The sequence below is a fragment of the Campylobacter sp. RM12637 genome, from assembly GCF_020137645.1.
GTDB lineage: Bacteria > Campylobacterota > Campylobacteria > Campylobacterales > Campylobacteraceae > Campylobacter_E.
This window is the reverse complement of the sequence record NZ_JACGAV010000007.1, coordinates 57,672-104,251: the sequence shown is the minus strand read 5'-3', so window position 1 is coordinate 104,251 and position 46,580 is coordinate 57,672. Positions and strand designations below refer to the sequence as shown.

The window sequence follows — 46,580 nt, the reverse complement described above, 5'->3', positions numbered from 1 at the left end:
TAGTATTTATACATAGTATTAATAGAATAATTAGAAATTACGATTTAGTATAAAAGCTAGTTTTAAAACAATCATTGATATGATTAACAAAATATACCTAAGGAATGTTTTGATGAAAAGCTATTTTCAAGATTTAAGACTAGAATTTACCGAATATAACAAGATGAAATTATTACAAGATTTAATGGCTGGTGCTACGGTTGCTGCTGTTGCTCTGCCTTTAGCGCTTGCATTTGGTGTTAGTAGTGGGGCAAGTGCAGCTTCAGGACTCATTACTGCTATTTTAGCTGGGTTTGTAATATCGTTATTTGGTGGAGCTTATTATCAAATATCAGGTCCAACCGGTGCAATGGCTGCTATTTTAATTGCCATAACTACTCAATATGGACTAACAGGTGTTTTTGTGGCTACTTTGATGGCTGGATTATTATTAATTTTTGCAGGATTATTTCATTTTGGTAGAGTGATTGCATTTATTCCTATGCCTGTAATTACAGGTTTTACTTCAGGAATTGCTGTTATTATTGCTTTAGGTCAAATTGATAATTTATTAGGTGTTAAAGCTAGTGGAATTACAACTTTAGAAAAAACAATAAATTATTTTAAAATGGATTTAGATATTAATTATATTTCAGTTTTTATATGTATTTTCGTAATAGTTTTTATGTTAGCTTATCCTAAAAAATATCAAAAATACGCTCCTGCTTCATTAATTGCATTGATAGTCGCTACATTAATAAGTGTAATTTTTTCATTAGATATTCAAAGAATAGGGGTAATTCCTACTAACATAATCTTAGATGATAGGTTTGCTTTTAGTGATTTTGATATTTTACACTTAAAAGAATTGATAACTCCTGCAATAAGTATTGCTTTATTGGGTATGATAGAGAGCTTATTATGTGGTGCAAGTGGTGGTAGAATGGTTGGTGTTAGACTTAAATGCGATAGAGAATTAATAGCTCAAGGCTTAGGCAATATTTTAGTTCCTTTTTGCGGTGGAGTTCCTGCGACTGCTGCTATTGCTAGAACTAGCGTGGCTATTAAGTCTGGTGCTGTTACTAGGCTTACTGGTATATTTCATTCTATAATTTTATTGGTATCTATGCTTGTTTTAGCACCGATTATGAGTTTAATTCCACTTAGTGCGTTAGCTGGAATTTTATTTGTAACTGCATTTAGAATGAATGAGTGGCATACTATTAAATATTTTTTTAAAAATAGATTTAAAGGTGCTTTAGTTCAGTTTTTTGCAACTATGTTAGCAACTATTATTTTTGATTTAACAATTGCAATTTTAATAGGCGTGATTTTATCTTTAATGCTTTTAATGGTTCAGATTTCAAACTTAAAAATTAAATTTGATTATTTTGATAGTGAGAAATTTACTGATTTAAATTCTCCTTTACCACAACATATAAAACAAGCTGAAGTAATTTATATAATGGGAGCTATTATATTTTCTAATACGGATAAAATTTTAGAATTAACTAGCAGAATAAATTATAAAACAGCGATTATATTTTCTATGCGAGGGACAACTTATATGGATATTTCAGGAGCAAGTGCCTTTCTTGAAGTAATAGAAGCCATTAAAAAGCGAAAAATTCCCGTATTTATTGCAGGTGTTTCTCCTGATATCAAAGAAATTATGAAAAGAAGTGGTATTGTTGAAGCTATTGGAGTAGATAATTTTTATTGGAGCGTTGAAATGACTATTAAATAGCTATTAAAACTATTTAAAAGTATTTTTCAAAATTATATTTGGCGATATTGTTTTTTTGATTTTATAAAGATTTTTGGTGCTTATATTTTGTATTGTGTTTAAAAAGAATTTAAATTATCTTCTACTCATTCTAGCAATTACGCCTAAGACTTCAGCCGTTGCTTTATATAATTCTACAGGGATTTCATCTCCTACTTCACAAATCTTATAAAGTGATCTTGCTAATTCTCTTTGCTCATATATTGGAATATCGTGTTTTTGTGCTATTTCACGGATTTTAAAGGCGATATTATCAACTCCTTTTGCTAATACCACAGGGGCTTTATGCTTTGTCCTATCATAAGCAATTGCGATTGAGTAATGAGTTGGGTTGGTAATTACCACATCAGCATTAGGGACATCTTGCATCATACGATTTCTTGCTGCTTGCATTTGGATTTGCCTAATTTTTGCCTTTACTTGCGGGTCTCCTTCCATTTGCTTGTATTCATCTTTAATCTCTTGCTTACTCATTCTAAGACCTTTAAAATACTGAAAACGAACTATAAAAATATCAAGTATTCCAAATACTAAAAATGAGCAAATAACGGCTGCAAAAAGGATTATGATTTTATCTCTTAACCACTCCATTTGTTTAATGAGTGGCAAAATTGCTAAATGGCTAAGTCCTGGCAAAAAGCTATATATAAAATACCCAACAATGCCGAAAATAACGCTAACTTTTAGAATGATTTTTACTAATTCTATTAGCTTTTTCATTGAAATTATATTTTTAATGCCCTTGATTGGATTGATTTTGCCAAAATTAGGCATTATGGGTTTGAGTGTAAAATTAAAGCCTATTTGCATAACATTTGCAATAATTCCAGCAATAGCAATTGCAATAGCAAGTGGTAATACCATTAATGTAAGCTCTAAAAGGGTTTTAATACCTATTTTATAAAGCAATTTATTATCAATTTCGCTACCTATTAAACTCTGATAATAAATGTATAAAGCCGTAATTCTTTCGTGCAGAAAATAAACCCAAAATAAAGCAAAGCCAAAACCAACGCAAAGAGTTATAAGTGCTGCCACATCTTGACTTTTAGCGACATTTCCTTCTTTTCTGGCGTCTTCTATCTTTTTATCTGTGGGTTCTTCTGTCTTTTCTGCATCATCAGCCATAATTATTCACCAAGTCTTATAGAAAAATCAACCCAAGTAGCCTTATAAATATTTGAGCCTGAACTTACTACATCAACTCCGCTTTTAGCATATTCAACTATGGTGTTTTCGTTAATATCCCCACTAGCTTCTAAGATAACTTTAATGCCTAAACTATCTCTTAATTTTACTATATTAGCACACTCACTAGGGCTCATATTATCAAGTAAAATCGCATTTACATTAGCTTCTAAAGCAGCCTTTACTTGTTCGATTGTATCGCACTCAATTTCAATTGGAGTGTAATATGGGATTTTGCTTTTTAGCTCTTTTATAAAAGATTTTAAATCCTTTACTCCAAGCAAATGAGTATCTTTTAGCATTATACAATCATCTAAACCTAAACGATGATTTTGCCCACCACCACAACGAATTGCGTATTTTTCAAACACTCTTAATCCAGGTCTTGTCTTTCTAGTATCAAGCAAAGCTACATTATAATCTTTTATTAAAGCTTTCATTGAAGCAACTTTTGTAGCAATCCCTGATGCGTGTTGAATAAAATTAAGTATGGTTCGCTCACTCATTAATAAAGTAGTTTTTAAGGTTTTAAATTTTGCTAAAATATCGCCTTTTTTAAAGCTCTGTCCATCTTTTATAAATAATTCATATTCAATATTTTGCATTTTACAAATCTCTTTAAAATAAGGCTCGCCAGCAAAAACCCCATCACTTTTAGCCTTAAGATTTGCTTTTATTATTTCATTATTTTCAAGTTGTGAGAATAAATCTCCCCTACCTAAATCATCATTTAATTCTTTTTTAATAAGTTCAATTTCACTATTAATTAACATTATTTGCCTCCATTAAGTTTAAAAACTCTAAAAATGTATTACTTAAAGCTACAACTTCACTAAAAGGCACGCTTTCATTTGCTGCATGGATTTTATCATTTACTACGCCTAATTCACAGACTAAAACGCCATATTTTGCAAATAATCTAGCATCACTAGTGCCGCCTTTTGCGTTTAAGCTAGTATTGAAAATACCTTGATTTTCTAAGGCTTTTTTAAGAGTTTTTACAAGTATTGAATTAGCGTCTGTATAAAATGGCTCTGAACTTTGTTTGATTTCTAATTCATAATCTAAATTCTTTAAATTTTCTCTTAAAAAATCTTCTAAATCTTGCTTGCTTGTAAGTGGAGAATTTCTAACATTCAGCATAATTTTAAACTCACTAGGAGTTACATTTGATGCACCAATTCCTGCACTTAAATTAGTAATTACTATTTTACTTGGTTCAAAAAACTCATTGCCATTATCTAAATCAAATCCTGAAATTTTAGCTAAAAACGAAGCCCCTAAATGAACGGGATTTTTACATTTTGATGGATAGGCTGCATGACCTTGGGTTCCTAATATTTTTATATTTGCGTGAATACTACCCCTACGACCAACTTTTATACTATCACCAAATTCTTTTTCGCAAGTTGGCTCGGCAACTATGCACATATTAGGCAAATCATTTCTTTTATCTAATTCTTCTAAAACCTTGATAATTCCATCTTTACCATCGCCTTCTTCATCGCTTGTTAAAACAATGCTGATTTTTCTTATATTTTTAATATCGTTTTTGCTAAATTCTTTAATTGCATACAAAAATGCTGCAACGCCACTTTTCATATCTTGAGTGCCACGCGCTATTATTAAATCATCTTTTATAGTTGGTAAAAACGGCTCACTTTCCCAGCCATTTCCACTAGGAACTACATCAATATGTCCGCAAAAACAAATATGCAAACCAACTTTGTTAAATTCTTTGCTTAAGATTTGATTTGTAGTATTATTTATAGCTATGATTTCATTATCAAAATTAGATAAAAACTCACTTGTAATTTTATAACAATTCTTAGCATCAGGAGTAACACTAGCTTCTTTTAAAAGGTCTATAAATAATTTTTTAAGCATTTTTTTCCTTTAAATGATAAAAGTCTAAATCAATTTCTTCTTGAGTAAAAGTTGGACTTGGTTTTCCTAAATAAAATCCTTGAAATTCATCAACACCAATTTCAATACATTTTTTAAATATCTCTTCTGTGCTTACAAATTCTGCAACGGTTTTAATGCCTAGAGATTTTGAGAATAAAACTATAGTTTTGACTATTTTTTCGCTTTTTTCATCTTTTGTAATTTTTTCTATAATACTTCCATCTATTTTAATATAATCAGGCATTAATTCTAATAAATACGAAAAATTACTAAATCCACTACCAAAATCATCTAATGCGATTTTGCAGCCTAATTCTTTCACTCTTTTTAAGAAGTCTTTTATTTTTTCATTTTGTGAAATATTCTCATCTTCTAATACTTCAATAATTAAGCGATTAGCAACCCCTGTTCTTCTTAAAAGATTTATGAATTTATTATTTTTAGCACTATCAATCATATCTCTTCCGCCAAGATTTACACATAAAACAATGTCTTGATTTTCAACTAGAGTTTGAACAACTTTTTCTATCACAAAATTTTCAATAATTTCGTATTGTTTCATTTTAATTGAAACTGCTAAAAAAGCACCTGGAGTTATTACATCAGTTCCTTCAGGAGTTTTTTTGACAATTCTTACTAAAGATTCAAATTTAGTAATATTTTTATCTTTATCAAAAATAGGTTGGAAAAAAGGTAAGATTTCGTCTTTTGCTATTGCGCTTTGAATTGATTTTGCTGTGCTTAGTTGATGGAAATATTCTTTTTCTTCATCTATAAATTTAGAATAACAAACGAAATTCTTATTATCTCTTTTTGCTCTTTTTAGTGCAATAAATGCTTTTTTAAGGGTGTTTTCATTTTCTAAACAAAGTCCCATTGTAAGCGTTAAAACTATGCTAGCTATTTGGTGATTATACTCTATTGTTAAATCTTTATTTTTAAGCTCTTGCATAAGCTCTGTTACTAATTCTTCATATCGTTGTTCATCTTCAATACTATCTTCTAAAAGTGCAAACAAATCCCCATCAAGCTTATAGACTTCTAAGTGGTTTTCATCAGCAAAATCGCTCATAATTAAGGCAATATGTTTTAATAAATCATCAGCCGTATTAGCGTCAAAATAATCATTAATTTTTTTAAACTCATCAATATCAACTAATAATAATTTTGGATTTTTCATAAGAACGATTGATTTTTCTAAACTTCTTTTATTTTTTAGTTGAGTTAGCGGGTCTATACTTGCTTCAATTTCAAGTTTTTCTATTCTTTTAGTGTATGTGCTAATACTTCTTTGATATTGTGCTGAGATATGATTTTTTTGTTTATATAGAATATAGATTAAAATGAAAAAACAAATATTTAAAAGCACAGGTATGTAAAATTGGTAAAATCTAGAATTTGTAAGATAAAATTGGTTATTAAACCCATAATAAATTCCATTAATTAATTCGTAATATCTTATATTAAATTGATTTTTATCTACTTTGATAGCTTCGTAAAAATTATCATTTTTTGCTAGTTCTTTAATCTCTAATTCACTTAATTTTGGGCTATTATCATTTTTTAAGATAATTTTATTGTCTTGAATGATAAATTCGCTTAACATTTGAGAAGATTTTAATTCTTCTTTATTTATTAATGAATGAAAATAGCTTTCTGTAAATAATCTAACATAATTTCTAGAATCCATAAAAAGATAAAAATTAAGTAGAACAAAAACACCAATTAATAAATATAAAATATTTTTTATTTTTTTAAAATCCTTGTTTTCCATTTTTCAACCTACAATCTTATAATTTTAGCCCCAAATCCACCAGCATTTGCAGGTGCATCACAAAAGCTTTTTATACTCCTATTAGTTTTTAAATATTCTTTTACAGCATAAGCTAAGCGACCTGTTCCAATGCCGTGATATACGATAATCTCATCAAATCCAATTATTAGTGCGTCTGAAATAAATTTATCTAATAATTCAATAGCTTCTTCGCTTCTTAATCCATGCAAATCTAATTTAGTGCTAGCATTGCTTACACTTTTTTCATAAGTTACTTTGCTAGAATTTGATTTAGGAATTTCGCCACTTCTTTTTAACATTGAAATATCAAGTTTTAATTGTAGCATATCAGTTTGCACGGTTGCTATATTTTTATTTAAAGCTATGATTTTGCCTTTAATTTTTTCGTATTTTACAAAATCTCCTATTTTAAATTCTTCTCTTTTAACGCTTTCTGGTTTTATTTGCTGCTTTAATACATTTGCTGCATTAATTTGTCTTTGTTTGTCTTTTAAATCAGAAAAATCAAGAGTTTTTTTAGCCGCATTTATTGCTTTAAAATATTCATTTTCTAATTCATTTTTGCGTTTTTTGTATTCTTCAATTAATTTATTTTCTTTATCTTTTAGGCTTTCTAAGAGATTGTTTAATTTATTTTCTTTTTTTTCGTTGTTTGCAATTAGCATTTTAAGTTTTGCATCAAGTTCTAGGTTTTTATTTAGCATTTCATTTATATTTTGCTCAGCTTCGCTAGAGCTTTTTCTAGCAAGTTCAACCAAACTAGCACTTATTCCATATCTTAAAGCCGTCTCGTATGCGTATGATTTGCCTACAATTCCCGCTAAAAACTCATATTTAGGACGCTCATTTTTAATATCATATAAAGCTGCTAATAATTCTACTTTATCTTCTTTAGCAAGTAGCATTGCTAAGCGTTTGTGATGGGTTGTGATTATTAGTTTTCCGTGTTTTTTCAGCTCACAAATTAGGGTAAAAAATAATGAACTCGCTTCTTCAAAATCAGTTCCTAGCTCAATCTCATCAACCCCTAATAAGAAATTTTTCTTACCATTCATTTTAGCAAATGCTAACATTCTTCCTGCAAAAGTAGAAATATCATTTTTAGCCATTTGTGGGTCTTCAATAATGCTTATATATTCTTTGAAAGTGCTTATGTGAGATTTGTTTGCATTAATTCTCATAGGAACTAGATATTTTGTCATAAAACTAGCAGCTAAAATGCTTTTAAGTAGCATTGATTTTCCACCCGCATTTACACCTGTTATTAATAAAACTTGCTCTTTAAACTCTACGCTAACAGGTTTTGGATTATTTAAAGCGGGGTGGCAAAACTCACTTAAGATAATTTTATCATCATTACTTGGAGTTATGAAGTTTAAATCCTTCTTTTTAGCAAAATTAACCCTTGCAATATAGCTATCTATTAAATCAAATTCTTTATTTATGAACTTTAAAAACAATAAATGCTTAGATAAAATTTCACTAAATTGTTTTGCGTATTCAAATCTTTTAGCATCGGCTTCATTTTCTAATCTTTTTATGACTTGTTTGTAGTTTAAAATACTGCTAGGTTCTACATAAAATCCACCACCACTACTTCTTGCAACAATACTAGCATCAAGCACTTTAGCAAATCCGCCCCTAACCAATAAGCATTCAGTATTTGATATAAAATGTATTTGAGTATCTATTAAATAGCTTTCAAGTGATTTTGAGTTTAACAGGCTTCTTAGATTTTGATTTATGCTTTGGTTTAATTCTTTGATTTTGATTTTTATACTTTGTAAAAGCTCATCTTTTTCTTCATCAAATACATCATCTTTAAAATATTTTAATATATTTTCAATTTCATTAGGAATTATGATTTTTTCAAGGTATTTTTTAAAAGAATTTGAAAACGGAATTTGAAATAAGTATTTAAAATAATTTAAAATCTTTACAAATTCTTCTATCTCATCAAGGTGTAAAATGCCTTTTTTGCTAAGATGATTTAATGCTTTGCTTAAATCTTTTACGCTTTTTAATTCTTTTAATTCATATTCGCATAATTCATTAATTCTTGCTAGGTGTAAATTAGTATCCCCTTCAATAAATAAAGGTTTATTTCTAGCAAATAAAGCAAATAATTCATCTAAATATTCAACTAAATCAAGGTTTTTAATAATTTGTAGCATCAAAAAACTCTTTTATCGTATTTAGCATAATTTTAGGCTCATTAATTTTATTTACTTCATTTCTAAATTCACTCGCATTTGCTAAGCCTTTTGAATATTCGTGCAAGTGTTTTCTAAACAACGAACAAGCATAATCTTTGTATAAATCACACATAAATTCAAAATGCGTAAGTATGATTTCGCTTTTATTAATTTCATTAAATTTACCCTTAATTTGAGAGAAAATCCAAGGATTTCCAACAGCATTCCTTCCTATCATAAGCCCATCAGCATTGGTTTGTTCTAATACCATTTGATGGTTTTCATAAGATATATCGCCGTTTGCAATTATTTTGGTTTTTGCTAAAGATTTTGCTAGTTTTATAGCGTTATAATCTACCTTAGCACTATACATTCCCGCTCTAGTTCTTCCGTGAATACTTATAAAATCTAGTTCTAATTCGTTTAAAGCATTTATTATTTTTTCTATTTCGCACTCATTAAAACCAAGTCTTATTTTAACACTTGTTGTGCCTACTTTATTATTGGTTTTTATAATATCTAGGAGTGATTTTAGATTATCTAAGTCTTTAAGTAGTGCTGAACCTGCATTTTGCTTAATAACTTTATTTACAGGACAGCCACAATTAAAATCAATCCCGTGAATGTTTTCTTCTTTATTTATAATCTCAACTGCTTTTTTTATAATTTCTTTATTTGAACCTGCAATTTGAGCTATAAAAGGTCTTTCGCTTTTATCTTTTTCTAACATAGTTAAAGATTTTTCACTCTCATAAACAAGAGCGTTTGAACTAATCATTTCGCTAATTGTTACATCACAATCAAATCTTTTAACAAGTCTTCTAAAGGCAAGATCGCTAAGACCTGCCATTGGTGCTAGAAATAAGGGCTTAGAATTAGCAAATAAGTTTATCAACATCGTAAGTTTTACCTTGTTCTTTTAAAAATACAATTAATTTAAAATCTTCTAAATCAGCTTCGCTACCATAAATTTCTTCTATTAATTCATCAAATAATGCAAGTTTTGCAAGTATATATAAATACGCTCTAAATGCGTTATCTTTTTCATTTTTTAGTTTTAAAAAGATTGCTTTTAGGCTATTTGGCTCAATTTTTGCAAATAATTCTTTTGCAAAATCTAAATATTCGCCTTCTTCAAAATTATCATTAAAAATTAAAACTTCTAATTCAGCATTGCTAAGACTTAAATCATCATTAGCAAATCTATTTAAAAGGATTTTAATATCTTCTTTGCTTTTTTGAATTTTTAGTGTTTTAATATTTGCATAAATGCCGTTTAAAATTAGATTATTGTAGGCACTTAGGCTGATTTCATCTTGAATTTCTTCTTGATTTTTTAGTAAGTTATAAGCGTAATTTAAATCATTTTTAGCTTTATTTGCTTCGTTTTTTAAATAAATTGTATTGTCTTTAGATAGTTTAAATGGTTTTAAATCACAGATTTCTCCATTTTCAACCATTGCTTTTATAGCTATTGCATTATTTAATTTATCAGCACTTGTTCCTGCTTGATTGTAATAAAGTGATTTTACTAATTCACTAGCGTCTTGAAATTCTTTTGTTTTAAACTTGTAAATATTTTTTTTATCTAAAACTAAATCTTCTAAAAACATTTCAAATTTTTTACCATCTTTAATAAGTCTTTTTGTTGAAAAATGAAAAGAAATAAATGAAAAATAAAAATAAAGTAATGCAAATATAACATATATAACAAGTGGCATACAAACCCAAGTAAAGCTATCAAATTCAAATGTTTTTTGAAAATTGAAAATTCCTAAATTAATTACTCTTGTAGAGTTAAATAAATCATTAAAAAATATAACAATAATAAGTCCAATTAACATTAAATATAAAATAGAATAAATTAAAAAATTTCTAATTTTCATAACAATCCTTTACTTATGATAAGGGTGATTTGAATTTATACAAAAACCCCTATAAATTTGTTCTAACAATACAATCCTTGCAATTTCATGTGAAAATGTAAGTTTTGAAAAACTCAATACATAATCACATTCATTTAAAAACTCATCATTAAATCCAAAAGCTCCACCTACAAAAAAATTAATCTCATTTTTATCTTGCAATAACTTAGCAAATTCAATACTATCAATGCTCTTGCCCCTTTCACTTAAAGCTATACTAAAAGTTTTTTTATAAGGCATATAAGCTTTTGCATATTCTATTCTAGCTTCATTTGAGCCCAAATCTTGTGCTTTTGCGATTTGTTTTGAAAATACATTATTTAGATTAAGTTTTGAAAATTGATTTATTAATTTTATAAATCTATTTTCAAATTCGCTTAATTTTTCTAATTTTTTTTGAATAAAATAAATATTTATATTCATTTAAAATATCGTAAAAAATCACTTAAAAATTCACGCTGATTAGCTCTTGGAACAATAGAATCAATAAGTCCATGCTCTAATAAAAACTCAGCACTTTGAAATCCTTCAGGTAAATCAGCTCCTATAGTTTGCTTAATAACTCTAGCACCAGCAAAGCCAATTTGTGCCATAGGTTCAGCAATTACAATATCTCCAAGCCAAGCAAAAGACGCTGATACTCCACCAAAAGTAGGGTTAGTTAAAATTGATATATAAGGAAGTCTTTCTCTAGCAAGTAATTTTAATGCAGCTGATGTTTTTGCCATTTGCATAAGTGAATATGTGCTCTCTTGCATTCTAGCACCACCACTTGCACTAATTATTATAAGCCCTTCTTTTTTTTGCATAGCGCGTTGAACTGCACGAACGATTTTTTCGCCTTCAACACTTCCTAGCGAACCACCCATAAAAGAAAAGTCAAACACACATAATTGAACGCCAATTCCACCGATTTTGCATTCTCCTGAAATTACCGCACTCGTTCTGCCTGTTTTTTCTTCGCTTTCGTTTAAGCGTTTTTTATAGCTTTTTGAATCTACGAATTTTAATGGGTCATTAGCTCTTAAAGTTTTATCATATTCAATAAAACTTCCTTCATCAACTAGCATTTCTATTCTTTCATTAGGGCTTATTTTCATATGTAAGCCACACTTAGGGCATACATTAAAGCAACTTGCAACTTCTTTATAATACATTAAAGCATGACAATTATCACATTTTACCCAGTGATTTGGTGCTTCATTTGGCTTTGATTGTGTTCTTCTAATTTTAAAAATATCTGCAAAACTCATTCTTATCTCCTAAAATTGACTTCCTATGCTAAATTCAAATGTATTTGTTTTATCCCCTGATTTTTTATCAATAGGTTTTGAGAATACAAACACTAATGGTCCCATTGGTGTGCTCCAATCAAGACTAATTCCTGCACTTTGTCTTTTAATCTCATTTAATTTTTTTTCGCCTATCATACCATAATCATAAAAAATTGAACCACGAAGTTTTAATTTATTAATTAATGGGAAATTGATTTCTACACTAGAATTAAGTGAAATCGCTCCACCTTTATCGTAAGGATAAGCAATTACTCCGTTTCCTAATTTATCTACTTTAGTGTGAGTATTTGTATCATAATATCCAATACCCCTTGGAGTTATGCTATCACTTTCATATCCTCTAACACTTCTTAAACCACCAAGATATAATCTTGAGTTAATTGGTGTATCTTTATAATTAAATAATTTATTAAATGATGTTCTAAATCTAAAAATTAAATCAGTGTCAAAATCTTCTTTTAAACCTTTATAATATTTAAAATCAAAGGCAAATTTTTTATATTTTTGGTCTCCCCCAAGCCCTGCATAAGTAAATGCTGCTCTACTATAAATACCACTTCTTGGTAAGTAAAAATCATCAGTATTATCAAAATATAAATATGGAGTTATAGCTGATTTTCTTGATTTGCCTAATTTTTCACCACTTGCAATCATTTCAATAGTTGCTTTTCTTAAATCACTTTGCTCGTAATTATAAATAGCTCCAATTCCCCAAAATCTAGCTAATTCTCTACCAATGCTAAGTTCTAAACCATTATTGTATTCTTCATAAGTATCCCAATCTCTTTTGTAGCTATATATATCAAAGCCTGTTGAGTATTTAGAATCAAATATCCTAGGATTGTTTAAAAAGATTTTACCAGTTACATCTTTATCTGATTTTTCTAAATTAATCCCACCATACATTCCGCTACCTAAGATATTCCTATCGCTAACAGATGCGTTAATTAAGAATCCATCAGATGTGCTATAACCAATACCACCAGTAATTGAGCCTGTTGATTTTTCTTTTACATCTACTAATAAATCAATATCTCCCGTAAAGCTTGGTTTTGGAGTGATATTTACTTCTTCAAAATAACCGGTTTTTCTAAGTGCTATAATGCTATCATTTAAATCTGTTTTGTTAAATTGCATTCCTTCGGTTAAGAATAATTCTCTTCTTACTACTTTATCTAAAGATTTATCATTGCCTTTAATTATTACTTTACCAATATTGTATTTATTTCCTAGATTAACTCTAAAATAAATTTTTACAACTCCATCAGCATCATTTTTAGCAATATCAGGATAAACCTCTGCTAAAGCATATCCTTTATCTTGGAATTTGGTTTTAATTAATTCTATATCAGAACGAATTTTTTCTGAATTAATATATTTTCCTTTTTTGCTTCTTAAATCACTTAAGTTAAATTTCACTTCATTTTCTAGTGGGTTTTCTATTGTGATTTCTTCTATTTTATAGCGTTTGCCTTCGCTTATATAATAGGTTAATTCTGCTTTGTAAGTTTGCATATTAGCTTCTAAATAAGGATTTGATACATTAGCATCAAGATAGCCTTTTTTCATATATTCATCTTTAATTCTAGCAGGGTCGTTTGGTAGTTCGGTTGAGTATAATTTACCATCATTAAATCCCCAAAACCAACCCAATAGTTCTTTTTCTTTATTTGCTATTACAGGGTCAAAATCACTATAGTCTAATTTTTTAGCACCTATTAAATTAACTTTTTTAATTGTTATGATTTCGCCTCTATTTATGTTGAAATTTAATACAACAGCATTATTTTCAAGCTCTTGAGTATCAACTTCAACTACGCTATCATAAAATCCACGAGATTGGTAGTATAGAATTATTTTTTCTTTTGCTTCTTCTATTTTTCTATCATTATAAGCTTCGCCTTTTTTAATACTTAAAAACGATTCTATTTGCTTTTTATCATTACTTGAAGTTCCTTTGATATTTACTTTTGCAATGAATTGTTTTTCTACAACATTAAATATTAGCTTTCCATTATTTTCATCAACATAAATATCATCAAAATATCCATAAGAAAAAAGGTTTTTAACCGCATCATTTATCTTATATATATTAACTTCATCATTAATTTTTAAATCCACAGCCTTTAAGGCTTGTTCTTTTGACAAGTGATATAAGCCTTTAAATTCAATATCACTTATTGTATTTGCATAAATCAAAGAACTAATAGCACTTACATATATAATTTTTTTCATATTTAACCTGATTTTTTGATTTTGAAGAAAGAATAATAATAAAAGAAAGTTAATATTAAGTTTGTAAAAAAAGCCCTAAAAATAGGGCTTTTCGGCTTAAATATAGCCTTGGTCTATCATAGCATCTGCAACTTTTTTAAAGCCTGCAATATTTGCTCCTGCTAATAAATTGTGTTCAAATCCAAATTCTTTAGCAGTATTTGCAGTTCTAGCGTAAATATCTTTCATAATCTTATGTAATTTTTCATCAACTTCGTTAAATGTCCAAGAAGTCATATTTGCATTTTGTTGCATTTCAAGCGCACTTGTAGCTACACCACCAGCATTTGCTGCTTTTGCCGGTGCATAATATATTTTGTTTTCTAAAATAAATTTTTGTGCATCAAGTGTGCAAGGCATATTAGCACCTTCAGCGATTAATTTACAGCCATTTTTATATAAGTTTTTCGCATCTATTAAGCTAAGTTCGTTTTGTGTTGCACAAGGGAAAGCATAATCACAAGGAATACTCCAAATTCCATTTGTTCCTTTTTCATAATTTACTTTAGATACAAAAACTGCACCTTTTTTGCGGTTAGCATAATCACTTACACGAAGTCTTAAGTTTTCTTTAATTTCTTTTAAAAGGTCTAAGTCAATTCCATCTTTATCATAAACATAGCCATCGCTATCGCTTACTGCAACAACTTTTGCTCCGTATTCATAAAGTTTTTCAATAGTATAAATAGCCACATTTCCACTACCTGAAACTACGCAAGTTTTTCCTTCAAAGCCTTCGCCTTTTTCTTTTAGCAATTCTTTTGAGAAATAAACCGTTCCATATCCTGTAGCTTCTTTTCTAACTAATGAACCGCCCCAGCTAATTTTTTTACCTGTTAAAGTTCCATCAAATTTAGAAGTAATTTTTTTATAAGCTCCAAACATATATCCAAGCTCTCTAGCACCAACGCCAATATCTCCAGCAGGTACATCGGTTGAATAGCCTATGTGTTTGCTAAGTTCGCTCATAAATGCTTGGCAAAATCTCATTATTTCAGCATCGCTTTTGCCTTTAGGGTCAAAATTAGCCCCACCTTTACCGCCGCCTATATAAAGTCCTGTTAAAGAGTTTTTAAAGATTTGCTCAAATGCTAAGAATTTTAAAATGTCAAGATTTACCGTAGGGTGAAATCTTAAACCACCTTTATAAGGTCCAAGAGCACTAGAAAATTGAACTCTGTAGCCAAAATGTGTTTGAGCTTTACCACTATCATCAATATATACAACTCTAAAAATAATTGTTCTTTCTGGCATTACTAGTCTTTGTAATACTGCGTGTTGTTCGTATTGCTTGTTGCTTTCTAGTAATGGTGTAACTGATTTTAAAACTTCAGTTGCACATTGTAAGAATATAGGTTGTCTAGATGAATAAGTTTTGATTAATTCAAGTGTTTCATTTACATAAGATTTTGCACTCATTTTTTCTCCTTTAAAAAATAAAAAAATATTATACAAAAAAAATTAAATTTATGATAAAAATTTTTGAAGAAAAATGTATGAAAAAAATTAATAAAAATTTGTGATTAATTTTTAGGAATTTAAAATGATTAAATTCCTAGAAGTTTTAAACTATTGGTATGAATAATTGATAATTATCGTCTAGTATTTCGTAAAGTTTTGAAAAATCATTAGATAAATATTTTAAAGTATTCGTTTTGATTATATGCTTTTCAAATCCTAAACAATGTATTATGTATGGATTAAATTTTAGCTCTAATAATGGGTTTTTGCTTTTGTATTCTACTAATTCTAAATTCTTATTAAAAAATTGTGATTGCATATTTATATGCTCTATTAAATCATCACTTACAGGATTTGCATTATCAAAATACATCATTTTTGCATTTAAATTAAGTATTAAAGAAATATCTAATAAAGTAGATGTTAAATTCTCCACTCTAAGAGAGCCTGAACCTATGCAAGCTATAGTATTTAGCTTTGCAAAATCTATTGTTCCTATTTTTAAAACAGGCATAGAACTATCATAAAAAGTTGCTATATTTTTTTTAAAAATTTCTTTACTTGTAATAAATAGTCCAGAATACATATTACAAAACTCTAAAACTACATTATTTACCGATATATCTTCATATTTAATATGGACTATTATTGTCTTTCTTTTAAGTTTCTTTAATTTTTCTAGGTCTTTATTTATTGTAGGATTTACTACATAAAAAATTAGTCTTGAACTATTAGATTTTGCGTGTAATAAAAGTGCTGTATTTATTAAATTGTCTATATTTTCATCAATTTTCATATCAATTACAACGCAAATACTATCTCCATAAGGGCTAGGAAATTGTCCTACCTGACCTTTAATCCTTGAAAACATTAGATTTAAAATATTTGGATCACCTACTAAAACTAGCTCATCATTTGCTAGAATTTGAGTATCGGGTTTTGGTAAAATTATTTCATTATCTCTATAAATTAATGCGATTTTATAAAATTCTTGCGCAATTGCATTTATATGTTTGTTTGCATAAATTGAGCCAACAGGAACAAATACTTGCATAATCTCGCCAATTCCAAGCCCAATATCTCTTGCTATCATTGGCATATTTGGCAAAATATCTATTAAATGATTTGTAGTCATTTCTTCTTGATTAATAAGAGTGCAAAAGCTATCATTTTCGTATTCTTTATTGTTTGATAACACTACAATTCTTACTCTTTTATCAATAAATCTTATAGCATCATAAGCAAGCCTTGTATCTAAATCATTATCAAATAATAAATATACAAGTTCAAGATTATTATTTACATAATTTTTAAGTCTTGCAGCATTTGTAGGGTCAATTTTAATATGAGTAAAACTATGCTTAAAATTAATATCATCTTGGCAAACGATTATATATTCTTTTGTGCTATCCTTAAACTTTGCAAGTTCTTTTAAGAAGTGATTTGCAACACAAACCTTAGCTAAAACTAATATTTTTTTCATAACAACTCCATTTTATAAAGGAAAATTATAATGAAATTTGATTTATATTCAACAGATAATAACGCTAGGCTTGGTAAAGTAAGCACAGCTCACGGGGAATTTAATACCCCTTGTTTTATGCCAGTAGGAACTCAAGGCTGCGTAAAAGCCCTAGATGCAACTGATATGCAAAGTCTAGGAGCAAAAATAATCCTAGCAAATACTTATCATACTTATTTAAGACCAGGTGCTGATTTGATAGCTAGACACGGCGGGCTACATAATTTTACTAAATTTAATGGAAGCTTTCTAACTGATAGTGGTGGATTTCAAGCCTTTTCACTAAGTAAAAATACAAAACATAGTGATGATGGAATTACCTTTAAAAGCCACATTGATGGGAGCTTGCATCATTTTACACCTGCAAGTGTTTTAAAAACAGAGTATTTATTAAATAGTGATATTTGTATGGTTTTAGATGATTTATGTGCTTTACCTGCTAGTGAAGAAAGGATTAAAGCAAGTCTTAAACGCACTATTTATTGGGCTAAACTCTCGCTTGAGATGAAAAAAGAATTTCAAAATACAGATGAAATTACCTTGCTTCAAAAATATTCAAAAGAGCTTTATAAAAGCGAGTTTAAAAAGCTTTATACAAATGAATTAAAAAGAGAGCAAAATATCTTTGCTATCGTTCAAGGTGGGACTAATCATACGCTAAGAAGTGAGTGTTTAAAAGGTATTTTAGATGCTGAAAACGAATACTATTTTGATGGACTTGCAATTGGTGGGCTAAGCGTTGGAGAGCCAAATGAATTAATGTATGAAACGGTAGAAAAACTAGCCCCACAAATGCCACAAAATCGCCCAAGATATTTAATGGGAGTTGGAACTCCGCTTGATTTGGTAGAAAATGTCGCTCGTGGGGTTGATATGTTTGATTGCGTTATGCCTACTAGAAATGCTAGAAATGGCACATTATTTACAAGTTTTGGCAAAATAAATATAAAGGCTAGTTTTATGAAAGATGATAATGAGCCAATTGATAAAAACTGCTCTTGTTATACTTGTAGAAACTATAGTCGTGCTTATGTTCATCATTTGTTTAAAGCTGGAGAGATTACATTTTTTCGCTTAGCAAGTCTTCATAATTTGCATTATTATTTAAATTTAATGAGTGAGATTAGAGAAAATATAGCTAATAAAACTTTTGCTAATTTTTATAAGAATTTTAAAGAGATTTATAAATAATATTAGTTTAAATACTAATATTATTTAAGCTAAACTTAGAAAGTCTTTATTGAGCTTTCTAATTTTTCCTTGAAAATTTACGCTAATTAAATTGCCTTCAATGGCAAGTATTTTTCCACTACCAAATAATTTATGATTTACTGCATTTCCTACTTTAAATTCATTAGTAGAATTATTTATAGTAGTATTGCTAGTATTTTTATACATAATTTCATTTACAAAAATACTTGGATTTGTATAATCATATTGTAAATAGAATTTATGTTTTGCCCTTGTCATCGCTACATAAGCTAATCTTCGCTCTTCTTCAATATCAAAAATACCCATAAAAGTGCAAGGCATTTTGCCACCATCACAATCAATTAAAAATACATATTCAAATTCTAATCCTTTACTAGCGTGAATAGTCATAAGATTAATTGCGTTATTATTTTCTTTTATTATTTGTTCTTGTAAGATGATTTTATTTAAAAAATTAGTAAGCTTAGCAATATCGGCATTAAAGCCGCATTCTCTTTTGATAATATCAAAAAATACCGAGCAGTTTTCAGCTCTCGATTTTGGATTATCAAATAAATTATGAACTTCAAGAGAAGCTAATTTATTTAAAAATAAAGCGAATTTATCTTGAGTTGTAGTATAAAGCTCTATAAATTCTTTAATTTCAATATTTTTAAAACTATCTAAATTATCTTTTAAACTTTCAAATAAAGATGGTTTTTTAGATAAATTCTCTAATTTTTCTAAGGCTTTTTCACCAAATTTTCTTTTAGGCATATTGATGATTTTTTTAAAGGCCAAGTTATCGTTAAAATCCACATAAAGTCTTAGATAATTTATGAGTAATTTAATTTCCGCTCTTTCGAAAAACGGAACAGAACCAATAACTTTATAAGGTATATTCTCACTAATTAATCTAGGCTCAATGAAATTTCCACTCATATTCATTCTATATAAAACACAGATTTCATTGTGCTTTACGCCTTTTTCTATAAGACTTTTAATCTCGTAAATTACTTCATAATAATTTTCTAATTTAGTAATATCTATATCAAATTCATTATTTGTAAATAGCTCTTTTCCATATCTTGTTTTATTGTTTGCTATTAAGCTATTTGCGTGATTTAATATGGTTTTTGTGCTTCTATAATTTTCTTCTAATTTAATGATTTTTGCGTCTTGAAAATCATCAGAAAATCCTAATATATTTTGTATTCTTGCGTGGCGAAATGAGTAAATACTTTGATCATCATCTCCAACTACAACGATATTTTGATGAGCTTTACATAATAATTTTAATAATTTTAATTGAGCTAAATTAGTATCTTGATACTCATCTACCATTATGTATGAATATTGATTGCTAATTTTTGTAGCTGTTGTTGGATTATTTTTTAAAATATCATGTGGCAGAATTATTAAATCATCAAAATCTATTAAATTATTGTATTCTAAAGCTTTTTCATAATCTAAATATATTTCGTGATTTTCATTTTCTAATTCAAATTCTAAGGTATTTTTAACCCTATCTATATAAGCCATAGCTTCGTTGGTTTTATTTCTTAAAAACTCTTTTTCATCTTTTAAGATTTCTTTATCTTTTTTATCCTTACTTAAAAAATTTATATCAGTTTTTCTAATTTTTTCTAAAACAAATTCTTTAATCATAGCTTTTTTATCATCAGTATCAATTAGTCTATAATTTTTCCTTCTTCTTCCATCTAATAATTCTATATATTCACTTAAAAACTCCATTCCAAAGCTATGAAATGTGCTTAAAATTGGTAAATTATTACTATAGCCTATTTCATTTAGCATTTTTATAGCTCTTTCTTTCATTGAAGCCGCGGCTTTATTTGTAAATGTAAGGCTTAAAATTGATTCAGGGCTAATTCCAACTTCACTTATTAAATAGACTAATCTGCTAATCATTGTTTGGGTTTTGCCAGTTCCAGCACCAGCTAAGATTAATAAACTTCCATCTACAAATGTAGCGGCTTGTTTTTGAGCAGGATTTAGTCTATCTAAATAATTCATTCGCAAAATTCCTTAACCATTTTAGCAATTTCATTAATTCCTAATTGCCAAAACTCATCACTATTTAAATCAAGTCCAAAAAGTCCTACCAATTCAGCCGGAGAGCGACTTCCGCCACTTGCTAAAAATTCTGTATAAAGCTCTACGAAATTAGCACATTTTTCACTCTTATAAAGCCCAAATAATGCTAAAACTAATAATTGTGCGTAAGAATACGCGTAGCAGTAAAACGGCGAATGGATAAAATGTGGGATATAGCTAAACCAATATTTGTATTTTTTGCGTAGTTTTACGCTACTACCAAACATTTTTTGTCCTTCAGCTAGCCATAAGTCGCAAAACTCATCAACACTTAATTCACCTTCGTGATTATGTAGAGCGATTTCGTAATTTGTAAAATTAATTTGTCTAAAAAATGTTGCGAATATATCTTCAATTTTACTTGCTAAAAGTGCTTTTTTATCCTTAGGACTAAGTGTATCTTTAATAGCGTCATAAACTAGCATTTCAGCAAAAACACTAGCAGTTTCAGCTGTAGTTAGTGGAGTGTTTGCATTAAAATACCCTAGATTTTCTCCTGCTAGACTTTGATGGATTAAATGCCCTAATTCGTGTGCTAAAGTGAATAAATCTCTTCTATTATTTGTATGATTTAGCATTACAAATGGTTGAGGATTTATGCCATAGCTAAATGCTCCACTACGCTTATTTTTAGCTGGATATACATCAAGGGCTTTATTATCAAGTGCTTTTTGCATAAGTTCAGCAAATTTTGGGCTAAATTTATTAAAAGTATCTTTTACAACTTTACAAGATTTCTCAAAATCCCAATCACTGCTAATATCAGCATAAAGTGGAGCGTATCTATCATAGTCTTTTAATTCTTTAAGACCTAGAATTTCACGCTTTTTATTGTAATAATTTTCTACTAAATGATAATTATTTTCGGCTGCTTTTATTAGGCTTTTTACACTTTCATCTTCAATTTGATTACTCAAATTCCTTGCTTGCATAGGATTTTCATAGCCCCTTAGCTCACATTCACTTAAGTGATTATTCTTAATCATATTAAAAATAAAGCATAGAGTTTTTATATTTTTCTTAAGTCCTTTTGTAAGTGCATCGGCTGCTCTTTTTCTTAAAGCTCTATCAGGGCTATAAAGCTTGCTTAATAGTTCTTCTTCGCTGATTTTTTTTAAATCAAGTTTAAAGGTAATATTACTTAAGTATTCATCAAATAATCTTGAAAATGCTTCTTTACCATTTATATTCATTTTCATAAATACTTGCTCGTTGCTTTTGCTTAATTGATATTTTTTAGCTTTTAGCCAATTATTTAGCATATATGAATATTTTTTACAATTATTTGCAATTTCTTGTGCGTTTTCTAATTCGCAAAACTCAATTTCAAAAAATACCAATTTACTTTCAATATTAGTGCAAATTGTGCTTATTTCTTGTAAAAACGCTCCATTTGCACTATCTTTTGCAAAATGTAAATACGCATAAGCTCCAGCACGGCTTAACTCATTATAAATGCTTTCTAATTTTGAAATGATATTTTCAAATTCTTTTTCATTTTTTAAATTATTTTCGTATTTTAAAGCAAAATCGTTTGCTTGATTTTCTAAATCTTTTAAAATTTTATATAATTCTTCTTTATTTTTATAAATTATGCTTAAATCCCATTCCATTTTATACCCTACTTAAATCTATTTTAGTATCAGAACAAATTGCAGAAAATAGCACATCAGTAGAGCTATTTAAAGCTGTTTCAACACTATCTTGAATAACTCCAATTATAAAGCCAACCCCAACTACTTGCATAGCAATATCATCATTTATCCCAAATAATGAACACGCTAAAGGAACAAGTAAAAGTGAGCCACCAGCAACCCCACTAGCTCCACAAGCAGCAAATGCAGCTAAAAAGCTAAGTAGTATAGCGTTTGTAAAAGTAATATTAAGTCCTAATGTATGAACTGCAGCAAGTGCTAAAACAGAAATAGTAACAGCAGCTCCAGCCATATTAATTGTAGCACCTAGTGGAATTGATACTCCATATAATTCTTTATCAACATTAATTTTTGAACATAGTGCCATATTTACAGGAATATTTGCAGCTGAACTTCTTGTAAAAAACGCATAAATTGCAGAGTGTTTTATACAAACCCAAACTAATGGATAAGGATTTTTCTTAGTAACTACAAATACTATTAATGGATTGATTACAAATGTTACAAATAGCATAGTCCCAACTAATACTAATAGTAATAAAACATAATCAGCTAAAGTTTCTACACCAGTTTTAGCAACACTTGTGCTTACTAGACCAAAAATACCAATAGGAGCTAGACGAACTATGAAAGCAACAATTTTAATAGTGCCTTCATTAATATCTATAAATACTTTTTTTACTTCTTTTGAGCAAGTTTTAAGTGCAATTCCAGCAGCTATAGCCCAAGTTAAAATTCCAATATAATTTCCATTAGCTAATGCACTTACTGGATTTTCTATCATTTTAAATAATAAATCTTTAAATACCATAGCAACACTACTTGGCGGGGTTAAATCAATATTATTTGGTATTTCTAATATAAGTTTTGTAGGAAATAAAAAGCTAGCAACAACACCACAAACAGAAGCTAGGAAAGTGCCTATTAAATATAAAATTATTACTTGTTTTATTTTTTTAGTTCCATTTCCATATTCTCTAGTAGAGATTGCACTAAGAACTAAAATAAATACTAATATCGGAGCAATTGCTTTTAGAGCACCTATAAAAAAATCTCCTAATAAAGAAGTATAATCAGTAAAACTAGGAATACAAATTCCAACAAAAACACCTACAACAATACCAATCATAATTTTTATAATTAAATTAGTACTTTTATATCTTTTAATCATTGAACTTAAGACGCTCATAATATCTCCTTAAAAAGGCAAAAATATAGCAAATCTCTCTTACAAAACATTAACTATAAAGGCTAAAATTAGGCAAAATTTAATTATTAAAGGATAATAAATGTATTTATTTACAAGTGAAGTAGTAAGTGCAGGACACCCTGATAAATGTGCTGATATCATTGCTGATAGCATTGTTGATTTGCATATAAATTATGATAAAAACGCTCGCGTTGCTAGTGAGGTTTTTGTCGCTGGAAAGAATGTAATAATTGGTGGAGAGATTAAATCTAATTTAAAGGTTAGTGAAAGTGAATATGAAGAAGTAGTTAAAAACGCTTTAATTAAAATAGGTTATAAAGAAAATTCTCATTTTAGCAAGGCTGAATGCTTACACCCAAGTGATGTTAAAGTGCAAGTGTTATTAAACGAGCAAAGTAATGATATTAATCAAGGCGTAGATCAAGAAAGTGGAGAAATAGGAGCAGGTGATCAAGGTATGATGTTTGGCTTTGCAAGTAGCGAAGCACCTGAATTTATGCCTGCTGCGATTTTTTATGCGAGAATGATTTGTAATAAAGTATATGAATATGCTCTAAATAATCCACACGAATTTGGAGTAGATATTAAAACTCAAGTTACAATTGATTATGAGAGCAAGGAAAATTATGAAAATTGTAAGCCTAAAAAAATCCATACAATAGTAGTTTCAGCTCCTAGCGTAAGTAGTCTAAGTCTTGATGAAGTTCGCTCAAAAATTATGAATTTAATTTGTAATTCGGGCTTACCAAAAGAGCTATTTAATAAAGATGATTGCATTATTTATATTAATCCAACAGGAAGATATGTAAATCACTCAAGCCTTCACGATAGTGGCTTAACGGGAAGAAAATTAATAGTGGATAGTTTTGGTGGATATAGCCCAATAGGTGGTGGGGCACAAAGCTCAAAAGATTACACAAAAGTTGATAGAAGTGGGCTTTATGCAGCTAGATATGTAGCAAAAAATATAGTTGCAAGTGGCTTAGCTAAAAAATGTATAGTGCAAATTAGCTATGCAATAGGAATTGCAAAACCAATTAGCGTAAATGTTGATTGTATGGGAACAAATGCAAGTGTTGATGATAATATTTTAAGTGCATTTGTTGAAAGAAATTTCGCATTAACTCCTAGATGGATTAAAGAAAAATTTAGATTAGATGAGCCTAGTAAAGCTGGATTTTCTTATGCTGATGTTGCAACTTATGGGCAAGTTGGAGTTGCAAGTTATCCTTGGGAGCAGCTTGATAGCGTTGAATTATTTAAGAGTTTATTAAAATGAAAATAGGAATTATTGGACTTGGAGCCGTTGGTTCGGCTGCAAGTTTTATGCTAAGTAGTCAAAATATAGCAAACGAGCTTTATTTATACGATATTAAAGATGGCTTAGCAAATGCAAGTAAGATTGATTTAGAAGATAGTCTTGAAAATACCAATTCAAATTCTAAGATTTTTACTGTTAGCAAGATAGAAGAATTAGTAAAATGTGACCTTATTGTCTTAGCATATACAACTTGTATCGAGCCTGATAGAACGCTTGAACTTAAGGCTAATTATGAACCTTTAAAAGAAATTATTAATGCCTTAAAGGGCTTTAATGGTATATATTTAATAGCTACAAATCCAAATGATAGCATTGTTTATTACGCTCAAAAATTAAGTGGCTTAGATACTTTTAAAGTAATTGGAACAGGCACAACGCTTGATAGTGCAAGGCTTAAGATTGAAATTGCTAATAAATTAGGAATTTCTTATAAAAATATAAATGCTTTTATGCTAGCAGAGCACGGAGATACGCAGTTTTTTTATAAGAGCAATGCTTTTGTGGGTGGTAAAAATATTAATGAGTTTAACCTTAATTTAGATGAGATTGAAAACAGAGTTCGCTTTAAGGGTGGAGAGATTTTTAAAGTAAAAGGTAAAACAGAATTTGGAATAGGAAGTGTAATTGCAAGAATTATTAAAGCTATTAAAGATGATGAGAATTTAATCACACCTATTAGTTTTACTCAAGATAATTTAGCTTATTCAAGATTGGTTGTAGTAGGTAAGGGTGGTATTAAAAAAGTTCTTGAATTAGACTTAAATAAAGATGAAAAAGAAAAACTTGAAATCTCAAAAAATTATATTTTAAAGACTATTAATTCTATTAAATAATTAGTGAAGAGTTAAATCTCTTCATTGTTTATATATACATTAAAACTTTTTGGCTTGCTAATCTTTTTAATAGCTTCTTGCATAATGAAATTATTTGTATTTTTTGTTATATATAAAGTTTTATTTTTATAAGAAAAATCACAAATTTCGTTTTCTTTAGCCTTATTTAAAGCATTACAAAATGCTAGAATAAAATTAAGCCAAGATATGGTATTTTCATCTGGCAATAATTTTTTTAATTTTAAATTCTCATAATTTATTTTTTTGCCGTGTTGTTCTATTATAGTTGCTATTAGTGCTTTATCTTCGTGTTTTATACAAAAATTTAGACCACTTAAAACACAATAAGCACTATGTTTATGGTTTGAATAATAACTAAGCAATAAACCTGTTTCAATGAGTTTTGCTGCATATGTTAAGTGTTTTAGATATTTTTTATCAACATAATGAATCTCATTTAAAGTATTAAATAATCTTGTAACATTACTAACCAGTGAGCCTGATTTGTATTTAATTAGTCTATCTTCAAGACTTTTTAAGCTCGGATTAAAATTGACTGGAAACCCTTTGTGGTGTTTAAATAAGTCTTTTAAAAATATTCCTTCTCTAACTCCAGCACCACTTGTAATTATTTGCTTGATTTTTAATTTTTTAATTATTTTATAAAAGACTAAAGCACCCATTTTAATGGTATCGTGTCTTTCTTTTTTAATTCCTAGCGAGCTAAGTTCTGAATTTTTGCAATTTATAATTTTTTCTATAAATTCACTTTCTTCATCTACTTGATAAGAAAAGGCATGAACCTGACTTAAAGGATAATTATTTTTTTCCATAATAGCATTGCTAATAGCTCTTAATGAGCCACCTATTGTAATTAAGATAGAAGCTTTAAAATCATCAGGGATTTGCTCTAAATAATTATCTATATATTTTTCTAATTTATTAAATTTGTCTTTAAATAAGTCTTTTAATCTCACCGTTCCAAGGTCAAGCGAGAAAGTTTTAACTACTTTTGTATTTTCACACAAACACAATTCAGCACTACCACCACCAATATCTAAACAAATTGATTTTTCATCTAATTTAGGTAGTAAATTAATAGCTCCAAAACCACTTAAATATGCTTCTTCCATTCCACTTAAAGTTTTGATATTGAGTTTTAAATCTTTTTTTAATAGGTTAATTAAATCAGCTTTATTTTTTGCATCTCTTAGAGCTGATGTTCCTATGCAAAATATTTTATTACACTTAAAATTAAGCGCTTGAGTTTTAAAATATTTTATTATTTCGTAAGCTTTTTTGATTTGTTTTTCTACCAATACATTATCTTGTTCATAAGCACCTTGTGCCAAACGAAATTTAACTTTTTGTTCGTTTAATATATAAAAACCATATCTTGAAGTTTTTTCATATATTGCCATTCTAATTCCGTTTGAACCTAAATCAATAATTGCAGTTTTTTTTGCCATATTTCTTCTCTTAATTTTTTTTGATTTTCATAGAAAAAATAGCCCTTGTTCCTTGCATATCTTTTCTATTTTCTAATGATACTTCAGCTTTTAGTGCGGTTGCAGCTGATTTTGATAAATAAAGTCCTAATCCAACGCCTTCTTTATCTCCAAATCTTTTAAATGGTGCAAAATAATCTTTATCTTCACTAATTCCACAACCCATATCATCTACATATAGATAAAAAGTAATATTATTGATGAAAGTTGTAATTGTTATTGTTGTATTTGGTTGAGAAAATTTAAATGCGTTTTGAATAAAATTTTGTAAAATTTGTGAGAATAAGGTTTTTTGTATTTTTATCTTTAATTCATTTGGGTTTAGATTAAGTTCTATTTTTTGTCCTGTTTTTGAACCTAATAGGCTAAAATTTTTGCTTTCTTGTCTAATAAAATCAATTAAGTCTATTTCATTTGGCTCTTCAAATTGCGCACCTTCTAATCTGCCAATTTTAAGAATTTCATTTATGATTTTATTGATATTATCTATGCTATCATTAGAGTTTTTAATGGTTTGAATATAATATTCACTATCTCTTGATTTAATTAGCGTTACATCGTTTTTAGCTTTTATAACTGCTAAAGGAGTTTTTAATTCGTGAGCAATTCCTATAAATAGTTCTTTTTGAGACATATTATAGTTTTGAATTCTAGTAATTAAGTGATTAATACTACTTATGATTTCTTTAAACTCTAATGGATAGTTTTTATAATCTAATCTATTTGTAAAGTTATCATCAAACCTACTAACTTTAACGCTTAATTCTTTTAGGTGCATTGATAATATTCTTGATAAAAATAATGAATAAAAAATAATCAAACTAATAGCAATGATAATTATTAAAAATAAAGATATAAAAATAGTATCAAGAATTTTAATTGATTGACTTATATCTTTTTTTAATATTATATAATCCCCAAATTCATTGTAAGGATATGTTAAAATCAAGACTTTTTTATCATTTTCATTGATTATTTGAAAGTTTGGTTTCATAGTTTTTTTATCTAAATGAATTATTTTATAGTCTTTAAAAATAATAAAGTTTGAACTATTATTCACTTCAATAATACTAATAGCATTTTTGATTAAATTATCAAATTCATTTTGCATTATATTAATTTTTAGAATTTGATACGACAGAACTGAAAAAATAACAACTAGCACCGTAATAGTAGATGCTAGTTGCAAGAAAAATTTATTTCTTATGCTTTTTTGGGAAAGCAAAATCTATAGCCTCTTCTTCTTATTGTTTCAATAGTTGAGATACCTAAAGGCTTATCCATTTTTTGCCTAATTTGATTGATTGCAACTTCAATTACATTAGGAGTTACAAGTTCAGGTTCTTCCCAAATTGCATCTAATAATTGTTCTTTTGATACTATTTGATCAGAGTGTCTTGCAAGATGGGTTAATACTTCAAAAGGTTTACCTTTTAATTCAATTTCTTTACCTTTATAAGTAATTTTTTCTTCATCTGGGTCTATTTCTAAATTATCAATTTTAATTGTATTTGACCCACCAAATCTAAGTCTTGCTTCAATTCTAGCTAATAATACATTAAAATCAAAAGGTTTTTTAATGTAATCATCAGCACCTGCTTTTAAAGCGCTTATTTCACTTTCTTTATCATCTTTTGCAGATAAAATTATGATTGAAGTTCTTGAAGATTTATGTTTTACAACATGTATTAAGTCAGTGCCATCACCATCAGGAAGCATCCAATCTGTCAATACTAAATCGTAGTTTCTAATACCGATATAATATTCAGCATCTTTACAATTTTCGCACGCATCTATTTGATAGCCATATTCAGTTAAACCTTCGGCTAGTGTCTTGTTTAAAGATATTTCATCTTCCACTACTAAAATACGCATTTTTTTTCCTTAAAGTAAAATTAAGGTTATGCTAACACAATTTAAGCAAATATTCAAGTTTTTTTAAAGTTATTTTAATATTTTTTTTTGTATTTAGCACTAAGTTTTGTGTTTTTCATAATCTCTAATTTAATAATCTCAATTTTTATTTTTTTTAGTTGTGGAAATTTGATTTTTATTTTTTTTGCTAGTTTTTTATTAGCTTTTTCTAAGGTAAAGAATTTTTTTGATTTTAAATATTTTTTTGATAATTTAGTTACTTTAGCATAGTCTAAAAAACTATCAGCTTTTGCATTTATTTTTAGGCTTATTGTTTGCTTTTCTAATCTTTCAAATTCCAATAAGCCTATTATACATTTAAATTTTGTTTTTATTTTTATATGACTTTGCATTCGTCTTTAAAAATCAATCTAATAATATTTGGTATATGTTTATAGAACACAAAAAACAATATTAAATATATTGGTGCGTGAGAATTAATACTAATATTAGGGTATAAAAATTCTGCACTAATTACTCCAATACTAAATCCTATTAATGATGCTAAGCTAGATATTTTAAATACTTTTCCGATTATTAGCCAAAAAATAAGACCTATAATTACAGAATAAGGAACTAATAGTATTAAAGCTCCAGCCCCACTAGCTACGCCTTTACCGCCATTAAAGCTTAAAAATATGCTATAGCAATGTCCTATAACACTAAGAACTGCCATAGCCCAAATTGTTGCTTCACTTATATCTAAAAACATAGCAATACAAATTGGAAGCATAGCTTTTAAAAAATCACTTAACATAGTAGCTATTGCTAATTTTTTAGCCAATTTTGGATTAACTTGTTTTACAACTCTTAATACATTTGTAGCTCCTATGCTTTTTGAACCTTGAGATTTAATATCAACATTTGCAAATTTTTTAGCATATATTAATCCAAAAGGAATTGAGCCTATTAAATAGGCTATTAGCATACAAATTAAATTATTATTTGTAAACAAGTCAATTATGAATGTAATAAAATTCATATCTTAATCTCTTTTATATAGGCTTAATTGATTTTTAAGCTCTACTAAAGTTTCTTCTACTCTTCTGCTTGCAAATTCTTGGATTTTTTTAGCATCTTCTTGGTCTGGTAAAATCTCTAAACAATATCTGTAAGCATTTTGATATACAATTAAAACAACTAATTTAAATTTTAAATTAAACTCAACTGCTTCATTTGAATGAGGCATATGTAAACAAATATAAGATGATAAAATATCACCTCTTTTAAATCCTACATCTTCATTAGAAACAACACCAATTCCACCTTCTGAAATATCAAATAATTTTCCATTAGCAACCCTTCCATCTTCATGAGTTAGTGCTATTTTAGTAAATTCATTAGGATGCACTCTAGGATATGCTCTTTTTAATGCGTGCATATATGGTTGGCTTTCAAAATTATTTAAAGTTACCGTGCAATTTACAATATTAACAGATAAAATATTCGCTTTAATATTTTTTTGCAAATATTGATTTTGAACTATATAAGCACAATCTTCTTCTTTCATAGCTAAAATTTGCATTAAATCAACTTTTACAACTATACTCGCATCTTCAACTTGTAAAATTTCTCCGTAAGTTCTCACAGGAACACCATTATAAAGATTTAAAAATTCTAATTTTTCTCCTACAGAATACATTTTTTTAAATGTATCTATAAAATTCTCGTGTATAAAAAATCCACCAGAACTACTTGCTGAAAATACATTAATTGAACTTTGTGCAGTCGTAGAATCGTGACAAATTGTGCAAAAAATTGAACCATATCTTTCTAATGCAAAGGCAAGATTAACAACTAATTTATTGTTTAATCTATTATTCATAATATGCTTAGAAAAATCTATATAAGTTTTTAATAAAAATTCAAAAAAGCAAGCTCTATCAAAATCTTTTGTCTTGGCTAATTCCTTACCTCTTTCTATACTAAAATCTTTTGTTAGTAACATAGAAAATAATTCTTCGTAAGCATCTTCACAATTTTTTGATAAAATTTTGCCTTCGCTTCTATAATAAGCTTGTATGTTATTAATAAATTTGTGTGTATATTTTTCAAAATAATTAATACTAGAATTAACTAGTTCGTCTCTTCCTTCAAAACTCATGTTTTTGTTTCCTTTTAAACTAAAAATAGCATTAGTGTAGCAAAAAAAATAAATTTTTAAATAAAAATTAATGATTTTTTGATAGTATTCGCTTTTTACAACTCATTTAAGCTTATTTAAATCTTTAAATTTCTAATATTTAAAGTGCTTGATGGGACTTACTAAATTACAAAGGATGAATTATGTATGCTATTTTTAAACATAGCGGTAAGCAGTACAAAGTAAGTGTTGGCGACGAATTAAAGTTAGATCGCTTTGAAGCAGAGAAAAAGTCTATCGTAGAAGTTACAGATGTTTTAGCTGTTAACGATAAAGAATTAAAAATCGGTACCCCTTTTGTTAGTGGAGCGAAAGTTGTTCTTGAAGTTATCAACGAAGGAAAAGATAAAAAAGTTGTAATTTTTAAGAAAAGAAGAAGAAAAGACTCTAAATTAAAAAGAGGTTTTAGAAGACAATTTACTCGCGTAGTAGTAAAAGAAATTAAAGCGTAAGGAGAAATACAATGGCACACAAGAAAGGTCAAGGTTCAACTCAAAATAATAGAGATTCTATAGGTAGACGTTTAGGTGTTAAAAAATTTGGTGGAGAATTTGTAAGAGCTGGAAATATTATTATTCGCCAAAGAGGAACAGCAACTCACGCAGGAGCAAATGTTGGTATGGGAAGAGATCATACTATTTTTGCTTTAGTTGATGGTTTTGTTAAATTTGAAAGAAAAGACAAAAACCGCAAAAAAGTTTCTGTATATCCTGCAGTATAATTTAAATTAAAAGGAGCTTAGGTAATGTTTGTTGATAGTATAAAAATTAGGCTGAGCTCTGGTAACGGCGGAGCGGGTGCTAGCTCATTTCGCCGTGAAAAACATGTACCACTAGGTGGTCCTGATGGTGGCGATGGCGGTCGTGGTGGCGATGTAGTGGTTATTTGTGATAATAATCTTCATACTTTAGCGCATTTTAAAGGCAAAACACATTTGAAAGCTAGTAATGGTGATTGTGGATTACCTAGAAATAAAAGTGGTAAAAAAGGCGAGAATTTAGAAATAAAAGTTCCAATAGGTACTCAAATTATTGATATTAATACCAATGAAATCTTACATGACTTTACGAGTTTAGGAGAGCAAATAGTCTTACTAAATGGTGGTTTAGGTGGCCTTGGAAATAGACATTTTAAAAGTTCTGTTAATCAAAGACCTACATACGCTCAACCTGGCAAAAAAGGAGAAAGTCTAGAAGTAAGACTTGAATTAAAATTAATTGCTGATGTTGGATTAGTTGGATATCCTAATGTTGGAAAATCTACTTTAATTAGTATAGTAAGTAATGCTAAGCCAGAAATTGCTGATTATGAATTTACAACTCTTACTCCAAAATTAGGTGTTGTAGATATTAATGATTACTCGTTTGTAATGGCTGATATACCAGGAATTATAGAAGGTGCTAGCGAAGGAAAAGGTTTAGGATATGAGTTTTTAAAGCACATATCAAGATCAAAATGCTTATTATTTATGCTAGATAGTTTTAAAGAAATGAGCGTTAAAGAACAATTTATTAATTTATACAAAGAACTTGAAGCTTATGGCTTGAATGATTTTAAATTTGCAGTTGCAATCACAAGATGTGATGTGGCTAAAGAGAATTTAATTCAAGAATTAGAACTTTTAAATGAGTATTTAAAAAGATATGATAATTTAGTTTTTGTTACAAAAATATCTTCAGTTACTAATGATGGTATTAAAGAGTTAAAATTATCTTTATCAAAAATGTTATTTGAATAACATATCTTAATTTTTAGGTATATCATGAAAAAAAATATAGTATTTATGGGCACGCCCGAATTTTCGGCATTTATTTTAGAAGAGCTTAGTAAATTTCATAATGTAAGTCTAGTTTTAACCCAAACAGATAAAGAAGTTGGAAGAAAAAAAATATTAACTCCAAGTCCGGTAAAAGAGATTGCGTTAAAACTAAACTTAGAATTAGCACAACCAAAAAGCTTAAGAAATAATGAAGAGATTAGAAATTTAATTAGCAATAAAAAACCAGATTTTATAATAGTTGCAGCTTATGGAAAAATACTGCCAAAAGAAATTTTAGACATAGCACCTTGTATTAATACTCATGCTAGTTTACTTCCTTATTATAGAGGAGCTTCACCTATACAAAGTGCTATTTTAAATGGTGATATTATAAGTGGAGTTACACTTATGAATATGGATATAGGTCTTGATACTGGAGATATTTTATATCAACAAGAATTAAATATTAAGGATTTAAATTCTCCACAAGTATTTGACAAAATGTCTAAATTATCAGCAAAAATGCTTTTGGAATTTTTAGAAAATCCAAATTATTTTCAACCTATTAAACAAGATGATTCAAAGGCAACTCATACAAAAATTATCAAAAAACAAGATGGTTTAATTGAGCTAAATAATGCTAAAGAAATATATCAAAAATATTTAGCATTTTATGATTGGCCTAATATATTTTTAGAAAATGGTTTAAAGTTAAATGAACTTGAATTGAATGAATGTGAAAGTGATAATAAAGAAGGGCTTATAAAAGAAATAGGTAAAAATTATTTAATTTTAACTTGTAAAAAAGGCAGCTTAAAAGTTTATAAATTGCAAGATGCAGGTAAAAAGTCTTTAGATGCTAATGTATATGTAAATGGTAAAAGGTTAAAACAAGGAGATAGCATTGTATAATCTAGCTTTTTGTAATTGTATAAGTTCAACTCAAGTTGAGCTTATAAATGCTATTAGAAATGGTTTTAAAGAACACGCATTTGCATTGGCTACGCTTAAACAAACTAACGGAATTGGCTCTTGTAATAGAAATTGGATTAGCGATAATACTGATTCACTTGGCAATATAAATTCTAAGATTCATAATCAGTATTTTAAAGATATAGATTTTATATTTTTTGATGAATATAATAAATTTAATTTAGATATAAAAAATAATTTATATTTATCTTTTTTTAATGATAATTTACCAGATGATTTACCTATTCAATCAGCTAGTATATATTATTCTATGATAATGAAAATAGTCTTAAAAGAATTTGGTTCAAAAGTTTTTATCAAATGGCCTAATGATTTTTATTTAGATAATAAAAAAATTGGAGGGCTAATTACTGCAAAAATAAAAAATAAATTAGTTTGTGGTATTGGTATAAACATAACTACAGCACCAGTAGATGCTAATATTTTAGATATAGATATTTCATATTCAACATTACTTAAAACTTTTTTTGATAGAATAAATCTTAATATTTCTTGGAAAGAAATTTTTGATTATTATAAGAGTGATTTTGAATTAAGTAGATCGTTTTATTTTAAAAATGATGATAATACTTATTCATTAAATGATGTAAAATTATATGAAGATGGTTCTATTTTAGTAGATAACAAAAGGATATATAGTTTAAGATGAGTGAAATTATAACAATAGCTAATCAAAAGGGTGGGGTAGGTAAAACAACAACGGCAGTGAATTTAGCAGCTTCTCTTGCGGTAGCTGAAAAAAGTGTTTTACTAATAGATATGGATCCACAAGGTAATGCTACCACAGGATACGGATTTAAAAGAAGTGATTTTGAATTTAATATATATCATGTATTAAGTGGTAAAAAAACATTAGATGAGATTATTTTAAAGACAAGTTTGAATAAACTAGACCTTGCTCCATCAAATATTGTTCTTACTAATTTTGAGCAAGAATTAGGAACAGGTGTAAATAATAAACAAATTTTAAGAAAAGCTTTAAAAGATGTTGTAAATAGATATGATTATATAATAATAGATTCGCCACCTGCATTAGGAAATATCACAATTAATGCACTTGCAGCAAGCACTGATGTAATAATCCCGATTCAATGTGAATATTTAGCATTAGAAGGTTTGGCACATATTTTAAGGACAATTCATAATATAAGAGAAGCAATAAATCCTAAGTTAAGAATAAGGGGAATTTTACCTACTATGTATAGCCCACAGAATAATCTTTCAAAGGATACGGTTGCCGAACTTAAAAAGCATTTAAGTGGCAAGTTATTTAGAAAAGATGGAGAGATAGTAATAATTCCAAGAAATGTAAAACTAGCAGAAAGTCCAAGTTTTGGAAAACCTATAATATTGTATGATATAAAATCTCCAGGTTGTGTTGCTTATCAAAGCTTAGCACATTCTTTAATAGGATAGAAAATGGCAAAAAAATCTTTAGGTTCAGATTTTAGTAGTATTTTAGATGATATATCTTTAGCTTATGATGATGAGTTAAGTGGAGTTTTTAGAAGTGATTTAGATACTATAAGAGATATTAGTATAGATGATATAACTCCAAATCCATATCAGCCAAGAAAAAGTTTTAATGAAGATAGTATAAATGAACTTGCTAATTCCATTAAAAATCATGGATTATTACAACCAATTGTTGTAATAGATGCTGATGAGCTTTGTGAAAAGGCAATGGAAAATGGAGAAAATTTAGAAAAAGTAACTAAATATTTTTTAATTGCTGGTGAGAGAAGATTGAGGGCTATTAAAGCTTTAGGTGAAACAAAAATTAAAGCAATTATTGCAAATATAGATTCAAGTAAAACAAGAGAATTAGCTTTACTTGAAAATATTCAAAGAGAAGATTTAAATCCTATTGAACTTGCTTTAGCTTATAAAGAGTTAATGAGAGTTAGAAAAATTACTCAAGAAGAATTAGCGCATAGTATTCAAAAAAGTAGAGCAAATATAGCAAATACTTTAAGATTACTTACTCTTAGTGAAGATACTCAAAAATTAATTATTGATGGCAAATTAAGTGCAGGTCATGCTAAAGTAATAGCAGGTCAAAAAGAAGATGAAAAGATTTTAGTAAATACAATTATTGGTCAAAAATTAAATGTTAGAGATTGTGAAAAACTAGCAAATAAACTCAAGGGTAAAAATACAAATAACATAATTGATGATAGTTTGTTAAAAAAATTAAAAGAATTTAAAATAGATTTTAAAATACAAAATGGCAAACTTATATTTAATTTAAATCAAGAAAATACTAAAAATTTTGTTGAAAATGCTATAAAAAACTTATAATTTAAATATTATTTGATTTTTTTATGTTAATATAAAGTTTTATCAAAATAAGGAGAATGTATGTTTGATGACTTAGATCTTAAAATGATGTTATTAACAGCTATGTTGTTTTTAATATTGCTTTGGATTTTAGATTATATCTTATACAAACCATTGCTAACCTTTATGAAAAATAGAGATGATGGTATAAAAGAAGATGAAGCTAGAATTCAGCAAAATAACACAGACGCTAGTAATAATGAAACATTAATTGCTAAGATTTATGCTGATGCAAGAGCTAAAGCTCAAGCCATCAAAAGCGAGCAAGTTGCCGTAGCAAAAGAGCAAGCAAGCAAAGCTATAGCAGAAAAAAAGGCTAGTCTTGATTTAGACTATCAGAAATTTTTAACTGAACTTGAAGCAAAAAAAATTCAGTTTAAAAATGAGTTGAAAGCTGATTTGTTTCAGTGTGAAAATGCTTTAAGAGCAAGTATAGAAAAAATTTAAGGTTGCTTTATGAACAGATTAATATGGATTTTATTACCTACTTGTTTGTTAGCTAGTGATACAGATATTTTCTATAGAACTATAAATTTTGTAATTTTTGCTGTTATGATGTATTTATTACTTGCTAAGACAATTAAAAAGATATATTGTGATAGAATTGATAATATTAAAAATAGATTAGTATCAATAGAAAAAAGCTTAGATGAGGCTAAAAAAAATAAAGAAGAAGCAATTAAAAAAATAGAGATAGCTAATAACGAGGCTGATAAGCTAATAGAATTAGCTAAAGAACAAGCTATAAAATTAAATGAAAATATTTTAAAAGATGCTAATAATGAGATAGAAAATATGAAAAAATCTTATGAAGAGCAAAAAATATTTGAAGAGAAAAAGGCTAAAGAAGAAGTTGTTAATGAACTTATAGAAGAGCTTTTAAATACTAATGTTAATTTAAAACAATCTGATTTATTAGATATTGTTTCAAGGAAAGTTAGCTAATGGAAAAGTATGTAAATATAATAATGCAAAGAAAAGATAGGGAAGAATTTATATCTTGTTTTGAGATTTTAAAAGAAGCCTTTAAAGATAAAAAAACATTAGTGATAATAAATGCAGTAGGCATTAGCTTAGATAAAAAGATAGAGTTTTTAGTGAGTTTATCTAATACAAACAAAAAAGAAATTATTAATTTTTTAAAGGTATTAGGAGTAAATAATAAACTTGATAAAGTTCCAGTTGTTTATGATGGATTAGTTAAAAAATTAGCTTTAGAAAATAATATTTATTATGCTGATATTTATTCTAAAGAAAAAATTAGTGATAATGATATATTAAAGCACGAAAAAGAATTATCAAATTATTTTAAAAAAGAAATAAAACTAAAAAATATAATTCATGATAAAAATGAAATAAAGATTTATATTGAAGACTTAGGATATGAAATAATAGTATCAGAAACTTCATTAAAAGATAAAATCAAACAGCATATAATGAAAGCAATTTAAGAGGAGTAACAGTGAGTTTTAACGCAAATGAAATTAGCTCAATTATTAAAGAAAGAATTGAGAATTTTAATTTAAATTTAGAAATTGAAGAAACTGGTAAAGTTATTTCAATAGCTGATGGTGTTGCTAATGTTTTTGGATTAAAAAATGTTATGGCAGGAGAAATGGTTGAATTTGAAAATGGCGAAAAAGGTATGGCATTAAACCTTGAAGAAAATAGTGTTGGTGTTGTAGTTTTAGGAAGTTTTTCAAATATTAAAGAAGGTAGCTCTGTTAAAAGATTAAAACAATTATTAAAAGTTCCAGTTGGTGAAGAATTAATTGGTCGCGTTGTTAATGCTTTAGGAGAGCCAATCGACGCAAAAGGTGTTATAAATACTACAAAAACTGCATTCGTTGAAGAAAAAGCTAAAGGTATTATGGCTAGAAAAAGCGTTCATGAACCATTACAAACAGGTATTAAAGCAATTGATGCCCTTGTTCCAATTGGTCGCGGTCAAAGAGAATTAATCATTGGAGATAGACAAACAGGTAAAACAACCGTAGCAGTAGATACCATAATTAATCAAAAAGGTCAAAATGTTGTATGTATTTATGTAGCTATTGGACAAAAACAAAGCACTGTTGCGCAAGTTGTTAAAAAACTTGAAGAACATGGAGCTATGGATTATACAATAGTAGTAAGTGCAACTGCAAGTGATTCAGCGGCTCTTCAATACCTTGCTCCTTATACAGGCGTTACAATGGGTGAGTACTTTAGAGACAATAGCAAACATGCTTTAATAGTATATGATGATTTAAGTAAGCACGCAGTAGCTTATCGTGAAATGAGCTTGATTTTACGCCGTCCTCCAGGTCGTGAAGCTTATCCAGGCGATGTATTCTATCTACACTCAAGATTATTAGAAAGAGCTTCAAAATTAAGCGATGCTTTAGGTGCAGGTTCGTTAACAGCTTTACCTATTATTGAAACTCAAGCAGGAGATGTTTCAGCATATATTCCAACTAATGTTATTTCAATTACAGATGGACAAATATTCTTAGAAACAGATTTATTTAACTCAGGTATTCGTCCTGCTATTAACGTAGGTTTATCAGTGTCTAGGGTAGGTGGTTCTGCTCAAATTAAAGCTACAAAACAAGTATCAGGAACATTAAGATTAGACCTTGCGCAATATCGTGAATTACAAGCATTTGCACAATTTGCAAGTGATTTAGATGAGAGTTCAAGAAAACAATTAGAGCGTGGTCAAAGAATGGTTGAAGTATTAAAACAACCTCCATATAGCCCATTAGCTATTGAAAAGCAAATAGTTCTAATTTATGCAGGTACTAGAGGATTTTTAGATGATATTGCTGTAGATAAGATTACTAAATTTGAAAATGATTTATATGCTTATATTGAAACAAAGTCTCCTGAGATTTTTGAGCAAATTAGAGTTAAAAAAGCTTTAGATAGTGATTTAGAAGATAAAATTAAAAATTTATTAAATGAGTTTAAAGCAACACAAGCGTAGGTTTTGTAATGGCGAATTTAAAAGAGATAAAAAGAAAAATAAAGAGCGTTCATAATACTCAAAAGACTACTAATGCTATGAAATTAGTTTCTACTGCTAAATTAAAAAAAGCAGAAGAGCTTGCTAAGAAGTCTAAAGTATATGCAAGTAAATTGCAAGAGGTTATGCAAGAAATTTCATTTAAGCTAAATCAATTTGATATGGCTAAAGATAGTAGATTTTTTGGTAAGCATGAGATTAAGATTGTGGATGTTGTATTTATTACTTCGGACAAAGGTTTGTGCGGTGGTTTTAATATCAAAACTTTAAAAGAAGTTAGTAAAATTATTAAAGAAAATAAAGAAAAAGGTATTAAAACTAGATTAAGAGCTATAGGAAAAGTTGGTATTGAGTTTTTTAATTTTCAAAAAATTGAAATACTAGATAAATATACAGGCGTTAGTTCTTCACCTGATTATGAAAAAGCTAGAGAAATTATTAATTTAGCTATTAGTGATTATGAAAAAGCATTAACTGATAAGATAATATTAGTTCATAATGGCTATAAAAATATGATTTCTCAAGAATTATCAGTGTGTAATTTATTACCTGTAGATTCAAGTAATTCTGAAATTACTAATTCAAATTCTTTATTAGAAATTGAACCTGAAGAAAAGGAAGTTTTAGAAGAATTACTAAAAAGATATATAGAATATAGTATGTTTTATTCATTGATAGATAGTTTAGCAGCTGAACATAGTGCTAGAATGCAAGCAATGGATAACGCGACTAATAATGCTAAAGCAAGGGTTAAAGAACTTAATTTAGCTTATAATAAAGCAAGACAAGAAAGCATAACTACTGAATTAATTGAAATTATCAGTGGTGTTGAATCAATGAAAGAATAGGAGAATATATGCAAGGATTTATATCTCAGGTATTAGGACCTGTTGTAGATGTTGAATTTAGCGATTATTTACCACAAATCAATGAAGCTATTGAAGTAAATTATGAGGTTGAAGGTAAGCAAATTCGTTTAATATTAGAAGTAGCAGCACATTTAGGTGATGGCCGTGTAAGAACTATTGCTATGGATATGACTGATGGTTTAGTAAGAGGAACTAAAGCTGTTAGCTTAGGTGCTCCAATTAGTGTTCCTGTTGGGGAAAAAGTTTTAGGAAGAATTTTCAATGTGGTTGGAGATTTAATTGATGAAGGTGCTCCAGAAAATTATGAAACAAAATGGGCTATTCATAGAGAACCACCTAAATTTGAAGACCAAAGCACAAAAAGTGAAATATTTGAAACTGGTATTAAAGTAGTTGATTTACTTGCTCCTTATGCAAAAGGTGGTAAAGTAGGATTATTTGGTGGTGCTGGTGTTGGTAAAACAGTTATTATTATGGAATTAATTCACAATGTTGCGTTTAAACATAGTGGTTATTCAGTATTTGCTGGTGTTGGTGAGAGAACTCGTGAAGGAAATGACCTTTATAATGAAATGAAAGAAAGCAATGTTTTAGATAAAGTTGCTTTATGCTATGGTCAAATGAATGAACCACCAGGGGCAAGAAATCGTATTGCTTTAACAGGTCTTACAATGGCTGAATATTTTAGAGATGAAATGGGACTTGATGTTTTAATGTTTATTGATAATATCTTTAGATTTTCTCAATCAGGTTCAGAAATGTCAGCTTTACTTGGTCGTATTCCTTCAGCTGTTGGTTATCAGCCAACTTTAGCAAGTGAAATGGGTAAATTCCAAGAAAGAATTACATCAACTAAAAAAGGTTCAATTACTTCAGTTCAAGCTGTTTATGTTCCTGCTGATGACTTAACAGACCCAGCGCCTGCAACCGTTTTTGCTCACCTAGATGCTACAACGGTTTTAAATAGAAGTATTGCTGAAAAAGGAATTTATCCTGCGGTTGATCCACTTGATTCAACTTCAAGAATGCTTGACCCACAAATTATTGGTGAAGAGCATTATAAGGTAGCTCGTGGAGTTCAAAGTGTGCTTCAAAAATATAAAGATTTACAAGATATCATAGCTATTTTAGGTATGGATGAACTTAGCGAAGAAGATAAATTAGTTGTTGAAAGAGCTAGAAAAATTGAGAAATTCCTATCACAACCATTCTTCGTAGCTGAAGTTTTCACAGGTAGTCCTGGAAAATATATAAGCCTTGAAGAAACTATAGCTGGATTTAAAGGTATATTAGAAGGTAAATATGATGACTTACCTGAAAACGCATTTTATATGGTAGGAAATATTGAAGAGGCTATTAAGAAAGCAGAAAAATTAAAGGCTTAATATGGATAAATTAACTTTAGAAATAGTTACTCCACACGGAGAAATTTTTAATTCAGAAGTTAAATCAGTGTTAGTGCCAGGAAGTGAAGGTGAGTTTGGTGTTTTGCCAAACCACGCTTCTGTAATTTCTTTGCTTCAAGCTGGTGTAATTAGTGTGGAAAATTATGATGGTTCAAAGGAGCTTATAGCTATTGATTCAGGCCATGTAAAAGTTGATGAAAATAGTGTTGTTATTTTGGCTCAAGGTGCTGTTTATCTAGGTGGTAATGATAATTCAATAAGCAAAAAAAAGTTAGAAGAAGCTAAAGAATTATTAAAATCAGCAGGTGCAAATTCAGCAACCCTTGCCGCAACTTTAGGAAGACTGGATTCTAAATGAATTTGATTTCGGATTTTGACTTAGCTACTTTATTAGCAGTTGGGATTTTAGGTTTTTATTCTATTATTGCTTTAGCGATTTTTTTATATCGCTTAAGCAATATTTCTAAATTTTATCAAGAAGAATTAAGAACTTTAGATAGGTTATTAAAAAATCAAGATTTATCTTTTGAGGCTTATTTTAAACCTTGTGAAGGTTCTATGAAAAAATTAGAGATTTATTATAATGAGGCTTCTAAAAATCTTAGCGAAGGTCTTACTTGGCTTAGTATTATTGCTACTACTTCGCCTTTTATAGGATTGTTTGGAACCGTTGTTTCAATATACTTTACTTTAATATCTTTAAATGGAAATGGTGATATTACTCAAATCGCTTCTCCAATTGGTCATGCTTTAATAGCTACTGCTAGTGGGATTATTTCTGCTATTTTAGCTTATACATTTCATTTAATTGTGAAACGAAAAGTATTTGAATGTTTAAATATTTTAGAGAGTCAAATAAAGATTATTAGCGATGAAAAATGATTTTTTACACGAAGACCCAGAGTTAAACATAACTCCTTTAGTTGATGTTATGTTAGTATTATTGGTAATTTTAATGCTAGTAATTCCTAATTTAAAATATGATGAAAATATTAATTTACCAAATGGCTCAAAATCAAGTGTTAGCAAAGCAAAAAAAGATGATATTTTCGTAAGTATTACAAAAGATGAAGTAGTTTTAAATAAGAAAAAATATCCTTATATTGCTTTTTTTGATAATTTTAGTTTAATTAAAAATCAATTTGATAAAGATAAAATAGTTTATATATCTGGAGATAAAGATATAAGTTACGATAAGCTAATGCAAGTATTATCAACTTTTTCAAAAGCAGGATTTGTAAAAATTTCACTTCAAACAAAATGAGTAAATCAAAAGCTTTTTTATTATCTTGTTTAATATATGTGCTTACTATATTAATATTTATTTTGCTAATAAATATTTTTGCTAAAAATGAAGAAGTTATTAAATATGGTAATAGTGAAGTGGATATATTGTTTGTAGAAGATAATGTTGAAACTCCAGCCGAGGTTAAACAAGACTATACTAAAGAAGTAGCAAAAAAAATAAATAAAAGTCCAGAAAATACAAGCAATGATAATGCTACAAAAGATAATCAAAATAAAGTAATTGAACAAAATGAAAAAGTAGAACAACAAACTGATAGTAAAGATAGTGATAGTGATTTAAGTAGTTTGTTTGGGGATTTAAAAGTTAGCAAAAGTGAAAGAAAAAATCCAAAAAAGGAAACTAAGCAAGAAGAAAATAAATTAAATCAATCACAATTAGATGCTTTAAAAAAAATACAATCACAATTAGCTAATACAACAATTAAGTCAAATAATAATTCAGAGACTACACAAACATCTGCTAAGGTTTCTGGAATTTATGATGAATATTTTGGTAGAGTGAATGCGTATTTGAAAAATGTTTGGAGTTTAGTAACTGCTAATAGTTCAGATATTAATGATAAGGAAATTTTTGAAGTAGCTTTTACAATATCAAAAAATGGTATAATAAAAATCAAAGATAATGGTTTTAATGAAAGCTCTGCTTTAAGACAAAAGGCAAGAATTTTTATACAAACTATTAATCAACAAAACAAAAATTTAGGAATTCCACCAAATCAACAAGATTATAGTGGTAGTTTAAGGCTTTCGGTTATATTAAGTATCAAGGAGATAAAATGAAAAAGATATTTTTATTATGTTTTAGTTTAGTATGCTTAACTGCTGATATTATTATGGATGTGGTTAGCGAGCAAGAGGTGTTGCCTAAGATTAGAATAACTACAAGTAGTTTGGTTAATTTTGATTTTGATAAGGTAATTAAAAATGATGTTTTAGTAAGTTCTAAATTTGAAATTACTAATGAAAATAATGCAAATTATGAATTAAATTATAATTTAAATCCTGTAGGAAATAATTATGAGTTAAGCATAACTCTTAAGGGTATGAATAATGAAATTAAGTATAACAATACTTTTACTTATCCAAAAAGTGCTTATGTGTTTTTATCTCACAAAGCAATTTCACAAATGTTTAAGGACTTAAAATTAGCAGATTTAGATTGGATGAATAAAAAGATTTTAATTACTAGAAAAATAGCTGCTAAGCAAAGTCAAATTCTTATTGCAGATTACACTTTAAATTATCAAAAAATTATTATGCAAGGTGGGTTAAATTTATTTGCAAAATGGGCAAATAGCAATCAAAATGAATTTTATTATACAGATTATAATAAAGATATTTTGAGTATATATAAATATAATTTATTGAATAATCAAAAAACTTTAATTACTCAAGGTTCTGGTATGTTAGCTCTTAGCGATATTAGCAAAGATGGAACTAAAGCATTAATTACTAAAACAACAGAAGATCAACCAGAAATATTTTTATTAGATTTAAATACTAAAAATACAAAAAGACTTACTATGTATAAAGGAATAGATGTTAGTGCAAGATTTGTAGGTAGTGATAGTTTTGCTTTTGTTAGCGATAGAAGTTCTTATCCTAATTTATATTTACAAGGTCTTGATAAAACTAACGCAACTCAATTAGTTTATCATGGTAAAAACAATTCTGCCTTTAGTGTTTATAATAATTATATAGTTTATTCAAGTCGTGAAAAATCAGGAGATTTTAACTTATATGTTATGGCAACTGATTCGCAATATGTAAGACAATTGACATTAAATGGTAGAAATATTTTCCCTAATTTTAGCAGCGATGGTAAGACAATTATGTTTATAAAATTATTAGGAATGCAAAGTTCTTTAGGAATTTTAAGACTTGATGAGAATAAAGTGTATCATTTCCCACTAAAAGTTGGTAAAATTTCAACTTTGGATTGGTAATTAAATAAATTTTTAGTTTTGGAAATTATAATTTCAATTACTTTTTATGAAAGGAAAAAAATGAAAAAATTAGCTTATGCAGTTGCTTTAGCAGCTTTAGTTGTTGGTTGTAGTCAAAAGGCTACAGTTGAGGCTCCAAAAAAAGTGGAGGTTGCTCCAGATATGAATGTAGATGTTAAGGAAGATATTAATACTAAACTAGAAAGAATTAATAATTCTTTAGGTAAAGTATATTTTGACTTTGACAAATACGATATTCGTTCAGATATGTATGGCGTAGTGTCAAATAACGCAAGTTTATTAAATCAAGATGGTAAAGATTTAAATATTGTTGTTGAAGGTAACTGCGACGAGTGGGGTAGTGAAGAATATAACCAAGCTTTAGGTTTAAAAAGAGCTAAAGCTGTTAAAGATGGTTTAGAATCTCAAGGAGTTAGCAGCTCAAGAATTACAATTAAAAGCTATGGCGAAAACAACCCAGTATGTAATGATAAAACAAAAGAATGCGATGCTCAAAATCGTAGAGCAGAAACAAAAGTTCAGTTTTAATTTATGCTAAAACAAATACTTTTTATAGGGGCTTTAGCCCCTATTATTTACGCAGAAACTTCAGCCTTTAATGCAGGTAATATAAATATTAAAGAGCCTTATGGGCTAACAGAAAATGAAAAAGTTTTATTAGAGAACAAGAAAAAGGTTGAAACTCTTAGTAAAGATTATACTGGTGTTGATTTTAAAACAAATAAGGCTTTAGAAAGAATTGAAGGTATTCAAAGTGTAGTTGATGATTTGAATAACAAAACTTATAATTTTGAAGGTAAATTATTAGAAGTAGAAAAGTTTTCAAAAGAAAAACTTGATATTTATGATAAAGATATTTCTGAAATAAAACAAGAATTAAAAAATCAAAAAAACAGCATTAATCAGTTAAAAAAGGCTTTAAGTGAATTAACAAATTTAGTTAGTAGCTTGGGCGAGAATAAAGCTGTAAAATCTACAACTCAGCAAGTAGTAGCAAATGAGGTTGCAGCTAAAAATGAAACTCCAGCTCAAAAAATGGCAAATGCTATAAGTTTATATAATAGTAAAGATTATGAAAATTCCGCAAAAATTTTTGAAGAATTAGCAAATGCAAAACATAAACCTGCACAATGTAATTTTTATTTAGGACAAATTGCATACGCACAAAAAGACTATAAAAATGCTATATATTATTACAAAACAAGTTCAGATTTATATAATATTCAAGGGGTAAAAGCTCCTAATATGCCTTTAATTTTATTAAATACCGCAAATTCGTTGAAGGCAATTAATGAAACAGAAAAAGCAAATAATTTTTATGCAGCACTTAAAAAACAATTTCCAGATTCAAGTGAAGCTAAAAGTATAAATTAATAGAAAGGATTAAAAATGGCTATAAAAAAAGACAGCGTAGTATCACTTAATTTTATATTGCGTGATGCAAAAACTAATGAAGTATTAGAAAATAATACTGATTTTCATCCTATTTCATTTTTATTAGGTAGAAATCAAGTATTAGAGGCTTTAGAAGATGAAATTGCTAAACTAAATGAGGGTGATGAAAGTGATATTTTAATCACTAAAGATAAAGCTTGGCAAGAATATGATGAGAATTTGGTTCAAGAATTACCAAAAGAACAATTCGCAGGCATTGATTTAAATGTTGGCTTAGAATTATTCGGAGAAAACGAAGATGGCTCAACAGTTAGA

Annotated in this window: 46 protein-coding genes (1 of these 46 only partly in view); 25 read left to right on the top strand and 21 right to left on the bottom strand. The window is 28.1% G+C overall.

Translation table 11 applies throughout. The features are described 5' to 3' along the window. The first annotated feature begins 112 nt into the window (after positions 1 to 112). Positions 113 to 1,726, top strand: coding sequence for a SulP family inorganic anion transporter (locus tag AVBRAN12637_RS05445; RefSeq protein WP_336615464.1), 1,614 nt, complete (start codon positions 113 to 115; stop codon positions 1,724 to 1,726). A gap of 114 nt (positions 1,727 to 1,840) precedes the next feature. Here AVBRAN12637_RS05445 and flhB read toward each other — a convergent pair whose 3' ends face one another. The 12 genes from flhB to AVBRAN12637_RS05385 form a co-directional block, all read right to left on the bottom strand. Continuing rightward, positions 1,841 to 2,896 (bottom strand): flagellar biosynthesis protein FlhB, encoded by a 1,056-nt coding sequence (flhB, locus tag AVBRAN12637_RS05440; RefSeq protein WP_214117411.1) that lies wholly within the window; start codon positions 2,894 to 2,896, stop codon positions 1,841 to 1,843. Beyond that, entirely contained in the window at positions 2,896 to 3,726 is an 831-nt protein-coding gene (nadC, locus tag AVBRAN12637_RS05435) for a carboxylating nicotinate-nucleotide diphosphorylase (protein ID WP_239803008.1), read from the bottom strand. The genes flhB and nadC overlap by 1 nt, the downstream gene beginning before the upstream one ends. Further along, entirely contained in the window at positions 3,716 to 4,840 is a 1,125-nt protein-coding gene (gene dapE / locus AVBRAN12637_RS05430) for a succinyl-diaminopimelate desuccinylase (RefSeq protein WP_336615463.1), read from the bottom strand. The genes nadC and dapE overlap by 11 nt, the downstream gene beginning before the upstream one ends. Beyond that, positions 4,833 to 6,635 (bottom strand): EAL domain-containing protein, encoded by a 1,803-nt coding sequence (locus tag AVBRAN12637_RS05425; protein WP_336615462.1) that lies wholly within the window; start codon positions 6,633 to 6,635, stop codon positions 4,833 to 4,835. The genes dapE and AVBRAN12637_RS05425 overlap by 8 nt, the downstream gene beginning before the upstream one ends. An 8-nt stretch (positions 6,636 to 6,643) precedes the next feature. Then, positions 6,644 to 8,830, bottom strand: a complete 2,187-nt coding sequence (locus AVBRAN12637_RS05420; RefSeq protein ID WP_336615461.1) for an endonuclease MutS2 — start codon at positions 8,828 to 8,830, stop codon at positions 6,644 to 6,646. Continuing rightward, positions 8,814 to 9,749, bottom strand: a complete 936-nt coding sequence (locus tag AVBRAN12637_RS05415; RefSeq protein ID WP_214117402.1) for a tRNA dihydrouridine synthase — start codon at positions 9,747 to 9,749, stop codon at positions 8,814 to 8,816. Before AVBRAN12637_RS05415 ends, AVBRAN12637_RS05420 begins: the two co-directional genes overlap by 17 nt. Then, the gene (locus tag AVBRAN12637_RS05410; protein ID WP_336615460.1) at positions 9,727 to 10,737 is read right to left on the bottom strand and encodes a hypothetical protein; all 1,011 of its coding nucleotides are present in this window, start codon (positions 10,735 to 10,737) and stop codon (positions 9,727 to 9,729) included. Before AVBRAN12637_RS05410 ends, AVBRAN12637_RS05415 begins: the two co-directional genes overlap by 23 nt. Positions 10,738 to 10,746: 9 nt before the next feature. Continuing rightward, the gene (locus AVBRAN12637_RS05405; RefSeq protein WP_214117400.1) at positions 10,747 to 11,199 is read right to left on the bottom strand and encodes a 23S rRNA (pseudouridine(1915)-N(3))-methyltransferase RlmH; all 453 of its coding nucleotides are present in this window, start codon (positions 11,197 to 11,199) and stop codon (positions 10,747 to 10,749) included. Beyond that, entirely contained in the window at positions 11,196 to 12,029 is an 834-nt protein-coding gene (gene accD / locus AVBRAN12637_RS05400) for an acetyl-CoA carboxylase, carboxyltransferase subunit beta (RefSeq protein WP_214117399.1), read from the bottom strand. Before accD ends, AVBRAN12637_RS05405 begins: the two co-directional genes overlap by 4 nt. 9 nt (positions 12,030 to 12,038) lie before the next feature. Beyond that, positions 12,039 to 14,306 (bottom strand): outer membrane protein assembly factor BamA, encoded by a 2,268-nt coding sequence (gene bamA / locus AVBRAN12637_RS05395; protein ID WP_214120063.1) that lies wholly within the window; start codon positions 14,304 to 14,306, stop codon positions 12,039 to 12,041. A 96-nt stretch (positions 14,307 to 14,402) separates the two neighbouring features. Continuing rightward, positions 14,403 to 15,764, bottom strand: a complete 1,362-nt coding sequence (gene gdhA, locus AVBRAN12637_RS05390) for an NADP-specific glutamate dehydrogenase (RefSeq protein ID WP_214117397.1) — start codon at positions 15,762 to 15,764, stop codon at positions 14,403 to 14,405. A 145-nt stretch (positions 15,765 to 15,909) separates the two neighbouring features. Next, positions 15,910 to 17,289: a TrkA C-terminal domain-containing protein gene (locus AVBRAN12637_RS05385; RefSeq protein WP_214117396.1), complete on the bottom strand. Its 1,380-nt coding sequence runs from the start codon at positions 17,287 to 17,289 to the stop codon at positions 15,910 to 15,912. 30 nt (positions 17,290 to 17,319) lie between these two features. Between AVBRAN12637_RS05385 and AVBRAN12637_RS05380 the strand changes: the two genes are divergently transcribed. After that, positions 17,320 to 18,519, top strand: coding sequence for a tRNA guanosine(34) transglycosylase Tgt (locus tag AVBRAN12637_RS05380; RefSeq protein WP_214120062.1), 1,200 nt, complete (start codon positions 17,320 to 17,322; stop codon positions 18,517 to 18,519). 24 nt (positions 18,520 to 18,543) lie between these two features. Here the strand turns inward: AVBRAN12637_RS05380 and AVBRAN12637_RS05375 are convergent, their stop codons facing one another. Genes AVBRAN12637_RS05375 through sstT form a run of 3 tightly spaced genes read right to left on the bottom strand, consistent with a single transcriptional unit; the run spans position 18,544 to position 23,481 of the window. Then, positions 18,544 to 20,556, bottom strand: a complete 2,013-nt coding sequence (locus AVBRAN12637_RS05375; RefSeq protein ID WP_239803002.1) for an ATP-dependent helicase — start codon at positions 20,554 to 20,556, stop codon at positions 18,544 to 18,546. Beyond that, positions 20,553 to 22,250, bottom strand: a complete 1,698-nt coding sequence (locus tag AVBRAN12637_RS05370; RefSeq protein ID WP_336615459.1) for a M3 family oligoendopeptidase — start codon at positions 22,248 to 22,250, stop codon at positions 20,553 to 20,555. The genes AVBRAN12637_RS05375 and AVBRAN12637_RS05370 overlap by 4 nt, the downstream gene beginning before the upstream one ends. A gap of 1 nt (position 22,251) precedes the next feature. Beyond that, positions 22,252 to 23,481 carry a serine/threonine transporter SstT gene (sstT, locus tag AVBRAN12637_RS05365; protein WP_214117392.1) on the bottom strand — a complete coding sequence of 410 codons (1,230 nt, stop codon included), beginning with the start codon at positions 23,479 to 23,481 and terminating at the stop codon, positions 22,252 to 22,254. Between the two features lie 100 nt (positions 23,482 to 23,581). Between sstT and metK the strand changes: the two genes are divergently transcribed. Together metK and AVBRAN12637_RS05355 are read left to right on the top strand one after the other, a co-directional pair. Then, positions 23,582 to 24,781: a methionine adenosyltransferase gene (metK, locus tag AVBRAN12637_RS05360; RefSeq protein ID WP_336607929.1), complete on the top strand. Its 1,200-nt coding sequence runs from the start codon at positions 23,582 to 23,584 to the stop codon at positions 24,779 to 24,781. Continuing rightward, positions 24,778 to 25,656, top strand: a complete 879-nt coding sequence (locus AVBRAN12637_RS05355; protein ID WP_336615458.1) for a lactate/malate family dehydrogenase — start codon at positions 24,778 to 24,780, stop codon at positions 25,654 to 25,656. Before metK ends, AVBRAN12637_RS05355 begins: the two co-directional genes overlap by 4 nt. An 11-nt stretch (positions 25,657 to 25,667) precedes the next feature. Here AVBRAN12637_RS05355 and AVBRAN12637_RS05350 read toward each other — a convergent pair whose 3' ends face one another. The 6 genes from AVBRAN12637_RS05350 to AVBRAN12637_RS05325 all read right to left on the bottom strand — a co-directional run bounded on the left by AVBRAN12637_RS05350 (position 25,668) and on the right by AVBRAN12637_RS05325 (position 31,182). Further along, entirely contained in the window at positions 25,668 to 27,125 is a 1,458-nt protein-coding gene (locus AVBRAN12637_RS05350) for a Ppx/GppA phosphatase family protein (RefSeq protein ID WP_336615457.1), read from the bottom strand. 10 nt (positions 27,126 to 27,135) lie between these two features. Continuing rightward, positions 27,136 to 28,329, bottom strand: a complete 1,194-nt coding sequence (locus AVBRAN12637_RS05345) for a sensor histidine kinase (RefSeq protein ID WP_336615456.1) — start codon at positions 28,327 to 28,329, stop codon at positions 27,136 to 27,138. A gap of 38 nt (positions 28,330 to 28,367) precedes the next feature. Next, complete coding sequence (gene hsrA, locus AVBRAN12637_RS05340; RefSeq protein WP_214117387.1) at positions 28,368 to 29,039, bottom strand: response regulator transcription factor; 672 nt, start codon at positions 29,037 to 29,039, stop codon at positions 28,368 to 28,370. A gap of 74 nt (positions 29,040 to 29,113) precedes the next feature. Next, positions 29,114 to 29,431, bottom strand: a complete 318-nt coding sequence (locus AVBRAN12637_RS05335; RefSeq protein ID WP_214117386.1) for a dihydroneopterin aldolase — start codon at positions 29,429 to 29,431, stop codon at positions 29,114 to 29,116. Further along, positions 29,416 to 30,060 carry a glycerol-3-phosphate 1-O-acyltransferase PlsY gene (gene plsY / locus AVBRAN12637_RS05330; protein ID WP_214120244.1) on the bottom strand — a complete coding sequence of 215 codons (645 nt, stop codon included), beginning with the start codon at positions 30,058 to 30,060 and terminating at the stop codon, positions 29,416 to 29,418. Before plsY ends, AVBRAN12637_RS05335 begins: the two co-directional genes overlap by 16 nt. 3 nt (positions 30,061 to 30,063) lie before the next feature. Continuing rightward, positions 30,064 to 31,182 carry a PilZ domain-containing protein gene (locus AVBRAN12637_RS05325; protein WP_336615455.1) on the bottom strand — a complete coding sequence of 373 codons (1,119 nt, stop codon included), beginning with the start codon at positions 31,180 to 31,182 and terminating at the stop codon, positions 30,064 to 30,066. Between the two features lie 182 nt (positions 31,183 to 31,364). Here AVBRAN12637_RS05325 and rplU point away from each other — a divergent pair, with 182 nt between their 5' ends. The 21 genes in view from rplU to AVBRAN12637_RS05220 are tightly spaced (at most 60 nt apart) and all read left to right on the top strand, a layout consistent with a single transcriptional unit that may run on beyond the window. After that, on the top strand, positions 31,365 to 31,673 hold the full coding sequence (gene rplU / locus AVBRAN12637_RS05320) for a 50S ribosomal protein L21 (protein WP_214117383.1): 309 nt from the start codon (positions 31,365 to 31,367) through the stop codon (positions 31,671 to 31,673). Positions 31,674 to 31,684: 11 nt separating this feature from the next. Continuing rightward, positions 31,685 to 31,942, top strand: a complete 258-nt coding sequence (rpmA, locus tag AVBRAN12637_RS05315) for a 50S ribosomal protein L27 (RefSeq protein ID WP_214117382.1) — start codon at positions 31,685 to 31,687, stop codon at positions 31,940 to 31,942. A 24-nt stretch (positions 31,943 to 31,966) separates the two neighbouring features. Next, complete coding sequence (gene obgE, locus AVBRAN12637_RS05310; protein WP_239802999.1) at positions 31,967 to 32,959, top strand: GTPase ObgE; 993 nt, start codon at positions 31,967 to 31,969, stop codon at positions 32,957 to 32,959. A 24-nt stretch (positions 32,960 to 32,983) separates the two neighbouring features. Next, positions 32,984 to 33,892 carry a methionyl-tRNA formyltransferase gene (fmt, locus tag AVBRAN12637_RS05305; protein ID WP_336615454.1) on the top strand — a complete coding sequence of 303 codons (909 nt, stop codon included), beginning with the start codon at positions 32,984 to 32,986 and terminating at the stop codon, positions 33,890 to 33,892. Further along, positions 33,885 to 34,622 (top strand): biotin--[acetyl-CoA-carboxylase] ligase, encoded by a 738-nt coding sequence (locus tag AVBRAN12637_RS05300; protein WP_214117379.1) that lies wholly within the window; start codon positions 33,885 to 33,887, stop codon positions 34,620 to 34,622. Before fmt ends, AVBRAN12637_RS05300 begins: the two co-directional genes overlap by 8 nt. After that, positions 34,619 to 35,389 (top strand): ParA family protein, encoded by a 771-nt coding sequence (locus tag AVBRAN12637_RS05295; RefSeq protein ID WP_214117378.1) that lies wholly within the window; start codon positions 34,619 to 34,621, stop codon positions 35,387 to 35,389. The genes AVBRAN12637_RS05300 and AVBRAN12637_RS05295 overlap by 4 nt, the downstream gene beginning before the upstream one ends. Before the next feature lie 3 nt (positions 35,390 to 35,392). After that, the gene (locus AVBRAN12637_RS05290) at positions 35,393 to 36,274 is read left to right on the top strand and encodes a ParB/RepB/Spo0J family partition protein (protein ID WP_214117377.1); all 882 of its coding nucleotides are present in this window, start codon (positions 35,393 to 35,395) and stop codon (positions 36,272 to 36,274) included. Between the two features lie 60 nt (positions 36,275 to 36,334). Further along, the gene (locus AVBRAN12637_RS05285) at positions 36,335 to 36,760 is read left to right on the top strand and encodes a F0F1 ATP synthase subunit B family protein (RefSeq protein WP_214117376.1); all 426 of its coding nucleotides are present in this window, start codon (positions 36,335 to 36,337) and stop codon (positions 36,758 to 36,760) included. 9 nt (positions 36,761 to 36,769) lie between these two features. Continuing rightward, the gene (locus AVBRAN12637_RS05280) at positions 36,770 to 37,258 is read left to right on the top strand and encodes a F0F1 ATP synthase subunit B family protein (RefSeq protein WP_336615453.1); all 489 of its coding nucleotides are present in this window, start codon (positions 36,770 to 36,772) and stop codon (positions 37,256 to 37,258) included. Then, complete coding sequence (locus AVBRAN12637_RS05275; protein ID WP_214117374.1) at positions 37,258 to 37,764, top strand: F0F1 ATP synthase subunit delta; 507 nt, start codon at positions 37,258 to 37,260, stop codon at positions 37,762 to 37,764. The genes AVBRAN12637_RS05280 and AVBRAN12637_RS05275 overlap by 1 nt, the downstream gene beginning before the upstream one ends. An 11-nt stretch (positions 37,765 to 37,775) precedes the next feature. Next, positions 37,776 to 39,281 (top strand): F0F1 ATP synthase subunit alpha, encoded by a 1,506-nt coding sequence (atpA, locus tag AVBRAN12637_RS05270; protein WP_214117373.1) that lies wholly within the window; start codon positions 37,776 to 37,778, stop codon positions 39,279 to 39,281. Positions 39,282 to 39,289: 8 nt separating this feature from the next. Further along, complete coding sequence (atpG, locus tag AVBRAN12637_RS05265) at positions 39,290 to 40,168, top strand: ATP synthase F1 subunit gamma (protein ID WP_214117372.1); 879 nt, start codon at positions 39,290 to 39,292, stop codon at positions 40,166 to 40,168. A gap of 8 nt (positions 40,169 to 40,176) precedes the next feature. Next, entirely contained in the window at positions 40,177 to 41,574 is a 1,398-nt protein-coding gene (atpD, locus tag AVBRAN12637_RS05260) for a F0F1 ATP synthase subunit beta (protein ID WP_214117371.1), read from the top strand. Between the two features lies 1 nt (position 41,575). Continuing rightward, a complete protein-coding gene (gene atpC / locus AVBRAN12637_RS05255; RefSeq protein ID WP_214117370.1) occupies positions 41,576 to 41,953 on the top strand; it encodes an ATP synthase F1 subunit epsilon in 378 nt (125 codons plus the stop codon). Continuing rightward, complete coding sequence (locus AVBRAN12637_RS05250; RefSeq protein ID WP_214117369.1) at positions 41,950 to 42,477, top strand: MotA/TolQ/ExbB proton channel family protein; 528 nt, start codon at positions 41,950 to 41,952, stop codon at positions 42,475 to 42,477. The genes atpC and AVBRAN12637_RS05250 overlap by 4 nt, the downstream gene beginning before the upstream one ends. Further along, the gene (locus AVBRAN12637_RS05245; RefSeq protein WP_214117368.1) at positions 42,467 to 42,859 is read left to right on the top strand and encodes a biopolymer transporter ExbD; all 393 of its coding nucleotides are present in this window, start codon (positions 42,467 to 42,469) and stop codon (positions 42,857 to 42,859) included. The genes AVBRAN12637_RS05250 and AVBRAN12637_RS05245 overlap by 11 nt, the downstream gene beginning before the upstream one ends. Beyond that, positions 42,856 to 43,683, top strand: a complete 828-nt coding sequence (locus AVBRAN12637_RS05240) for a hypothetical protein (RefSeq protein WP_214117367.1) — start codon at positions 42,856 to 42,858, stop codon at positions 43,681 to 43,683. The genes AVBRAN12637_RS05245 and AVBRAN12637_RS05240 overlap by 4 nt, the downstream gene beginning before the upstream one ends. After that, the gene (locus AVBRAN12637_RS05235) at positions 43,680 to 44,849 is read left to right on the top strand and encodes a PD40 domain-containing protein (RefSeq protein WP_214117366.1); all 1,170 of its coding nucleotides are present in this window, start codon (positions 43,680 to 43,682) and stop codon (positions 44,847 to 44,849) included. Before AVBRAN12637_RS05240 ends, AVBRAN12637_RS05235 begins: the two co-directional genes overlap by 4 nt. A 60-nt stretch (positions 44,850 to 44,909) precedes the next feature. Continuing rightward, entirely contained in the window at positions 44,910 to 45,398 is a 489-nt protein-coding gene (locus AVBRAN12637_RS05230; RefSeq protein ID WP_214117365.1) for an OmpA family protein, read from the top strand. Between the two features lie 3 nt (positions 45,399 to 45,401). Further along, positions 45,402 to 46,244 carry a tetratricopeptide repeat protein gene (locus AVBRAN12637_RS05225; RefSeq protein ID WP_336607935.1) on the top strand — a complete coding sequence of 281 codons (843 nt, stop codon included), beginning with the start codon at positions 45,402 to 45,404 and terminating at the stop codon, positions 46,242 to 46,244. Positions 46,245 to 46,259: 15 nt separating this feature from the next. Further along, a protein-coding gene (locus tag AVBRAN12637_RS05220) for an FKBP-type peptidyl-prolyl cis-trans isomerase (protein ID WP_214117363.1) crosses the window boundary here: on the top strand, positions 46,260 to 46,580 show its 5' portion. Its footprint extends 273 nt past the window's final position; 321 of the gene's 594 nt are visible here — the first part of the coding sequence; the start codon lies at positions 46,260 to 46,262; the stop codon falls past the right edge of the window.

Coding starts and splice junctions, on each gene's coding strand:
- AVBRAN12637_RS05295 (WP_214117378.1), top strand. CDS start 34,619: ATGAGTGAAATTATAACAATAGCTAATCAAAAGGGTGGGGTAGGTAAA.
- AVBRAN12637_RS05235 (WP_214117366.1), top strand. CDS start 43,680: ATGAAAAAGATATTTTTATTATGTTTTAGTTTAGTATGCTTAACTGCT.
- AVBRAN12637_RS05275 (WP_214117374.1), top strand. CDS start 37,258: ATGGAAAAGTATGTAAATATAATAATGCAAAGAAAAGATAGGGAAGAA.
- AVBRAN12637_RS05325 (WP_336615455.1), bottom strand. CDS start 31,182: ATGAGTTTTGAAGGAAGAGACGAACTAGTTAATTCTAGTATTAATTAT.
- AVBRAN12637_RS05415 (WP_214117402.1), bottom strand. CDS start 9,749: ATGTTGATAAACTTATTTGCTAATTCTAAGCCCTTATTTCTAGCACCA.
- AVBRAN12637_RS05245 (WP_214117368.1), top strand. CDS start 42,467: ATGAAAAATGATTTTTTACACGAAGACCCAGAGTTAAACATAACTCCT.
- AVBRAN12637_RS05405 (WP_214117400.1), bottom strand. CDS start 11,199: ATGAATATAAATATTTATTTTATTCAAAAAAAATTAGAAAAATTAAGC.
- metK (WP_336607929.1), top strand. CDS start 23,582: ATGTATTTATTTACAAGTGAAGTAGTAAGTGCAGGACACCCTGATAAA.
- AVBRAN12637_RS05375 (WP_239803002.1), bottom strand. CDS start 20,556: ATGAATTATTTAGATAGACTAAATCCTGCTCAAAAACAAGCCGCTACA.
- accD (WP_214117399.1), bottom strand. CDS start 12,029: ATGAGTTTTGCAGATATTTTTAAAATTAGAAGAACACAATCAAAGCCA.
- AVBRAN12637_RS05250 (WP_214117369.1), top strand. CDS start 41,950: ATGAATTTGATTTCGGATTTTGACTTAGCTACTTTATTAGCAGTTGGG.
- gdhA (WP_214117397.1), bottom strand. CDS start 15,764: ATGAGTGCAAAATCTTATGTAAATGAAACACTTGAATTAATCAAAACT.
- rplU (WP_214117383.1), top strand. CDS start 31,365: ATGTATGCTATTTTTAAACATAGCGGTAAGCAGTACAAAGTAAGTGTT.
- dapE (WP_336615463.1), bottom strand. CDS start 4,840: ATGCTTAAAAAATTATTTATAGACCTTTTAAAAGAAGCTAGTGTTACT.
- AVBRAN12637_RS05370 (WP_336615459.1), bottom strand. CDS start 22,250: ATGGAATGGGATTTAAGCATAATTTATAAAAATAAAGAAGAATTATAT.
- AVBRAN12637_RS05445 (WP_336615464.1), top strand. CDS start 113: ATGAAAAGCTATTTTCAAGATTTAAGACTAGAATTTACCGAATATAAC.
- sstT (WP_214117392.1), bottom strand. CDS start 23,481: ATGAGCGTCTTAAGTTCAATGATTAAAAGATATAAAAGTACTAATTTA.
- AVBRAN12637_RS05380 (WP_214120062.1), top strand. CDS start 17,320: ATGAAATTTGATTTATATTCAACAGATAATAACGCTAGGCTTGGTAAA.
- bamA (WP_214120063.1), bottom strand. CDS start 14,306: ATGAAAAAAATTATATATGTAAGTGCTATTAGTTCTTTGATTTATGCA.
- AVBRAN12637_RS05225 (WP_336607935.1), top strand. CDS start 45,402: ATGCTAAAACAAATACTTTTTATAGGGGCTTTAGCCCCTATTATTTAC.
- plsY (WP_214120244.1), bottom strand. CDS start 30,060: ATGAATTTTATTACATTCATAATTGACTTGTTTACAAATAATAATTTA.
- AVBRAN12637_RS05335 (WP_214117386.1), bottom strand. CDS start 29,431: ATGCAAAGTCATATAAAAATAAAAACAAAATTTAAATGTATAATAGGC.
- rpmA (WP_214117382.1), top strand. CDS start 31,685: ATGGCACACAAGAAAGGTCAAGGTTCAACTCAAAATAATAGAGATTCT.
- AVBRAN12637_RS05285 (WP_214117376.1), top strand. CDS start 36,335: ATGTTTGATGACTTAGATCTTAAAATGATGTTATTAACAGCTATGTTG.
- atpG (WP_214117372.1), top strand. CDS start 39,290: ATGGCGAATTTAAAAGAGATAAAAAGAAAAATAAAGAGCGTTCATAAT.
- fmt (WP_336615454.1), top strand. CDS start 32,984: ATGAAAAAAAATATAGTATTTATGGGCACGCCCGAATTTTCGGCATTT.
- AVBRAN12637_RS05420 (WP_336615461.1), bottom strand. CDS start 8,830: ATGCTACAAATTATTAAAAACCTTGATTTAGTTGAATATTTAGATGAA.
- AVBRAN12637_RS05290 (WP_214117377.1), top strand. CDS start 35,393: ATGGCAAAAAAATCTTTAGGTTCAGATTTTAGTAGTATTTTAGATGAT.
- AVBRAN12637_RS05230 (WP_214117365.1), top strand. CDS start 44,910: ATGAAAAAATTAGCTTATGCAGTTGCTTTAGCAGCTTTAGTTGTTGGT.
- AVBRAN12637_RS05385 (WP_214117396.1), bottom strand. CDS start 17,289: ATGAAAAAAATATTAGTTTTAGCTAAGGTTTGTGTTGCAAATCACTTC.
- atpC (WP_214117370.1), top strand. CDS start 41,576: ATGGATAAATTAACTTTAGAAATAGTTACTCCACACGGAGAAATTTTT.
- AVBRAN12637_RS05280 (WP_336615453.1), top strand. CDS start 36,770: ATGAACAGATTAATATGGATTTTATTACCTACTTGTTTGTTAGCTAGT.
- AVBRAN12637_RS05425 (WP_336615462.1), bottom strand. CDS start 6,635: ATGGAAAACAAGGATTTTAAAAAAATAAAAAATATTTTATATTTATTA.
- obgE (WP_239802999.1), top strand. CDS start 31,967: ATGTTTGTTGATAGTATAAAAATTAGGCTGAGCTCTGGTAACGGCGGA.
- hsrA (WP_214117387.1), bottom strand. CDS start 29,039: ATGCGTATTTTAGTAGTGGAAGATGAAATATCTTTAAACAAGACACTA.
- AVBRAN12637_RS05240 (WP_214117367.1), top strand. CDS start 42,856: ATGAGTAAATCAAAAGCTTTTTTATTATCTTGTTTAATATATGTGCTT.
- AVBRAN12637_RS05355 (WP_336615458.1), top strand. CDS start 24,778: ATGAAAATAGGAATTATTGGACTTGGAGCCGTTGGTTCGGCTGCAAGT.
- atpD (WP_214117371.1), top strand. CDS start 40,177: ATGCAAGGATTTATATCTCAGGTATTAGGACCTGTTGTAGATGTTGAA.
- AVBRAN12637_RS05350 (WP_336615457.1), bottom strand. CDS start 27,125: ATGGCAAAAAAAACTGCAATTATTGATTTAGGTTCAAACGGAATTAGA.
- nadC (WP_239803008.1), bottom strand. CDS start 3,726: ATGTTAATTAATAGTGAAATTGAACTTATTAAAAAAGAATTAAATGAT.
- AVBRAN12637_RS05410 (WP_336615460.1), bottom strand. CDS start 10,737: ATGAAAATTAGAAATTTTTTAATTTATTCTATTTTATATTTAATGTTA.